Genomic DNA, 56857 nt, shown 5'->3' on the forward strand with positions numbered 1-56857 from the left:
GTCGAGGCGCTGGCCAAGGCCAACCCCCTCTACCCCAACCGCTGACAGCGAAGGGCTGTTCGGCGAGGACTCGCGACCAGGCCCGCTGCGGTACAGCGCCGCGTCCCGGATTCCGGGGCGCGGCGCTGTCGCGTTGCGGACCCGATTCGATCCGGCACGGTCGGCTCCCGCGCGGAAGCGGAGCGCAACCGGATCCCGGGGCATACCACTCCTCATCGAACGGTTTGTCCGAAGTAGACCGTTTGCGGCGAAAATTCCTCTGCAACAGCGACTTTCGCCACTTGCTATCGGCGGTCGGGAACGGGAACATCTGGCGAACCCGAACGAGATCCGTGTTCGCGTGCACCTGGTGCAGCCCGGGAGCGGACGCGCGGTGAGGAGTCCACGCCGATGAGCCACCCCCCGACCGAGGAATACCGCAAGGAGCTGAGCAACCGGCACATCAGCATGATCGCCCTCGGCGGAGCGATCGGCGTCGGCCTGTTCCTCGGCTCCGGCAAGGCCCTCAACCAGGTGGGCCCCGGCCTCATCCTCATCTACGCGATCGCCGGGCTGATGATCTTCCTGGTCATGCGCGCGCTCGGCGAACTGCTCATGTACCGGCCGGTCAGCGGTTCGTTCGCCGAGTACGCGGGCGAATTCGTGGGCCCCTGGGCGCGTTTCGCCACCGGCTGGGGCTACTGGCTGGTGTGGATCGTGACCGGGATGGCCGAGATCACCGCCGTGGGCGAGTACTTCCAGTTCTGGTTCCCCGGCCTGCCGCAGTGGATCCCCGCGCTCGGCGCGCTCGTCGTGCTCAGCGGAGTCAACCTGATCGCGGTCAAGCTGTTCGGCGAGTTCGAGTTCTGGTTCGCGCTGATCAAGGTGCTGGCCATCGTCGGGTTGATCGTGCTGGCCGCGGCCATCCTCGTCTTCGGCTTCAGCAACGTCGGCGACACCGCCTCGATCAGCAACCTGTGGACGCACGGCGGCTTCTTCCCGAACGGCTCCGCCGCCGCGCTGGTGTCCTTCCAGATCGTCATGTTCGCCTTCGTCGGCGTGGAGATGGTCGGCCAGACGGCCAGCGAGAGCCGGGACCCGAAACGGGTGCTGCCGCGGGCGATCAACGCCGTGATGTGGCGGATCCTGATCTTCTACGTCGGCGCGCTGGTGGCGCTGGCCTCGCTGGTGCCGTGGAACCGGTTCCCCGCCGACGGCAGTCCGTTCGTGCACGCGTTCGCGCTGATCGGCATCCCGGCCGCGGCGGGAATCGTCAACTTCGTGGTGACCACGGCGGCGTTGTCCTCGTGCAACAGCGGGATCTACTCCACCGGCCGGATGCTGCGCACCCTGGCCACGGAGGGGCAGGCGCCGCGGGCCGTCGGCAAGCTCAGCTCGCGTGCGGTGCCCGCGCGGGCGATCGGGGTCACCTTCTGCGCGATGCTGGTCGGCGTCGCGCTGAACTACTTCGTGCCCGAGCAGGCGTTCACCTACATCACCAGTGCCAGCACGGTCGGCGCCATCTTCACCTGGGGCATGATCGTCATCGCGCACCTGGTGTACCACCGGCGGATCCGGGCGGGCGCGCTGCCGGCCGGTTCCTTCCGAATGCCGCTCGCGCCGTACTCGAACTACCTGGTGCTGGCGTTCCTGGCGATGGTCGTGGTGCTGCTGGCCTTCGACGCGGAGACGCGCATCGCGCTCTACATCACGCCGGTGCTGGCCGCGACCGTGGCGATCGGCTACCTCGCCGCGCGCAAGCGGGCCGCGCAGGAGCGGGAACTCTCCGGCTGCTGACGAGCGGGGCCGCGGCTCAGGCCGCTTCGGAGACGTCGCGCGCGGTCTCCGCACCGACCCGGGTCTCGGCGACCGCCGCGCGGCGGCGCTTGACCCGGCGCACGTACCAGACGGCCAGCCCGATCAGCAGCAGCGAGACGGCCAGGATCCAGCTCGCGTGGCCGAGCAGGTCTTCGAGGTACTTGGCCGAGGCGCCCGCGGCCCAGCCGATGCCCACGTGCGTCAGCGACCACGCGGTGGCACCGAACACCGAGGCGAGCAGGAACGGGCCGTAGCGCATCCCGCCCGCACCCGCGGCCGCCGGCACGAGGGTGCGCACCACCGGGAGGAAGCGGGCCACCAGGACAGCGCCGATGCCGTACTTGCGCAGCAGCCGACCGGCCCGGTCCCAGTGGTGCTGGCCGAGCTTGCGCACGGCCTTCGTCTCGCGCAGCCGGAATCGGTTGAACCGACCCAGCCAGAAACCGATGCTGTCCCCCGTGGCCGCGCACAGCGCCACGATCCCGGAGAGGGTGAGGAAGAAACCGGTGTCGGTCACCGCGGCCGATGCGATCAGCAGTCCGCTCTCCCCCGGGACCAGGAACCCGACCCCGATGGTGCACTCGGCCAGCACAAGCGCTCCGGTCACCAGGATCAGGAGCGGCCTCGGCAGACCGGCGATGGCTTCGAGGACATCGCTGATGAAGGACACGAGGTGACTCCTCGGCGTACGTCTGAATGGGTCCCCATCACGCTACCGGCGCAACAGGAACCCGGCTGTCGGCTTCCTCCCGGCCGGGGAGACCCTCCTCGGCAACCGCGCGGGGCGCAGGCCGTTCCGGCCCGCCCCGGGCGCGAACGGCGGTTCAACAGGTCTTGGTCCAGGAGCATTCGAGCTCGCGCTCCGCGGACCGCGCACGTGCGTCGTCCCGCTGCGCCGGCGGCAGCGGTGCCGTACCGCGGACGCGGTCCCGCTCCGCGCCGTGCTCGGCGAGCCGGACGGCGATCGCGTCCTCCACGTCGTGGGGCGGTTCGGACAGCACACCGTTGAACACCACCGAGAATACCAATTCACGACCGTCCGCAGCGGTTACGTAACCGGACAACGCACTCACTCCGGTCATGGAGCCGGTTTTCGCGTGCACGTTGTGCTCAGCGGCCGTCCCCGCCATGCGGTGACGCAGCGTACCTCCGACCGCACGATCTGCCGCACCCGCCACCGGAAGCGCCGCGTACCAGTCGGCGAACCACGGGCGCTGCCGCACGTTGTCCAGCAGTTCGGCCAGCTGTCCCGGCGTGAGCTGATCCATCGGGGACAGACCGGATCCGTCCACGAGCCGCACCGCCTCCGGGTCCACCCCGAACCCGGCCAGCCGCTCAGTGAGCAGCGGGATCCCCGTCTCCCAGTCGCCGCGGCCGTGCTGGTGCGCCGCCATCGCTTTGACCAGGGTCTCGGCGTGCCCGTTGTTGCTGAGCTTGAGGAACGGCCCCAGCAGCTCGCGCAACGGCATCGACACGTGCTCGGCCAGCACCCGCGAACCCGGCGGAGCCGCGCCCTCCCCCGTTCCAGAGACCCGCACGCCGTGCTCGGCCAGCGACCGCACGAACAGATCCACCGCGTAGGCCGCCGGATCCGGCACGCTCACGTACTCCTCGGCTCCCGGACCACCCGCGGGGACCGCGCCGGTGACCACGACGCGGCCGGTCCCGTGCTCGCGGAGCGCGTCGACGTCCGGAGCGGTGTCCGGGGCCGCGGTGCGCACCCGGTCGTCCAGCTGCAGCGCGCCGGTCGCCGGTGCGACCGAGGTGCGCGCGGGTCCTCCCTCCGCGCCCGGCTCGACCCGGACCACAGCGCTGCCCGCGTCGTAGTCGGTGTCCGGGGCCGCGGTCAGCGCCGAGACCGGCGCCGCGTAGTGGTACGGCTCGTCGTCCCAAGCCCAGCCGGTGCCCAGCGGGCGGTCGTCGAACCGGGTCGCGTCGGCCAGCACCGCGCCCTCGACGCGCCGGACACCCCGGTCGGCGACCTCGGCGGCCATCCGGTCGAGGTCGGCGGGCAGCACCGCCGGATCTCCCGTCCCGCGCAGGTGCAGGTCACCGCGCAGCACCGGCCTGTCGACCGGGGCGTCGGTGCGCACCTCGGTGCGGAACCGGTGTTCCGGGCCCAGCACGTCCAGCGCAGCCGCGGAGGTGGCCAGCTTCGCGGTGGACGCGGGAACGGCCCGCTCGTCGGCCGCTCTGCTGTAGAGCACCTCGTCGGTGGCCGGATCGCGCACCACCACCCCGGTGTGCGCCCCGGCCAACCGCGGGTCGGCGAGGATGCGATCCAGGTCCGCCCGCAGCGCGTCGGTCCCGGACGGATCGGCTCCGGACGGTACGACCAGCGCGAACGGCACCACCGCAGCGCCGATCAGTCCCACCTGCACGGCTCCGCGACGGCGCATCGCTGCCCTCCTCCGAGTCGCCGATCAGGCGAGGGAGCCTAGGCGGATGATCACGTTCGGTCAACGAGCCGACACCATGCGCGTTCGCTAGGTCGCGGCGATCGACGTGGCCAGCACCAGCAGCGCACCACCGCAACAGCGCTCGAAGACCACGCGGCGCCGCGGGGCGGCGAGCAGCGCGGAGAGCTTCCGCACCGACGGCACCACCACCAGCCACCAGACCGCGAACGCGCCGACGGCCACCGCGCTGAGCAGCGCCGCCTGCCGGATCGGCTCACCGGCGGGATCCATGGCCTGCGGCAACAGGGTCAGGAAGGTCAGCATCACCTTCGGGTTGAGCACATCGGTCAGCAGGCCGCGCAGGAACACCGAACGCCCGGATACCAACTCGGGCACCGAGCCCGGTTCGGCGAGCGCCGCACCGGAATGGCGCAGGATCTGCAGCCCCATCCAGACGAGGTAGCCGACTCCGGCGACCTTGACGGCCAGCAGCGCCGCGGGCACGGCGGCGAGCAGGGCGGACAGCCCGAGCGTGGCCGCGGTCGCGTGCAGCACCAACCCGCAGGTCACCCCGGCCGCGGCCAGCCAGCCCCAGCGCCTGCCGCTGGCCGCGCTGCGCGTCACCAGGACGAAGTCGGGGCCCGGGACCACGACGATCACCACCAGGGCGAGCAGGAACGGCCCCCACGCGATGTGCACTTCTCCTCCACCGAATCCGTTCGCCACGACCGGCGGCATTCTGCCTGCGCAGTTCGTGCGATCGCCAGCAGTTCCGTACTATGTTCGGTTATGCAGGAACACGTGGAACTGGATTCGGTCGACTGGCGGATCCTGGAAGAACTGCAGAACGATGCGACGCTCGCGAACCGGGTGCTGGCCGAGCGCGTCGGCCTGGCCCCGTCCAGCTGCCTGCAGCGGGTGCGGCGGCTGCACGAGCGCGGCGTCATCCGCGGCTCGCACATCGACGTGGACCCGGCGGCCACCGGTCTGCCGCTGGAGGCGATGGTGTCCATCAACGTCCGGCCGCACACCCGGCAGGTGGTCGACCGGTTCCGCGAGTTCGTGATGGCCCAGCCGGAAACCCGGTCGTTGCTGCACGTCAGCGGGCAGGCCGACTTCCTGCTGCACGTCGCCGTGGCCGATACCGCCCACCTGCAGGAGTTCCTGGTGGACAAGCTCGCCTCGCAGGAGGCGGTGCGGCACTTCACCAGTTCGATCGTGCTGGAGCAGCTGCACACGAGCGCGCTGACCCCACCCCGCGGTATGCGCCCGACCCGCCGCCGCCGAACCAATCGGGATGGTGAGCGACCGCGGGACGGGCTCGACACCCGAGCCTCCGGGCCTAGCGGTTGACCCGGAGCAGGCCCTCTTGGACGACGGTGGCGACGAGGTGGCCGTCGCGGGTGAAGAAGCGGCCGTTGGCCAGCCCCCGCGCGCCCGAGGCGCTCGGCGAGGAGCAGTCGTAGAGCAGCCAATCGTCGGCGCGGAAGTCGCGGTGGAACCACATGGCGTGGTCCAGGCTCGCCCCGGCGACCTCGTCCAGGCCCCAGTAGACGCCGTGCCGGGAGAGCACCGCGTCCAGCAGGGTCATGTCCGAGGCGAAGGCCGCGGTGCACACGTGCAGCAGGTCGTCGTCGGGCAGCACGCCGTCGGCCCGCATCCACACCCGGCTGCGCGCCTCGTGCTGCTCGTCGTCCCGGCTGCGCCACGGCGGGTCGGTCACGTACCGCACGTCGATCGGGCGCGGTTCAGTCCGGCCGAGCCGTTCGGCGAGGTCGCCGATCTGCTCGCCGAACGTCGGCAGCGACTCCGGCGGCGGCACGTCGGGCATCGGCTCGGCGTGGTCGATGCCCTCCTCGGGGATCTGGAACGAGGCGGACAGCGAGAAGATCGTCTTGCCGCGCTGCACCGCCACGACGCGGCGGGTGGTGAACGAGCGGCCGTCCCGGGTGCGGTCGACCTCGTAGACGATCGGGATGCTCGGGTCGCCGGGCCGGATGAAGTACGCGTGCAGCGAGTGCACCTTGCGCTCCGGCTCGACCGTGCGCCCGGCCGCCACGAGCGCCTGCCCGGCCACCTGGCCGCCGAACACCCGCACCGGCGAGGACGCGGGGCTGACCCCGCGGAAGATGTTCTCCTCGACGGTTTCCAGATCGAGCAGGGCAACCAGGCTGTCCAGCACCGGTTGGCCGTGCGGATGCCCGTCGGTGTCCAACGGGACCGCGCCTCCGGTTCGGGATCCGGCCGGATCGGCGGCCGCGGCCCGCGCCGCTTCGGTCACTGCACGCTCCTCGTGATCAGCGCGCCGGTTCGCGGGCGGGAGGGCACCCGCCCGCGAATCCCGGCATCAAACGTGGTCTTCTTCGCCCAGCCGGTGCACGCGGATCAGGTTGGTCGACCCGACCGTTCCGGGCGGCGAGCCCGCCACGACGACCACCATGTCGCCCCGCTCGGACTTGCCCAACGAGAGCATCGCCTGGTCCACCTGGCGCACCATCTGGTCGGTCGTGTCCACCTTAGGCACCAGGAACGTCTCTGTCCCCCAGGTGAGAGCGAGCTGACTGCGCACCGATTCCTCGGGGGTGAACGCCAGCAGCGGCACTCGCGTGTGCAGCCGCGCGAGCCGGCGCACCGTGTCCCCGGACTGCGTGAAGGCCACCAGCGCCTTGGCGTTGAGCCGCTCCCCGATATCGCGGGCGGCGTAGGAGATCACGCCCCGCTTGGTGCGCGGGACGTGGCTCAGCGGCGGCGGCTGGGTCGAGCCCGCCTCCACGGCTTCCACGATCTTCGCCATCGTCTCGACGGTCTCCAGCGGGTAGCGCCCCACGCTGGTCTCGCCGGAGAGCATCACGGCGTCCGTGCCGTCCAGCACCGCGTTGGCCACGTCCGAGGTCTCCGCGCGGGTCGGGCGCGGGCTGCTCATCATCGAGTCCAGCATCTGCGTGGCCACGATCACCGGCTTGGCGTTCTCCCGCGCGATCCGGATGGCCTTCTTCTGCACGAGCGGGACGTGTTCCAGCGGCAGTTCGACGCCGAGGTCCCCGCGGGCGACCATGACGCCGTCGAAGGCCAGCACGATGGCCTCCAGGTTGTCCACCGCTTCCGGCTTCTCCAGCTTGGCGATGACCGGCACCCGCCGGCCGACCCGGTCCATGACCTGGTGCACCTGGTCGATGTCGGCCGGGCTGCGCACGAAGGACAGCGCGATGAAGTCCACACCGAGTTCGAGCGCGAACTCCAGGTCCTCGAAGTCCTTATCGGACAGCGCCGGGACGGAAACGTCCATGCCCGGCAAGGAGATCCCCTTGTGGTCGGAGACGGTGCCGCCCTCGGTCACCTCGCACACCACGTCGCTGCCCTCGACGGCGGTCACGTTCATCGCGACCCGTCCGTCGTCGACCAGCAACCGGTCGCCGACCTTCGCGTCTCCGGCCAGTCCCTGGTAAGTGGTGGATACGCGATCGTGCGTTCCCTGCACGTCGTCCACCGTGATCCGCACGACGTCGCCGGTGCGCCATTCGACCGGACCGGCGGCGAAGGTCCCGAGCCGGATCTTCGGTCCCTGCAGATCACCGAGAACACCGACCGCGCGGCCGGATTCCTTCGCGGCGTCGCGGACCAGCCCGTAGACCTGCCGGTGGTCGGCGTGGCTGCCGTGGCTGAAGTTCAGCCTGGCGACGTCCATTCCGCTGCTGACGAGCTCGGCCACCTTCTCCGGAGTGGCGGTGGCGGGGCCCATGGTACAAACGATCTTGGCTCGTCGACTCACGTTGTGCCAGCGTAGTCCCCTGTCCGTTTCGCGCAGCACGCGCCGCCCCCTCATCCGCGCCCACCGGGGAGATCGTTGCCGAGATCACTGACGCCCCCGGTCCGGGCGCTGCCCTTCGCGGCCGCGCTGCTGCTCAGCGTGATCGTTCTGTTCACCCCGGCGTCGGGCGTGCCGAGCGCGCCGCCCGGCACGGACAAGGTGATCCACATCGCGCTGTTCGCCGCGCTCGCGCTGACCGGCCGCGCCGCGGGGATCCGCACCCGGGTGTTGCTGCCCGCGCTGGCCGGATACGCGATCGCCTCGGAACTGCTGCAGGGCCGGCTGCCGATCGGGCGCAGCGCCGACGCGTGGGACGCGGCCGCCGATCTGGTGGGCGTGGCGGCCGGCTTCGCCGCGCACCGGGTGCTCAGCGACGCCGTTCGGCGGTCGTTCCGACGTGGTCGGCGACCCAGCGGTTGAGCCCGTCCAGCTGCCGCCAGCGGTCGCGCACCCGGTCCACCAGCGCGCTCGTGCAGCAGGTCGTCCGGTTCCCGGTGCTGCTGCGCGTACAGCGTGCGGTGCCGCAGCAGGTCCAGCCGCGGGTGATCGGCGGGATAGCCGCGCGGGCGGGTGCGCAGGGTGTTGCCGGTGATCTCCCAGCCGAGCCCGGCGAGCTCGTCGAGCAGGTCGCGCAGCCGCTGCCCGTGCAGCTGTTCGGCCGCGGCGGTGCGCAGCCGGGCCAGCTGGTCGCTCTGAGTGTGGAAGCATCCGCCGGCGAGCAGCAGTCCGTCCGCGCTGACCTGCACGTAGTAGGCGCCGCCGCCCCTGCCGGGTTCGACCACGGCCGCGCAGGTCGTCTTGTACGGCGACTTGTCCGCGGCGAAGCGCACGTCGCGGTGCGGGCGGAACACCTTGCCCGCGCCGAATCCCGGTGCGAACTCGTCGGCGAGTTCGGCGAGCAGCGCCTCCATCGGCCCGCGCACGTCGCGCCGGTAGAGCTCCTGGTTGTCCCGGAAGTACGCCTTGGAATTGTCGGCCTCCAGGCCCTCGAAGAAGTCGACCAAACCGGCCCCGAACCCGTCGAACCGCACGCACCGACGCTATCCGGCCCGGGTCGGAGTCCCGCGGCCCCCACCACCGACGCGCAGACCGCACGACCTCCGCGTACGGGATGCTCGCTGCGCGCCGGCGCCGCGCCGGCCGAGCTCACCGCCGAGGACTCCCGCACCCTCACCGGGATCTGACCGCGCTGATCTGGTGATCCCGCGCACCGCGCACGCCTGCGACGATCACTTTCGCAGGTCAGCGCGGGTACGCAGGGTTACGCTCGAAGCGTGGTCTCGACTGCGCGACAAGCCCGGGTGCGCGAACCCGCGGGCAACCTCCCCGCCGACGTCACCAGCTTCGTCGGTCGCAGGCGCGAGATCACGCTCACCAAGCGGCTGCTGGGCGAGTCCCGCGTGGTCACGCTGACCGGGCCCGGCGGGGTCGGCAAGACCCGCCTGGCGACGCGGGTCGCGGCCAACATGCGCCGCTCGTTCCGGGACAAGGCCAAGTGCATCGAACTCGAAGACGTCGAGGACGGTGCCGTGGTGGTCGACGCCGTCATCGAGCAGCTGGGCCTGGGTGGCTCGTCGACCGGCGACCTGAACACCGTGGTCGACCACCTCAAGGACCGCGAGATGCTGCTGGTCCTGGACAACTGCGAGCACGTGGTTCAGGACGTGGCGCTGCTGGTGGACGCGGTGCTGCGCTGGTGCCCCGGGGTGCGCGTGCTGGCCACCAGCAGGCAGTCGCTCGGCGTCGCCGGGGAGAGCACCGTGGTGGTGCCCTCGCTGAACGTGCCGGACATCGAGCACCTGCCCGATCCGGAGTCCTACGAGCAGTACGCCTCGGTCCGGCTCTTCGTGGAGCGCGCCCGGTCCGCTGTGCCCGAGTTCGAGGTGACCCCGGACAACGCCGTCGCGCTGATGCGCCTGGTGCACCACCTGGACGGCAACCCGCTGGCCATCGAGCTGGCCGCGGTGCGCCTGCGGTCGCTGTCCCCGCAGCAGCTGGAGCAGCGGCTGGCCGAGCGCTACGACCTGCTCACCGAGGGACGCCGCGGCGCTCCCGCCCGGCAGCGGACGCTGCGCGCGCTGATCGACTGGAGCTACGGGCTCGCCTCGGAGACCGACCGGCTGACCTGGGCCCGGGTGTCGGTGTTCTCCGGCACGTTCGACCTGGCCGCGGCCGAGCACGTGGCGGGCGCCGGGATGTCGGAGAGCGAGGTGCTGGGGGCGATGCACTCGCTGGTCGACCAGTCGGTGCTGCTGCGCGAGGAGGAGTCCGGGGAGGTCCGCTACCGGCTGCCGCACACGCTGCGCGAGTACGGCCACGACAAGCTGGAGGCGTCCGGGGAGGCCGATGCGGTCCGCGGCAGGCACTGTGCCTGGTTCGCCGATGTCACCGCCCGCTTCGCCCAGCAGTGGGTGGGTCCGGACCAGGTCGCCTGGGTGAACCGGCTGTCCAGCGACCTGGGCAACCTCCGCGTGGCGCTGCGCACCGCGATCAGCGACCGCAGCACCGCCGCGCAGGCGATGCGGATGACCATCGACCTCGGCCAGTACTGGGGGATCCGCGGGCTCAACGGCGAAGCCCGGCATTGGCTGGACGCGGCACTGACCATCGCGCCGTCCGACGCCGTCGAGCGGGTGGGCGCGCTGCGGGTCAACGCGTGGTTCGCCCTGCTGCAGGGCGATCTGGCCAAGGCACGCCCGCTGCTGGAGCAGGCCACGGTGCTGGCCACCCAGCGGGCCGACGAGATCGAGCGGACCAAGCTCGCGGTGGTGCGCGGTCTGGTGTCCATGTTCGTCGGCGAACCGCAGCAGGGCGTGTCGGTGTTGGAAGAGGCCCTGGCCAAGGCGCGCAAGTTCGAGCTGCGCACCGCAGAGATGTTCGCGCTGTTCGCCCTCGGGCTGCTGCGCAACCAGCTGGGTGATCCGCAGGCGGGACGCGACCTGCTGGGCGAGTGCATCCGGATCACCGGCGAGCTGGGCGAGCAGTTCTGGCGGTCCTACGCGCTGTGGGCCGCGGCGCAGATCGACCTGGAGAGCGGGGATCTGGACCGCGCCGAACGCCAGGCGAAGAAGGCACTGCGCACGCAGGTGCAGCTGAGCAACCGGCTGGCGATCGCGTTCGACCTGGACGTGCTGGCCTGGATCGCCGAGGCGCAGGGCAGGCACGAGCGCGCCGCGCGGCTGTTCGGCTGCGCCTCCGCGGCCTGGGAGATGGTGCGGGCGGCGCCGACCGGGTTCGCCGGGTACGCGGAACGGCACGCCGCGCACGAGCGGCGGGTGCGGCAGGCCATCGGCGAGGAGGCGTTCGAGGACGCCTTCGAGCGCGGGCGAGAACTGACCCAGCACCAGGCCGCGGACCTGGCGCTGGAGGTCAAGAAGCAGCAGCGGCAGCGCACCGACGAGAACGTGCACCCGATGCCGCTGACCCGCCGGGAGCGGCAGATCGCCGAGCTGGTCGCGCAGGGCGGCACCAACAAGGAGATCGCCGAGAACCTGGTGATCGCCCAGCGCACGGTGGAAGGCCACGTGCAGAACATCCTCACCAAGCTCGACTACTCGTCCCGCGCGCAGATCGCCGGCTGGGTCGCCGCGCAGAAGGGCGCCGGCGAGACGTCCCCCGCGTGAGGCCGCCGCGCGGTCCGGCACCGCGCAGGACGGCCCCGGCGAACCGGTGCCGTCCGAGTCATCCGAATTCCGATCACACCAGGTGATCACACAGTTGACTACACCCCGTATTCGTCTCGGCTCCGTGGGTACTACCTGGTGCACAATCTAGGTAGTCGACTACGTGGAAACACCCATGTCTACGTACGTTCCGTAATGGAACCTAGTCCGCGATGACCCCCGACGAGAATCACTCCCCCGACGACATGGCTCCCTCCACGACCCCCCGCCGCCGGGAGACCCCGCTCCGCCGGGCGGCGACCTGGGTGAGTTCCAGCTTCGCCGGCGACCGCCAGCGCCGCGTGTCCCCGAAGGCGCGGTCGATCCAGATCGGTGCCGCCGCGGCCGCCTTCAGCGCCGTCGGCGTGCTCGCCCTGCAGGCCGGACCGGACGGCGAGACCGAAGCCGTGCAGCCCGCCGCGGAGAGCGCAGCGCTGCCGCAGGCCGCCCCGGCCCCCGGTGCAGGCGACCACGAGCGCAAGGCCGCCGACCACGAACGCGCCAAGCAGGACCACGGCAAGCAGCACCGCGGCGGCGAGCAGGCCCAGCCGCCGCACGCCGCGCAGGCGCAGGCCGGCCCGGCCAAGGACCAGATCGACACCTGGATCGACCAGGCCGTGACGGCGATCAACCAGCACGGCGAGACCCAGCTCGACCAGACCGACCACGAAGCCATCCGCACGATCATCGAGAACGAGTCCGCGGGGGATCCCAACGCCAAGAACGACTGGGACTCCAACGCCTCGGCGGGCACCCCGTCGATCGGCCTGATGCAGACCATCCAGCCGACGTTCGACTCGTTCGCGCTGCCCGGCCGCGAGGACATCTACGACCCGGTGGACAACATCGTCGCCGCCACCCTCTACTCGGTGGACCGCTACGGCGGCCCGTCCGAGGTGCCCGGGGTCCAGGGCCTCGACTCGGGAGGCAGCTACCAGGGCTACTGATCCGCGCCCAGCACGGACAACGTCCCCTCCAGGGCCTCCGCGACCAGTTCGCGCATGGCCTCCTCCGCCCGCGCCCGGTCGCCACCGCGGATGCACTCGGCCACCTCGCAGTGCAACCGCACGGCGACCGGGCGCGGGTGTTCGGGCATCAGCCCGCTGCCCGCCCGCCAGCGCAGGACCTCCTCCACCGATTCGTGCAGCTGCCCGAACATGGCGTTGCCCGAGGCGGCCAGCACGGCGTGGTGGAAGTCGACATCGGCGTCCATGAACGCGTCCAGATCGCCGGACCGGGCGGTGACCACCATCCGCTCGGACAGCGCCACCAACCGCGCCACGTCGTCGTCCCCGGCGCGGCGCGCCGCCGCGGCGGCTGCCACCGGTTCGATCGCGGTGCGCAGCTCGGCCAGGCTGGTCAGCTGCCGGGTTCGGTCCGCGGCGAGTTCCCAGCGGATCAGCTTCGGGTCGAACGAGTTCCACTCGGCGCGCGGCCGGACGACGAACCCGACTCGCTTGCGCCCGAAGACCATCCGGATCGAACCGAGCGTGCGGACCGCCTCCCGGGCCACGCTGCGCGAGATGCCGAACCGCTGCTCGACCTCCTCGATGCGCAGCACGCCGCCGGCGGGATAGGCGCCCGCGGCGATCTCCCGCCCGAGCACGTCCACGACCTCGTCGTGCAGCCCTGCCATGAACGCACCCCTTCGTGCCGGTCCCGCCGGTGCATCGCCACCGAACATCCAACCCTAGGGCGCCGGTCCGGGTGACCGGGGTTACAAATCTACTTAATCGGTCAGGGTGACAATAAAGTCATACTTTTGACCTAGGCTGTGCTCGCCCCAGCTCAACGAGGAGCCGAAAAGAGCCATGCCGCACACCCTGACGACCGCGCTCGCCGCCTCGGCGTGGAGCGCGCACGACACCCGGCTGCTGTTCGCGACCCTCGCGGGCATCGCCGTGATCGTCCTGCTGATCAGCTGGGCGAAGCTGCATCCGTTCCTCTCGCTGGCCCTCGGCGCAGGCACGCTCGGCGTCGTCGCCGGGATGCCGTTCGGCGACCTGGTGGAGACGTTCACCGAAGGCGTCGGCGCCACGATCGGCGATGTCGGTCTGCTCGTGGCCCTCGGCGCCATGCTGGGCAAACTGCTCACCGACTCCGGCGGCGCCGAGCAGGTGGTGCAGACCGTCCTGCGCAGAACCACGGACCGCACGCTGCCCTGGGCGATGGTGTTCATCGCGGCGCTGCTCGGCCTGCCGATGTTCTTCGAGGTCGGCGTGGTGCTGCTGGTGCCCATCGTGGTCATGGTGGCCGGGCGCGCCCAGCAGCCGGTGCTGCGCATCGGGATCCCCGCGCTGGCCGGTCTGTCCATCCTGCACGGGCTGGTCCCGCCGCACCCCGGCCCGCTCGCGGCCGTGGACGCGCTGGGCGTGGACCTCGGCCTGACGCTGGCGCTGGGCGTGCTGGTGTCCATCCCCACCGCGATCATCGCCGGACCGCTGTTCGGCTCGTTCATCGCGCCCCGCGTCCCGCTGCCCGCGGCGGAGAAGCTGCTCGGCGACCAGCGGCCGTCCGCGGACGGCGACGAGAACGCCCGGCGGCCCGCGTTCTGGACCTCGGTGGCGATGCTGCTGCTGCCCGTGGTGCTCATGCTGGGCAAGTCGGTGGCCGATCTGGTGCTCACCGAGGGGACCGCCGCCTACGGGTTCCTGGACACGATCGGCACCCCGGTCGTGGCGCTGATGCTGACCGTGCTGGTGGCGATCGTCGTGCTCGGCCGCGGCGCCGGGCTCAGCCGCGGCCGGCTCTCGGACATCGTCGGCGGCGCGCTGCCCACCATCGCCGGGATCATCCTCATCGTCGGCGCGGGCGGCGGGTTCAAGGAGACCCTGGTCGAATCCGGCGTGAACGGCATGATCACCGACCTGGCCGAGGGGGCGAACCTGTCCCCGCTGCTGCTGGGCTGGCTGATCGCGGTCGGCATCCGGGTGGCCACCGGTTCGGCCACCGTGGCCACGATCTCGGCGGCGGGCATGGTCGTCCCGCTGGTGGCCGACCTCGATCCGGCGCAGGGCGCGCTGGTGGCCCTGGCCATCGGCTCCGGCTCGCTGTTCCTGTCGCACGTCAACGACGCCGGGTTCTGGCTGGTCAAGGAGTACTTCGGCATGACCGTCGGGCAGACGCTCAAGACCTGGTCCGTGCTGGAGACCCTGCTGTCGGTGGTGTCGTTCGCGGTGATCCTGTTGATCAGCGCGCTGCTGTAGGACCGGATGCCGGTGCGCTGCACCGCCGACGCACCGGGACCGGTCCGCACGCGAGGTATATTGGCAGGTCGGGCCTCCGCCGGACGGGGGCCCGTCCCTGTCCGCATCCGGCCCGAGGTGGAGCCATTGTCCAGCACCCGAGTTGATCGGGAAGCAGTGCGCACGCGCGAAATCGCCGCCGAACAGGAATACGTCTCGAAGCTGTACGGGAAGCTCGACCTGCTCCGCGAGGAGACCACGCGCCGGTTGCGCGAAACCCTGGGCCAGACCGGCGGGTCGCCGCAGGCGCGGACCGAGCGCGACATCTCCACCCGCATGTACACCGAGCGGCTCACCCAGCTCAGCGCGGTCGAGCACGGGCTGTGCTTCGGCCGCATCGACCAGGACGACGGTGAGACCTTCCACATCGGCAGGCTCGGGCTGTTCGACGAGGACAACGACTACGAGCCGTTGCTGATCGACTGGCGCGCCCCGGCGGCGCGGCCGTTCTACCTGGCCACCGCGGCTGCGCGGGACGGCGTGCGGCTGCGCAGGCACCTGCGCACCAGCTGGCGGCAGGTGCGGGACTTCGAGGACGAGATCCTCGACCTGGACGCGGCCGAGCAGGGCCAGGACCTCGGGCTGGCCGGGGAGGCGACCCTGCTGGCCCGGCTCGACGCGCGCCGGACCGGCCAGATGCAGGACATCGTGGCCACCATCCAGGCCGAGCAGGACCGGATCATCCGCGCCGGGCTGAACGGCGTGCTGGTGGTGCAGGGCGGTCCCGGCACCGGCAAGACCGCGGTGGCGCTGCACCGGGCGGCCTACCTGCTGTACACGTTCCGCGAGCAGCTGACCAAGCGCGGTGTGCTCGTCGTGGGGCCGAACACGACGTTCCTGAGCTACATCGGCCAGGTGCTGCCCTCGCTCGGCGAGACCGGCGTCCTTCTGTCCACAGTAGGCGGACTGTATCCCGGGATCACCGCCACCGGAGCGGATTCCGCGCGCACGGCCGAGATCAAGGGCCGGGAGTCCATGGTCAAGGTGCTCACCGCCGCGGTGCGCGACCGCCAGCAGGTGCCCAAGGACCACGTCGAGGTCACCTTCGACCACGAGCCGCTGCACCTGCGCAAGTCGGACGCGACCGCGGCGCGCGCCAAGGCGCGCCGATCGCGCAAACCGCACAACCTCGGGCGGCGGATCTTCCGGGACGCGATGTTCGAGGCGCTGACCACGCAGGTCGCCGACCGGCTGGGCCGCGACCTGCTCGACCGCCGCGACCTGGACGAGATCCGGCAGGAACTGCGCGCCGACGCCGGGGTCGCCGCGGCGGTGGACGCGCTGTGGCCGGAGCTCACCCCGACCCAGGTGCTGGACGACCTGCTGTCCGATGCGACCGCGCTGCGCAGCGCCGGGCGCAAGCACCTGGACGACGACGAGCGGGCCCAGCTGCTGCGCGAGCGGGGTGCGGCCTGGACACCGGCCGATGTCGCGCTGCTCGACGAACTGGCCGAACTGCTCGGTGAGGACGACACGCAGGCCCAAGCCGAGCGGGACCGGCAGCAGCGCGAGGAACTCGCCTACGCCCAAGGCGTGCTGCACATCATGGAGCAGGACGAGGAGATCGCCGACGAGGAGCGGCTGCGGGTCTCCGACGTGCTGGACGCGGAACTGCTCGCCGAGCGGCAGGGCACCCGCAGCGATATGACCGCGGCCCAACGCGCCGCCGAGGACCGCACCTGGACGTTCGGGCACGTCATCGTCGACGAGGCCCAGGAGCTGTCCGCGATGGCCTGGCGGGTGCTCATGCGGCGCTGCCCGAGCCGGTCGATGACCCTGGTCGGCGACATCGCGCAGACCGGTGCGCTCGGCGGGGCGAGCTCCTGGGACGAGGTGCTGCACCCCTACGTCAAGGACCGCTGGAAGCTCGCCGAGCTGACCGTCAACTACCGCACTCCGGCCGAGATCATGGACCTCGCGGCCAACGTGCTGTCCGAACTGGACACCGATCTCGCCGCGCCCAGTTCGGTGCGCAGCAGCGGACATCCGCCGTGGACGCGGGAAGTCGCCGAACGCGACCTGGGAACCGAACTCGTGCAGGCGGTTTCCGGTGAGCTCGCCGAGATCGGTGAGGGCAGGCTGGCCGTCGTGGTCCCGCCGCACCTGCTGGAGCGGGCGGGCGAGCGGCTGGCCGCGGCCCTGCCCGAGCAGGTGGTGGGCACCGAACCCGACGACCTCGAATCCCCGGCCGTGGTGCTGGCCGTGGAGCAGGTCAAGGGACTGGAGTTCGACTCGGTGCTGGTCGTGGAACCGGCCGCGATCACCGGGGAGACCGAACGCGGGCTCAACGACCTCTACGTGGCGCTGACCCGCGCCACCCAGCGGCTCGGCATCCTGCACAGCGCACCGCTGCCGGCCGCGCTGCGCTGATCCGCCGCTCCGGCCGGTCCGGACCCGGGCGCACCGGGACCGGACCGGCGGGGGCTCAGACCACGGCCAGCGGCAAGGCGGTCGGGTGCACCGGGCTCGGCAGGTCGGAGACGCCGGTGAGGTACTCGTCCACCGCGCTGGCCACCGACCGGCCCTCGGCGATGGCCCACACCACCAGCGACGCCCCGCGGTGCGCGTCGCCGCAGACGAACACGCCGGGCGCGCTGGTCTCCCAGTTCGAGCCGCACCCGATGGTGCTGCGCCGGGTCCGGTCCACGCCCAGCCCCTCCAGCAGCGGCATCTGCTCGACGCCCTCGAACCCGATCGCCAGCAGCGCCAGATCGCAGGGCAGCTCCTCGGCCTCGTCGGAGACCGGCACCACCTGGCGCCGCCCGTTCTCGTCGCGCTGCACCTGGACCTCGCGCAGCCGCACCGCCCGCACATCGCCGTTCTCGTCGCCGACGAACGACTCGATGGCCACCGCGAACCGGCGCTCGCCGGCTTCCTCGTGCGCCGCGTAGGTGCGCAGGATGTACGGCCAGGTCGGCCACGGGGACAGGTCGTCGTCCCGCTCGGACGGCGGCTCCGGGTAGTTGTCCAGCTGGGTCACCGACACCGCGCCCTGCCGGGTGGCCGTGCCGTAGCAGTCCGCGCCGGTGTCCCCGCCGCCGAGGATGATCACGTGCTTGCCCTCGGCGGACAGCGACGACGGGCCATCGCCCTCGCGCTCCTTGTTCGCCGGGACCAGGTGTTCCATCGCCAGGTGCACCCCGCCGAGCTCGCGGCCCGGGATGCTGCGGTCGTCGCGCCCCTGCAGCGCCCCGACGGCCAGCACCACCGCGTCGTAGCGCTCGCGCAGCTGCTCGGGCAACACGTCCACACCGACCTCGCAGCCGGTGACGAACCGGGTTCCCTCGGCGCGCATCTGCGCCAACCGCCGGTCCAGCACCGACTTCTCCAGCTTGAACTCCGGGATCCCGTAGCGCAGCAGGCCGCCGATGCGGTCGTCGCGCTCGTAGACGGTCACCTCGTGCCCGGCGCGGGTCAGCTGCTGCGCCGCGGCCAGGCCGCCGGGACCGGACCCGACGACCGCTACCCGCGAACCGCTGGGCACCTCCGCCATCTGGGGTGCGACATCGTCGCGCTCCCAAGCGTTTTCGGCGATGGTCTCCTCGACGCGCTTGATGGTGACCGCGCCGCCGGCCTCCGGGGAGATCGCCAGCACGCAAGCCGCCTCGCACGGGGCCGGGCAGACGCGTCCGGTGAACTCGGGGAAGTTGTTCGTGGCGTGCAGCCGCTCACCGGCCTGCTGCCACTGGCCCCGGCGCACCATGTCGTTCCACTCCGGGATCAGGTTGCCCAGCGGGCAACCCGCCGAACCGGAGTGGCAGAACGGGATGCCGCAGTCCATGCAGCGCGACGCCTGGGTGGACACCTCCGCGTTGCGCTCGGCGGACGAGACCGCCGCGTACACCTCGTCCCAGTCGCCGAGCCGCTCGTCGACGGGGCGCTTCGAGGCATCGGCCCGGCCGTGCTTCAGAAATCCCCTCGGGTCAGCCACGGGATGCCTCCATGATCGCCTCGTCCACGTCCCGGCCCTCGATCCTGGCGGTGCGCGCGGCGTCCAGGACCCGCTGGTAGTCCCGCGGCATCACCTTGGTGAACGCCGCCGAACGCCGCGGCCAATCACCGATCAGCGAGGCCGCGACGGTGGATCCGGTCAGGTCGTGGTGCCGCTGCACCGTCTCGTGCAGCCACTTCAGTTCCTTCGCGCTGGGCCGCTGCAGGTCGACCATCGCCGTGTTCACCCGCACCGGATCCAGGTCCAGCACGTAGGCGATACCGCCGGACATGCCCGCGGCCGTGTTGCGCCCGGTGCCGCCGAGCACCACCGCGCGACCCCCGGTCATGTACTCGAAGGCGTGGTCGCCGACGCCCTCGCAGACCGCCAGCGCACCCGAGTTGCGCACGGCGAACCGCTCACCGACCTGCCCGCGCAGGAACAGCTCCCCGCCGGTGGCCCCGTAGCCGATCACGTTGCCCGCGATCACCTGGTCCTCGGCGGCGAACGCCGAATCCGGGTGCGGGCGCACGATGATCCGGCCGCCGGAGAGCCCCTTGCCCACGTAGTCGTTGGCGTCGCCGATCAGGTCCAGGGTGATCCCGGCCGGCAGGAACGCACCCACCGACTGGCCCGCCGAACCCTCCAGCTCGACGCGCAGGGTGTCCTCCGGCAGGCCCGCACCGCCGTAGCGGCGGCTGACCTCGGCGCCGAGCAGGGTGCCCACGGTGCGGTTGACGTTGCGCACCGGCAGCTGCAACCGCACCTCGTGCGCGTCCTCCAGCGCGGCCTCGGCCAGCTGGATCAACGTGCGGTCCAGGGCGTGCTCCAGGCCGTGGTCCTGTTCGCGCACGCAGCGGCGCACCGGCGAGTAGCCGCTCTCCGGCTCGGCGAACACCGGCGCCAGATCCAGCCCGCGCGACTTCCAGTTGCGCACCGCCTCGTCGGTGTCCAGCGCGCCGACCTGGCCGATGGCCTCGTCCAGCGACCGGAATCCCAGCTGTGCCAGGTATTCCCGCACTTCCTGAGCCACGAACCGGAAGAAGTTCACCACGTGGTCGACCTGGCCGGTGTAGCGCTCGCGCAGTTCCGGGTTCTGCGTGGCCACGCCCACCGGGCAGGTGTCCAGGTGGCACACCCGCATCATGATGCAGCCCTCGACCACCAGCGGTGCGGTGGCGAACCCGTACTCCTCGGCACCCAGCAGCGCGGCGACCACCACGTCCCGGCCGGTCTTGAACCCGCCGTCGACCTGCACCGAGATGCGGTCGCGCAGCCCGTTGAGCAGCAGCGTCTGCTGCGTCTCGGCCAGCCCGACCTCCCACGGCGTGCCCGCGTGCTTGAGCGAGGTCAGCGGTGCCGCACCGGTCCCGCCGTCGTGCCCGGAGACCAGCACCGCGTCCGCGTGCGCCTTGGACACCCCGGCCGCGACGGTGCCGATGCCGAGCTCGGACACCAGCTTCACGTGCACCCGGGCGCGCTCGTTGGCGTTCTTCAGGTCGTGGATGAGCTGGGCGAGGTCCTCGATCGAGTAGATGTCGTGGTGCGGCGGCGGCGAGATGAGCCCGACACCGGGCGTGGAGTGCCGGGTCTTGGCGATCCACGGGTACACCTTGTGCGCGGGCAGCTGACCGCCCTCGCCCGGCTTGGCGCCCTGGGCCATCTTGATCTGGATGTCCGAGGCGTTGACCAGGTATTCGCTGGTGACGCCGAACCGACCGCTGGCGACCTGCTTGACCGCCGAGCGTCGCTCGTCGTCGTAGAGCCGGTCGACGTCCTCGCCGCCCTCACCGGAGTTGGACCGCCCGCCGATGCGGTTCATCGCCATCGCCAGCGTCTCGTGCGCCTCGGCGGAGATCGCGCCGTAGCTGATCGCCCCGGTCGCGAAGCGCTTCATGATCTCCGAGGCCGGCTCGACCTCGTCGATGTCGATCGGCTCGCGCCCGCTGTCCAGCGTGAACAGCCCGCGCAACGTCCCGCCCTCGGCGGCCAGCCGGTCGCACTCGGCGGTGTACTCGCGGAACTTGGCGTAGCGGCCGGTCTTGGTGGAGTGCTGCAGCAGGAACACCGTCTCCGGCGTGAACAGGTGCAGCTCGCCCTCCCGGCGGTAGGCGTAGTCCCCGCCGACGTCGAGCTTGCGGTGCGCGTGCTCGGTGGGGTTGTCCGGGTAGGCGGTGCGGTGGCGCAGCGCCACCTCCTCGGCCAGCTCGTCCAGCCCGACCCCGCCGAGCTTGGACGTGGTGCCCGCGAAGTACCGCTGCACCAGCTGCTCGGACAGCCCGACGGCCTCGAACACCTGGGCCGCGGTGTAGGCGCCGACCGTGGAGACGCCCATCTTGGACATCACCTTGCGCACGCCCTTGACCAGCGCCTGCACGTAGTTCTGGATCGCGACCTTGGGACGGACGCCGGGCAGCCGCCCGTCGGCGATCATGTCCTCGATCGTCTCGAAGGCCAGGTACGGGTTCACCGCGGCCGCCCCGTAGCCCAGCAGCGCGGCCACGTGGTGCACCTCGCGGGCGTCGCCGCTCTCCACGACCAGCGCGACCCGCAGCCGCTCCTTGGTCTGCACCAGGTGGTGGTGCACGGCCGAGACCAGCAGCAGCGACGGGATCGGCGCGTACCGGTGGTCGGAGTCGCGGTCGGACAGCACGAGCACCCGCGCCCCGCCCTCGATGGCCTCGGACGCCTCGGCACAGATCCGGTCGATCGCCTCGGCCAGGGTGGTGCCGCCGCCGTCGGCCTCGTACAGGCCGGACAACACCGCGGAGGTGAAGCCGGGCAGGTCCCCGTCGTCGTTGACGTGGATCAGCTTGGCCAGCTCGTCGTTGTCGATGACCGGCTCGGGCAACACGATGTGCCTGCAGGACGCCGGGGACGGGGTGAGCAGGTTCTGCTCCGGCCCCATGACCCGCTCCATCGAGGTGACGATCTCCTCGCGGATCGCATCCAGCGGCGGATTCGTGACCTGCGCGAACTGCTGCACGAAGTAGTCGTAGAGCACCCGCGGGCGCGCGGACAGCGCCGCGGGCGGGGTGTCCGCGCCCATCGACCCCAGCGATTCGGCGCCGGAGGTGGCCATCGGCGCCAGCAGCAGGCTCAGCTCCTCCTCGGTATAGCCGAAGGACAGCTGCCTGCGCAGCACCGACTCGTGGCTGTGCACCACGTGCTCGCGGGCGGGCAGCTCGTCCAGGTTCAGCAGCCCGGCGTGCAGCCACTCGCCGTAGGCGTGCGCACCGGCCAGCTCGGACTTGATCTCCTCGTCGTCGACGAGCTTGCCCTGCTCGGTGTCGATGAGGAACATCCGGCCCGGCTGCAGCCGGCCCTTGGCCACGACCTCCTCCGGCTTGAGGCTGAGCACACCGGTCTCGCTGGCCAGCACGACCCGGTCGTCGGCGGTCTGCCACCAGCGCGCGGGGCGCAGGCCGTTGCGGTCGAGCACCGCGCCGATCAGCGAGCCGTCGGTGAACGTCACGCAGGCCGGGCCGTCCCACGGCTCCATCAGGTTGGCGTGAAACCGGTAGAAGTCGCGCCGCTGCGCCGACATCTCGTCGTGGTTCTCCCACGCCTCCGGCACCATCATCAGCACCGCGTGCGGCAGGCTCCGCCCGCCCAGGTGCAGCAGCTCCAGCACCTCGTCGAAGGACGCCGAGTCCGAGCCGTCGTCGCTGCAGATCGGGAACAGCCGGGACAGGTCGCCGGGGATCAAGTCCGATTCCAGCAGCGCCTCGCGGGCCCGCATCCGGTTGCGGTTGCCGCGCACCGTGTTGATCTCGCCGTTGTGCGCCACGTACCGGAACGGGTGCGCCAGCGGCCACGAGGGGAACGTGTTCGTGGAGAACCGGCTGTGCACCAGGCCGATCGCGCTGACGAGCCGCTCGTCGTGCAGATCGGGGAAGAACGCGGGCAGCTGTTCGGTGGTGAGCATGCCCTTGAAGACGAAGGTGCGCGCGGACAGCGACGGGAAGTACAGCTCCAGGCCCGCGCGCGCGGCCTCGCGCTCGGAGCGCTTGCGCAGGCAGAAGGCCAGTCGGTCCAGGTCGACGCCGGCCTCGTCGGCGGTGCCCGCGACCAGCAGCACCGAGAAGTGCGGCATGCTGCGCAGCGCCGTCCGCCCCACGCCGGCCCGCTCGGGCGCGATCGGGACGTCGCGCCAGCCGAGCACCTGCAGGCGTTCCTCGGCGGCGACCCGCTCGACGAGTTCGCGCACCGCGGCGCGCTCGTCCTCGTCCGCGGGCAGGAACGCCATCCCGGCCGCGTAGCGCGACCGCCCCTGCTCGTCCGGCTGCGGCAGGTCGACCCCGGCCTCGGCGCGCAGCAGCTCGTCCGGCAGCTGGACCAGGATCCCGGCCCCGTCGCCGCTGGTGGGCTCGGCACCCGCCGCACCGCGGTGCTCCAGGTTCGCCAGCGCGGTCAGCGCGTCGGCGACGATCCCGTGCGTGCGTCGTCCTCGGACGTCGGCAACCATGGCCACACCGCAGGAATCCTGCTCCGCAGCGGGGTCGTAGAGCCCCTGCGCTGCTGGGACGGCAGAGAAGACCATGCGCAGACCTCCCTCGTCATGTCTCGTGCTCCGAAGTCGATCGACTCCAGGAATGCCGGGCACGGGACGACGCTGGCCCGTAGATGGGGACTCCGGTTCCTCGACAGAATTCGCGGGGGAAATGCCCGCGTTTCGACCGGATGTTCAGAAAACTTTAACAGCCGCGGTACCGCTGAGCAGCAACGCAAAGGTGATGCTGACCATCTTGTTGCCACCGGGAAGCGTGCGCTAACGACCGGATGCGCGAGCACGATCGGCTCATCGACGAGCACGGTGCGCGTCGAGAATAGCGAGCGCGGCGCGGGCCGGACAGCCCCTCGTGCTCGACGCCACTCGGCCGCATCGTGGCGCGTGGATCTTTTCCTGGTATCTTTCCAGCTCAGAAGCGACCTCCACGGAGGGAGCTCCGCCGAACGCCGACACCCGAGCGAAATCCGGTGCGAAACCGGTGCTGTGCCGCAACTGCGATGCCCCGGCGACAACCGGGGACGAGCCAGGTCGCCTCGGTGCGCGGCGTCGATGTCCACCACCCCCGGTGCAGGGGTGCGGCGTCGGCAACGCCCGGCCGCTCCTGGTGCACCGGCCGACCAGAGGGAAGCGATGAACGGGTTGCGCCGCCTGCACGTGCTGCTGTTGGCCACGCTGGTACTGCTGGTCGGGAGCGCGTGCGCTACGCGCCCCGAGCCGCAGACGCAGGAACCGGTGGACGATCCGGCCTCGTCCTTCCCGGTCAAGGTCGAACTGCCCGGCCAGGAACCGGTCACGCTGACCCAGCAGCCCAAGCGGATCGTGTCGCTGTCGCCCAGCGCGACCGAATCCCTCTACGCCATCGGCGCCGGGGAGCAGGTCACCGCGGTGGACTCCGAGAGCAACCACCCGCAGGAGGCGCCGCGCACCGACCTGTCCGGACTCGAAGCCGACGCCGCCGCGGTCGGCGCGCACGACCCGGACCTGGTCATCGCCCCGGACAGCGCCACCGAGCTCGCCGAGGGGCTGCGGTCGGTGGACGTCCCGGTGCTGCTCACCCCGACCGCCGAGCGCCTGGACGACGCGTACGCGCAGATCGAGGCCCTGGGCAAGGCCACCGGGCACGCCGGCCAGGCGCAGCACGTGGTGAACGGGATGCGCGCCGAGATCGCCGAGATCGTGCGCGGGACGCCGAAGGCGCCGGAACCGCTCAGCTACTACCACGAGGTCAGCCCGGACCACTACACGACGACCTCGCGCAGCTTCCTCGGCGACATCTACGCGAAGTTCGGCCTGCGCAACATCGCCGACGAGGCCGAGGGCGACTTCCCGCAGCTGTCCGAGGAGCAGATCGTGCGGGCCGACCCGGCGCTGGTGTTCCTGGCCGACGGCAAGTGCTGCCAGGTGACGCCGGAGTCCGCGGCCCAGCGCCCCGGCTGGTCGACGATCACCGCCGTGCGCGACGGCAACGTCGTCCCGCTCGACGACGACCTCGCCGGACGCTGGGGCCCGCGGGTCGTCGACCTGGTCCGCGACATCGGCGAAGGCGTCGCCGGGGCGCAGCGGCGTTGATGCCCGCCCGGCTGCGCGGCCACCGCGCTGCCGCCCCGGTCAACCGCTCGAAACTCCGTGCCCGGCACCTGCTTTCCGCGATCGCGCTGCTGCTGGCCGCGGTTCTGCTGTCGATCGTGGTGGGCTCGGTGGACCTCGGCTGGCAGCGCGTGCTGGGCGAGATCACCGCGCAGCTGACCGGCGGCACCGCCCCGCTGTCCGAACGCGAGGCCGCCATCCTCTGGGAACTGCGGGTGCCGCGGGTGGTGCTCGGCGTGCTGGTGGGCGCGGCGCTGGCCGTGTCCGGAGCCGCGTTCCAGGGCGTGTTCCGCAACCCGCTGGCCGATCCGTACCTGCTCGGGTCGGCGGCGGGCGCCGGACTCGCGGTCACCGTGCTGATCGTGCTGTTCCCCCAGGGCCCGGTCGTCCCGGTGCAGGTGGCCGCGTTCGCCGGTGCGCTGGGCGGCGTCGGGCTGACCTGGGTGGTCGGCCGGTCCGCGGGCCGCGACACCACGACGCTCGTGCTGGCCGGGGTGGCCGTCGGCGCGTTCCTGACCGCGGGGCAGACCTTCGCCCAGCAACTGCGGCTGGACTCGCTGGACCAGGTCTACCTGTGGATCCTGGGTCGGTTGAGCACCACCGGGTGGCACGAGGTGCTCGTGGTGCTGCCCTACCTCGCGGTGGCGGCAGCGGTGCTGCTGGTGTGCGCGCGGCTGCTGGACCTGCTGGGCACCGGGGACGAGGAGGCGACGGCCCTGGGTGTGCACCCCGGCCGGGTCCGGGCGCTGGTGCTCGTGGCGGCCTCGCTGGCCACCGCTGCGGCCGTGTCGGTGGCCGGGTTGATCGGGTTCGTGGGCCTGGTCGTACCGCACCTGGTGCGGCTGGCGGCGGGCGGCAGCTTCCGCATCATCGTGCCGCTGTCCCTGCTGTTCGGCGGGGTGTTCCTGGTGCTGGCGGACATGCTCGCGCGCTCGCTGCTGTCCCCCGCCGAGATCCCCATCGGGGTGATCACCGCGTTCACCGGTGCCCCGTTCTTCGCCGTCCTGCTGCACCGGAGGGCATCGTGAGCACGCATCTGCAAGTCCGCGGGCTGACGGCCGGCTACCGGCGCAGCACCGTGCTGCACGACGTGTCGGCCGAGGTCCGGCCCGGCGGCTGGCTGGGCATCATCGGACCGAACGGCTCCGGCAAGTCCACGCTGCTCAAGGCGGTGGCCGGTGTGCTCGGCCACCGCGGCGAGGTGCTGGTGGACGGTCGGCGGCTGGCTGGGCTGTCCAGCCGCGAGCGGGCCCGCGCCGTCGGCTACGCCCCGCAGATCCCGCAGCTGCCGATCGGGCTGACCGTCACCGATTACGTGCTGCTGGGCCGCACCCCGCACCTGGGACTGCTCGGCCGCGAAGGCCGCGGGGACCTCGACGTGGTGCGCTCGCTGCTGGAGCGGCTCGACCTGGTCCACTACGCCGACCGCGCGCTGGCCACGCTGTCCGGCGGGGAGCGCCAACGCGCCGTGCTCGCCCGCGCGCTGGCCCAGCAGGCCGGGATCCTGCTGCTGGACGAACCGACCACCGGGCTGGACGTGGGGCACGCGCAGGCGCTGCTGGACCTCGTCGACGACCTGCGCGCGGAGCTCGGCACCACGGTGGTGACGACGCTGCACGACCTCACGCTCGCCGCCCAGTACGCCGAGCGGCTGCTGCTGCTCGACGAGGGGCGGGTCGCCGGCGCGGGCCCGCCCGAGGAGGTGCTGACCGCGCAAGCGCTCAGCGAGCGCTACTCCGCACGGGTCGCCGTGTTGCGCACCGCGGACGGTGCACCGGTGATCGCCCCGGTCCGCGGCTAGCGAGCGCTGCGCCGGCTGCCGGCGCCGCTGCGGTCAGTCCGCCGACGTGCGGTCGGATCCGCCGTCCTTCCCGGTCCGCTTCTCGTCGGTCTGGTCCTCGTCGCCGGTCTGCTCGCCGGGCCCGGGTCGGTCCTCCGGGTTGTCCACGTCGTCATCGGCGATGTCCCGCGGCGTCCCCGCCGGTTCGGCGGCTCCCGCGCGCTCGTCGGCCGGATCCGGCAGGCCGGCGGGCGGTGGTCCGTCCGCACGCCGCTCGGCGGAGCCGTCCGGGTAGTCCGGGTCACCGGGCATCGGCCTGCCGCGCAGGCTCTCCGGGTCCTCGCGCCCACCGCGGACCAGCACCAGGTAGACCACCGCCGCGACGAGCACGACCAGCGAGGTGAACACGTTGATCCGCACCCCGAGCACCAGCGTCGCGTCGTCGGTGCGCATCATCTCGATCCAGAGCCGGCCCAGCGTGTAGCCCGCGACGTACAGCGCGAACACCCGGCCGCGGCCCATCCCGAACCGGCGGTCCGCCCAGATGATCAGCAGGAAGACCCCGACGTTCCACAGCAGCTCGTACAGGAACGTCGGGTGCACCACCGCGATCGGCGTGTGGTCGATGGCCGTGCCCGCGATCGGGTCGGCCAGACCGGCCTCGTCGATGCGCCGGTAGATCTCCAGGCCCCAGGGAAGATCGGTGGGACCGCCGTAGAGCTCCTGGTTGAACCAGTTGCCGAGCCGCCCGATGGCCTGGGCGAGCACGATGCCGGGCGCGACCGCGTCGGCGAAGGCGGGCAGCGGGATCTCGCGCCTGCGGCAGCCGATCCACGCGCCCAGCGCACCCAGGGCGACGGCGCCCCAGATACCGAGGCCGCCCTCCCAGATCTTCAGCGCGTCCAGCGGGTTGCGGTCCGCCCCGAAGTACTTGTGCCAGTCCGTGGCCACGTGGTACAGCCGACCGCCGACCAGCCCGAACGGCACCGCCCAGACGGCGATGTCCACCACGGTGCCCGCGCGGCCTCCGCGCGCCCGCCAGCGCCGGCTGCCGAGCCACACCGCGACGACGATGCCGAGCATGATGCACACCGCGTACGCGCGGAGCGGGAATCCGCCGAGGTACCAGACGCCTTGGTCCGGGCTCGGGATATTGGCCAGGTACGTGTTCGCAGCGGCGACAACCGGGGCACTCACGCGCTCCACCGTATCGGGCGGCCCACGCGCGGTGAGCGCGACCCGCTGATCATGCCCGCGGCGGGTCCGCGGTCAGCGAGAACGCACGCCCCGGCCGAGTTCCGCGGCCAGTTCGCGCACCCCGGCGACCCCGTCGGCCTCGGCGCGGTTCACGAACGCCGACCCGACGATCACGCCGTCGGCGAACCCGGCGACCTCCGCCGCGTGCTCCGGCGTGCGCACGCCCAGGCCCACTCCGATCGGCAGATCGGTGTGCGCACGGGTGCGCCGCACCAGGCCCGCGGCCGCGCTGCCCACCGAGTCCCGCGCACCGGTCACGCCCATCACGGAGGTCGCGTACACGAACCCCGAGGAGGCCTTGGCGGTCATCGCCAACCGCTGCTCGGTGGACGACGGGGCGACCAGGAAGATCCGGTCGATCCCGTGCGCGTCGCTGGCGGCGATCCAGTCCTCGGCCTCGTCCGGCACCAGGTCCGGGGTGATCACCCCGAGTCCACCCGCGGCCGCGAGGTCCCGCGCGAAGCGTTCCGGGCCGTACTGGTGCACCGGGTTCCAGTAGGTCATCACCACCGCGTGCTTGCCGGCCTCGGCGACCGAGGAGACCACGTCGAACAGGTCCCGCACCCGGAATCCGGCGCGCAGCGCGGTATCGCTGGCGGCCTGGATCGTCGGCCCGTCGATGACCGGATCGGAGAACGGGATGCCGATCTCCACCAGGTCGCAGCCGGGCGCGTCCCCGGTACCGGAGAGCATCCCGTCCAGCAGCTCCTTCGAACCGGCCACCGTCGGGTAACCGGCGGGCAGATAGCCGATCAGCGCGGCGCGGTCCTCCGCGCGGCACGCCGCGAACACGTCCTGCAGACCGCTCACCGCGCCTCCCCTTCCTCGCCGTCCGCCGCCGGTCCGTCCGCGACGGGCGCACCGGTTTCCTCGTCGACGAGGCCGAAGTACTTCGCAGCGGTGTCCATGTCCTTGTCCCCGCGGCCGGACAGGCTCACCAGGAGCGTGGCGTCCGGGCCGAGCTCGCGGCCGAGCCGGATCGCGCCGGCCAGCGCGTGCGCCGACTCGACCGCGGGGATGATGCCTTCGGTGCGGGACAGCAGCTGGAACGCCTGCATCGCCTCGTCGTCGGTGACGCCGAGGTACTCCGCGCGCCCGGAGTCCTTCAGGTACGAGTGCTCCGGGCCCACACCCGGGTAGTCCAGCCCGGCGGAGATCGAGTACGCCTCGATGACCTGCCCGTCCTCGTCCTGCAGCAGGTAGGACCGGGCGCCGTGCAGCGTGCCCGGGGTGCCCTTGCTCAACGTGGCGCCGTGCTCACCGCTGTCCAGCCCGTGCCCGGCGGGTTCGATGCCCACCAGCCGCACGCCCGGATCGTCGATGAAGCCGTGGAAGATGCCGATCGCGTTGGAACCGCCGCCGACGCAGGCCACCACCGCGTCCGGCAGCCCGCCGTACTGCCGCACCGACTGCTCGCGGGCCTCCTCGCCGATGACCTTGTGGAAGTTGCGCACCATCACCGGGAACGGGTGCGAACCGGCCGCGGTGCCCAGCAGGTAGTGCGTGTCCTCGACGTTGGCGACCCAGTCGCGCAGCGCCTCGTTGATCGCGTCCTTGAGCGTGGCCGAGCCGTTGGCCACCGGGATCACCTCGGCGCCGAGCAGCCGCATCCGCGCCACGTTCAGCGCCTGCCGCTCGGTGTCCACCTGCCCCATGTAGACCACGCAGTCGAGCCCGAGCAGCGCGCAGGCGGTGGCCGTGGCCACGCCGTGCTGCCCGGCGCCCGTCTCGGCGATGACCCGGCGCTTGCCCATCCGCTTGACCAGCAGCGCCTGCCCGAGCACGTTGTTGATCTTGTGCGAGCCGGTGTGGTTGAGGTCCTCGCGCTTGAGCAGGATCCGCGCCCCGCCCGCGTGCTCGGCGAAGCGGCGGGCCTCGGTCAGCAGCGAGGGCCGGCCCGCGTAGTTGCGCAGCAGGTCGTCCAGCTCGGCGAGGTACTGCGGATCGCGCTGGGCCTTGGCGTACTCCTCGGCCAGCTCGTCCTGCGCGGCGATCAGCGCCTCCGGCATGAACCGGCCGCCGTAGTCGCCGAAGTGCCCGCGCGCGTCGGGATCGTGCCCCTCCGGCACCGGTTTGCCCGGCCGGTGCACCCGGCCGGAATCGGCGTCCACGGTCATCTCGTCCCTCCTGTGCCTGACCGCGCGGCGCGCGGTCCCTGCGCCGCCGCGGTGGGCCGGCTCACCTGCTCGGTCGCGGGCACGCCGGGTGCGACCCGGCCGTGACCAGCTGCGTCACCGCGGTCTTCGGGCTCTCGCTGGTGACCAGGCCCTCACCCACGAGCACCGCGTCCGCGCCGGAGCCCGCGTAGGCCATCAGGTCGCTGGGGCCGCGCACACCGGACTCGGCGATCTTGACCACCTCCGGCGGCAAGCCCGGCGCGATCCGGCCGAACACGTCCCGGTCCACCTCCAACGTATGCAGGTTGCGGGCGTTGATGCCAATGACTTTCGCGCCCGCCTCCAACGCCCGGTCGGCCTCCTCGGCGGTGTGCACCTCGACCAGCGCCGTCATGCCGAGCGATTCCACCCGGTCCAGCAGCGCCTCCAGCGCGTTCTGCTCCAGCGCCGCCACGATGAGCAGCACCATGTCCGCACCGTGCGCGCGGGCCTCGTGCACCTGGTACGGGCTGACGATGAAGTCCTTGCGCAGCAGCGGAGCGCTCACCCGCGACCGGACGTCATCGAAGTCGGCCAGCGAACCGCCGAACCGCCTGCTCTCGGTGAGCACGCTGATGACGCGGGCACCCGCGTCGGCGTAGTCGGCCGCCAGGTCCGCGGGCTCGCCGATCTCGGCGAGGTCGCCCTTGGACGGGCTGCGCCGCTTCACCTCGGCGATGACGCCCACGCCCGGCGACTGCAGCGCAGCCAGCACGTCGTGCGCCGGTGCGGCCTCCGCGGACCGCTGCTTGATCTCGTCCAGCGGGACGGCGGCCTCACGCTCGGCGAGGTCCTCCCGCACGCCGTCGATGATGCTTTCCAGGATGCTCACGCAAACACCTCGCCGGCCGTGCCCCGAACACTCACCCGCAGGTCACCGATTGCGCAGATGAACTCATTGCGCTCGATCACGACACTCCCCTTCCCGTCGTGCCGTCGCAGGGCCGATGCTAAACCTCGCCCGTCTCGCCCCTTTTCGAGGGGTGGGCACAACGTCCCAGCGCAGCAAGGACCTTCGACCCTGGACGTGGCGGCGAACACGTGTTCCCGAACCCCGCCGAACTGCGCTTTCACCCCCGCCGGAGCAGAACCGGATCACCGGCCCCGATCGTCACCGGTCGTCGGGTCCCGGCCCTCGCTCAGGTCCTCCCACATCTGCCGGTCGGGATCGTGGGACACCTTCTTCTGCGCGCCGGGGGCCGAGTACTTGGCCCCCATCGCCGGCATCCGCCCCGCCGCCACGACGACGAGCAGGCCCGCGGCCACCAGCGCGACCGCCCCGGCCGACATCAGCAGCGGACCGAGCGGATCGGTCGACAGCACCTGCACCGGGAAACTGCCCGGCGGTGCGTCCGGTGCCGCCGGCACCGGAGTCCCGTCCTGCCAGTGCTGCACCACGCGCCACACCAGCACCCCGCCGGAGAGCACCACCAGGGCACCCACCACCCGGCGCAGGAAACCGCCGGTCGCCAATACCGCCGCACCGGCGGCCAGCGCGGCCAGCGCCACCGGGCCCAGTTCGGGCCGCAGCACGCCCCCGGCGATACCGACCTCGGTCTCGGTGCCGAACTGCGAGCGGTGCAGCTGCTGCACCCAGTCCAACGACGAAGCGCCGCCCAGCAATCCCGCGGCGAGCAGCACCAGCAGCACCACCGACCACAGCAGCCCCTTGGACCGCGGCCGGGCCTCAGATTCCGGCGTGGTCAACGCGCTCTCCCGTCCGGCCCGCCCCTGCCGGGCGCCGCAGGGTCTCCGCGGTCGCCACGGCGTTGAGCACAGCGCGGGCCTTGTTGATGCACTCCTCGTCCTCGGCGGCCGGATCCGAATCGGCCACGATCCCGCCGCCGGCCTGCACGTGCGCGGTCCCGTCGCGCACCAGCGCGGTGCGGATGGCGATGGCGGTGTCCGCATCCCCGGCGAAGTCGAAATACCCGACCACACCGCCGTACTGGGCCCGCTTGGTCGGCTCCAGCTCCTCGATGATCTGCAGCGCCCGCGGTTTCGGCGCCCCGGACAGCGTTCCGGCCGGGAAGCACGCGGTGACCGCGTCGCAGGCGGTGCGGTCCGCGGCGAGCTTGCCGGTGACCGTGGACACGATGTGCATCACGTGGCTGTAGCGCTCGATCCGGAAGAAGTCCACGACGTGCACCGACCCCGGTTCGCACACCCGGCCCAGGTCGTTGCGGCCCAGGTCGACCAGCATCAGGTGCTCGGCGCGCTCCTTGTCGTCGGAGAGCAACTCCTTCTCCAGCAGCGCGTCCTCGTCCTCGTCCGCGCCGCGCCACCGCGTCCCGGCGATCGGGTGCGTGGTCGCCTGACCGTCCCGCACCGTCACCAGCGATTCGGGGCTGGAGCCCACGATGTCGAACGGTGCCCCGCCGTCCGGGTCCTGCATCCGCAGCAGGTACATGTACGGGCTCGGGTTGGTGGTACGCAGCACCCGGTAGATGTCCAGCGCATCCGCGGTGGTGGCCATGTCGAAGCGCTGCGAGACGACGACCTGGAACGCCTCGCCCTCCCGGATCGCCTCCTTCGCGCGCTCCACGGCCGCGTGGTGCTGCTCGGGACTGCGCCTGCGCACGAAGTCCGCCGCCGGCCGGGCGAACTCGGCCACGGTCGGCGCCGCCGGGGTGCACAGCTGCGCGGTCATCTCGTCCAGCCTGCGCACCGCGTCGTCGTAGGCGGCATCGACCCGCTCCGGCGAGTCGTCCCAGTTCACGGCGTTGGCGATGAGCGTGATCACGCCCTCGTGGTGGTCCAGCGCGGCCAGGTCGGTGGCCAGCAGCATCACCAGTTCCGGGATCTGCAGGTCGTCCTCGGTCAGGTCCGGCAGCCGCTCCAACCTGCGCACGGTGTCGTAGCCGAGGTAGCCGACCATGCCCCCGGTCAGCGGAGGCAGGCCCGGCAGCGGCTCGGTCCGCAGCAGCCGCACCGTCTCGCGCAGCGCCTCCAGCGGATCCCCGCCGGACGGCAGCCCGACCGGGGGCGTCCCCGTCCAGTGCGCCTGCCCGTCGCGGACCGTCAGCGCCGCAGCGCTGCGCACGCCCACGAAGGACCACCGCGACCAGGAACGACCGTTCTCCGCGGATTCGAACAGGAAGGTGCCGGGGCGGTCTCCGGCGAGCTTGCGGTAGACGCCCAGCGGCGTCTCGTCGTCCGCGAGCAGCCGCCGCACCACCGGGATCACCCTGCGCTCCCGCGCGAGCGCGCGGAAGTCCGCACGCACCGGGCTGATGCTGCCCATCTCGCCGTCGCCGACCATGCCGACATTGTGCCGCGCGCCCGGTGCCGCCCGTGCGGCGCCTCCGGACCGCTTTGCCCGGGGCACCGCGCGACCGCGAGGATGCACGGGTGAGCAGCAGCGACGAGCGGAGTGGTCCCGGCAAGCAGCGGAGCGGAAACGACGCCGGGCAGCGGCTCCTGGCGGCCGCCCGCGCCACGTTCGCCGAACTGGGGTACGAGTCCGCCACGGTCCGCACCATCGCCGCCCGCGCCGGGGTCGACCCGGCCATGGTCAACCACCGCTTCGGCGGCAAGGAACACCTGTTCACCGCGGCGATGGCGATCCCGGTCGATCCAGCGGAGGTCCTGCCGGGACTGCTCGGCGGGGACCCGCAGCAGCTGGCGGAACGCCTGCTGCGCTTGTTCCTGGAGGTGTGGGACGGGGCGGGCGGTGGTCGGTTCGCCGCGCTGGTGCGCAGCGCCAGCAGCAACGAGTCGGCGGCCCGGATGCTGCGCGAGTTCGTGCAGGACGTCGTGTTCCGCCGGGTCACCGAGCACCTGGGTGTGGACCACCCCGAGCTGCGCACCGCGCTGTGCGCGACGCAAGTGGTGGGCCTGGGCATGGCCCGCTACATCGTCCGGCTGGAACCACTGGCCTCGGCCGACCACGACACGGTGGTCCGAACCGTAGCCCCCAACCTCCAGCACTACCTCACCGGCGACCTGGGCTGAGCCGAAGAACGACACGGACAAACGCGCCCGATCACCAACCATCGGCGTCGGGCAACCACACGACGCACAGCCGAAGGCGAGCGAAAACCCGCCCCACGTCAGGCAAGCGGTGAAGCCGCTTGCACCCCACCGATCACCCCGCACGGCCCAGCAAGCCGACCCGAGACACCGTCACATCAAGACATCCGCGTCGAAGCAGGTGCGATCCCCGGTGTGACAGGCACCATCCTGCTGCTCGACCAGCACCAGCACGGTGTCCCCGTCGCAGTCGAGCCGCACGCCGCGCACGTGCTGGACGTGCCCGGACGTCGCTCCCTTGACCCAGTACTCGCCCCTGCTGCGCGAGTAGTAGGTGCCGCGGCCGGTGCTGAGCGTGCGGTGCAGCGCTTCATCGTCCATCCACGCGAGCATGAGCACTTCCCCGGTGTCGTGCTGCTGCACGATGGCGGGGAACAGCCCGTCGGCGTTGCGCTTGAGCCGCTCGGCGATCACCGGGTCCAGATCGCTCATCGAACCGTGATCCCCTCCGCGCGCATGGCTTCCTTGACCTCGCCGATCCGCAACTGTCCGAAGTGGAACACGCTGGCGGCCAGCACCGCGTCCGCGCCGGCGCGCACAGCGGGGGCGAAGTGCTCGACGGCGCCGGCACCGCCGCTGGCGATCAGCGGGACGTGCACGACCTCACGCACCGCGCGGATCATCTCCAGGTCGAACCCGGCCTTCGTCCCGTCGGCGTCCATCGAGTTCAGCAGGATCTCCCCGACGCCGAGCTCCTGGCCGGTGCGCGCCCATTCCACGGCGCAGATGCCGGTGCCGCGCCGACCGCCATGCGTGGTGACCTCGTAACCGGACGGGGTCGGCGTGCCGCCTTCCGGCACTCGCCGCGCGTCGACGGACAACACCACGCATTGCGCGCCGAACCGGCGGGAGGACTCGTTGAGCAATTCGGGGCGGGCGATGGCGGCTGTGTTCAGGCTCACCTTGTCCGCGCCGGCGCGCAGTAGCCGGTCGATGTCGTCCGGGCTGCGCACCCCGCCGCCGACGGTCAGCGGGATGAACACCTGCTCAGCGGTGCGCCGCACCACGTCGAACGTGGTTTCCCGGTCCGCCGAGGAGGCGGTCACGTCCAGGAAGGTGAGCTCGTCGGCGCTCTCCGCGTCGTAGGCGTGGGCGAGTTCCACCGGATCGCCCGCGTCCCGCAGATCGGTGAAGTTGACGCCTTTCACCACACGCCCCTGGTCGACGTCCAAGCAGGGGATCACGCGCACCGCAACGGCCATGCCACCAGGGTAGAGACGCCGGGCCGGTGCGCGCGGATCACCCCCGCGCGGCCGCGGTCAGCGCACGGCCGCGAGCGCTTCGCCGAGGGTGAAGTTGCCCGCGTACAGGGCCTTGCCGACGATCGAGCCCTCCAGACCGGACGGGGCCAGCCGGGACAGCTGCACGAGATCATCCACGGTGGACACTCCGCCGGAGGCGATCACCGGCGCATCCGTGCGCCGGCACACGTCCTGCAGCAGAGCGGTGTTCGGGCCCTGCAGCGTGCCGTCCTTGCTGACGTCGGTCACGACGTAGCGGCGGCAGCCGGCGGCGTCCAGCCGCGCCAGCACCTCCCAGAGGTCGCCGCCGTCCTGGGTCCAGCCGCGGGCCGCCAACCGGTGGTTGCCCTGCTCGGTGATCCGCACGTCCAGGCCGACCGCGACCCGGTCGCCGTGCTCGGCGACCACGCGTGCCGTCCATTCCGGATCTTCCAACGCAGCTGTGCCCAGATTCACCCGCGCGCAACCGGTTCCGAGCGCGGCGGCCAGCGATTCGTCGTCGCGGATGCCCCCGGACAGCTCGACCTGCACGTCCAGTTCGCCGACCGCGCGGGCCAGCAGATCGCGATTGCTACCGCGCCCGAAGGCCGCGTCCAGGTCCACGAGGTGCACCCAGTCGGCGCCGGACCGCTGCCAGGTCAGCGCGGCCTCCAGCGGATCACCGTAGGAGGTTTCGGTTCCGGCGGCGCCCTGCACCAGGCGCACGGCCTGACCGTCGGCGACGTCGACAGCGGGAAGCAGCGTGAATGTCACGCGGACAAGCCTACGACGGCGCGAGAACCGGCTCGGCCCGCCCCTGCACGGCTTGGGCCCCGGACAGCTGCGCCAGGACTCAGTCGGGGCGCCGCTCCGCACGCATGATCATGCCGGTCGGCACACCCATCACCACGAGCACCAGGAGCGTCGCCGCCCACAGCGGCACCCCGGCCTGGACCAAGTACGGCACACCGATCCCGGCGGCCAGACCGACCACCAGCACCAGCGCCACGACCCGCGTCCAGCCGCCGGAACCCATCAGACCGTGCCGTCTCGTCACAAACTCTCCAACCAGTTGCGCAGCAAGCGGGAACCAGCCGCACCGGATTTCTCCGGGTGGAACTGCGTCGCGGACAGGGCTCCGTTCTCCACGGCCGCCACGAACGGTTCGCCGTGCTCGGCCCAGGTGATCCGGGGCGGGGTGATGCGTTCCGGTACCGGCATCGTCCACTCGCGCACCGCGAAGGAGTGCACGAAGTAGAAGCGCGTCCCGGGGTCCATCCCGGCGAACAACGCGCTGTCCGGCGGGGCGCTGACCTCGTTCCACCCCATGTGCGGCAACACCTCGGCGTCCAAGCGCTCCACCCGGCCGGGCCACTGCCCGCAGCCCTCGGCGCGCACGTCGTGCTCGACGCCCGCGTCGAACAGCACCTGCATGCCCACGCAGATGCCCAGCACCGGGCGGTCCCCGGCGAGCCGCCGATCGATGATCTTGTCGCCCCCGGCGGCCAGCAGGCCGTCCATGCAGGCGGAGAAGGCGCCCACCCCGGGCACCACCAGGCCGTCGGCCTCCAGCGCCGCATGCCGGTCCGCGGTCACCTCGACGTCGGCACCGGCGCGCTGCAACGCGCGCTCGGCGGAGCGGAGGTTGCCGGATCCGTAGTCCAGGATGACGACTCGTACCACGCCACCAGGCTACCGACCCCGGACCACCGCCCCGCCGGTGCTCCCGGATCAGCCGAGGAAGCCGCGGACCTCGGCGGCGATGCCCGCGGCGTCCAGGCCGTGGGCGGCGGTGTGCTGCTGCGCGGTGCCGTAGTTGCGCAGCTCGGTGTCCCGGCGCACGCCCAGGGACAACGCCCGGTGCGGGAGGTCCGCCAGCGCCCGCTGCACCTCGTGCGCGGACGTCCCGCGCAGGTACGGCTCCACCAGCACCACGTCCGGTCGCGCCGATCCGGCCGCGGCCCGCAGCCCGACGGCGTCGAACGGGCGGATCTCGCCGGTGTAGAGCACGGTCACATCCAGTCCCGCGGTCGCGGCCAGGACCGGATCCAGGGTCGGGCCCACCGCGGCGACGACGCCGCGCGTGCCGTGCCGGACAACCTGCCAGCCGGGTCCGCCGAGCCGCGGTTCGGCGTTGACCTGCTCGGACATCCGCAGGTAGACGCGGTCGTCACCGGCCAGCGCCGTGTCCAGCGCGGCGCGCAGCTCGTCCGGGTGTCCGGGGACGTGCACCGCCCATCCGGGCAGGGTGTCCAGCAGCGCCACATCGGCCGGGGCCATGTGCGTGCGCCCGGCACCCGGGTAGTCGTAGGACGCCCCGGTGCTCACCGCCACCGCGCCGACGCCCTGGTGCCCCAGATCGAGTTTGAGCTGCTCGTACGGTCGCTCCACCAGGAACGGGGTGATGGTGTGCAGCACCGGGCGCAGACCCGCCAGCGCCAGTCCGCCGGCCACCCCGACCATCGCCTGCTCGCGGATGCCGACGTCGTGGATCCGGTCGGGGTGCCGCTCGGTCACCTCGGTGAAGCGGTCCGCGGAGATGTCGGCGAGCACCAGCGCGATCCGCGGATCGTCGTCCAGGGCCGCCGACATCGCGTGCACGAACACGTCGCGCATGGTCTGCTCCGTCGCGGTCATGCTGCTTCCTCCTGGTCGTACGGTTCGACGACGGCCACCACGGCCAGCGGGCGGTCCGGGTGCGCCTCGGTCAGCGCGCGGTGCAGGTCCTCGTGGTCGCGCCCGTCGGCGGTGCGGGTCGCCCAACCCTCGCGGGCGAACCGGTCGGCGATACCGCCGGGCCAGCCGTGCGTGGACGAGCTGTTGTCCACCACCACGGCGGTGAGCTGCTCCAGCCCCCAGCGGCCCGCCACCGCGATCGCCTCGTGGTTGCTGCCTTCGTCGAGTTCGGCATCGCCGAGCAGCACGACCGCGCGCGGGCGGGTGCGGCCGCGGGCGCGCAACCCGCGCACGACGCCGACGCCGAGCGGCAGGCCGTGCCCGAGCGAACCGCTGCCGATCTCGACGCCGGGCACGAGCACGCGGTCGGGGTGCAGCCCGAGACGGGATTCGAATTCCGCCCAGGACCCGAGCTCGTCCGGGTCCAGGAAGCCCTTCTCGGCCAGCACCGCGTAGTAGGCCATCGGTCCGTGCCCCTTGGACAGCAGGAAGCGGTCGCGCTCCGGATCGTCGGTGCGGTCGGGGTGCGCGCGCAGCACCCGGTCGTAGAGCACCCACAGCACGTCCATGGTCGACGTGGCGGCGTTGTCGTGCTTCTCGTCGCCGGTCATCCGGCTCATCAGCGGGCGCAACCGGTCGTACCCGGTCGCGGCCACCGCATCGATCGCAGTCATGGCACCACCCTCGGACTTCGAGTTAACTCGAAGTCAATACTCGGATCGCCGAGTTGTTGTTCGAGTCAACTCCAAGTCTCTGGAGCGCTATGCTGGCGCGGTGAGCAAACTTCCGGACGTGCTGACCATCGGCGAGGTCGCCGAACGCAGCGGAGTGGCACCCACGGCACTGCGCTTCTACGAGCAACGCGGGCTGATCCGCGCGCAGCGCACCGGCGGCAACCAGCGGCGCTACCAGCGCTCGGTGCTGCGCAGGCTGGCATTCATCCGCGCAGCGCAGCGGGTCGGGCTGAGCCTGGAGCAGGTGGCCGAGGCGCTGGCGGCGCTGCCGGACGACCGGGCCCCCACCAAGGCCGACTGGGCGAGGCTGTCCCGGCGCTGGCGCGACGAGCTCGACGCGCGCATCGACGGCCTGCAGCGGTTGCGCGACCGGCTCACCGGCTGCATCGGCTGCGGCTGCCTGTCGCTGCGCACCTGCGCGCTGCACAACGCCGACGACCGGTTCGCCGAGCTCGGCCCCGGGGCACCGCTGCTCCGCCCGGCCGCCGACGACTGAGCGCTCAGTCGGCCACCCAGCGGTAGGTCATCTCCGGGCGGCCCACGCCACCGTACTGCGGGCTGCGTTCGGCCGTGCCGTTGCCGACCAGGTATTCCAGGTACCGCCGGGCCGTCACGCGGGAAACCCCCGCCGCGGCGCCGACCTCGTCCGCCGCCGCGCCGTCCGGATTCCCGCGCAGCACGGCGATGATCCCGGCCAACGTCTCCTGTCCCATGCCCTTCGGCAGGCCACCGCCGCCGGTGCCGCGCAGCGAGGCGAACGCCCGGTCGATTTCCGCCTGCCCGTTCGCCTCCCGGTCGTGCCCGAGGCCGGCCCGGAACCGCGCGTAGTGCTCCAGCTTGTCCCGCATCGCGGCGAAGGTGAACGGTTTGAGCAGGTACTGCACCACGCCGCTGGACACCGCGGCCCGCACCACCTTGAGATCGCGGGCCGAGGTGACGGCGATGACGTCGATGTCGCTGCCGCTGTGCCGCAGCGACCGGGCCACCGCCAGCCCGTCCATGTCCGGCAGCCGCAGGTCCAGCAGCACCAGGGCGACCGGGTGCTGCTCGACGAACTGCAACGCGCTCTGGCCGGTGCGCACCCGGCCCACGACGCCGAACCCCTCGACGCGGTTGACGTAGGTCTCGTGCGCCTCGCCGACGATCGGATCGTCCTCCACCACCAGCACCGAGATCATCCGCGCCCCCCGGTCCGCAGCGGGATCCGGACCTCGAACACCGCACCCCGCTCGTTGCGCACCCCGATCGTGCCGCCGTGGCGCCGCACGCTGCGCCCGACCAGCGCCAGGCCCAGACCGCGCGCACCGTCCTTGGTCGACCAACCGCGCCGGAACACGGCCTCCACCCGCTCCGGCTGCACGCCAGGACCGTTGTCGGCGACCCGGATGACCAGCTCGTGCGCATCGGACCGGGCGGTGACCTCCACCCGCGGACCGGGCACCTCCAGCACGGCCTCGACGGCGTTGTCGACCAGGTTGCCCACCACCGTCACCAGATCACGATCGTCCAGCCCGGCCACGGCCTCCTCGTCCACCCCGCTGTCCTCGCCGAGCACGACCTCCACCCCGCGCTCAGCCGCCTCGGCGCTCTTGCCGAGCAGGACCGCGGCCAGCACCGACTCGCCCACCGACCCGACCACCTGATCGGTCAACGCCTGGGCCAGCTGCAGCTCGGAGGTCGCGAACGCCACCGCCTCATCGGGCCGCCCCAGCTCCACCAGGGACACCACGGTGTGCAGCCGGTTGGCCGACTCGTGCGCCTGCGAGCGCAGCGATTCGGTGAACCCGCGCATCGTGTCCAGCTGTCCGCTCAGCTCCTGCAGCTCGGTGTGGTCGCGCAACGTCGCCACGGTGCCGAGGTCCCGCGCCCCGCTGCGGATCCGGGACACACTCACCAGCAGCACCCGGTCGTCGGTCACGTGCAGCTCGTCGCGGACGTCCCGGCCCGCGTCGAGCGTGCCGGCCAGCGGTGCGGGCAAGCCCAGCTCGTCCACCGGGCGCCCCTCGACCTGGTCCGGATCGCGGGCCAGCAGCGCTGCGGCGCCGTCATTGCACAGGGTCACTTCGCCGCGCGGCGAGACGAGCAGCAGCCCTTCGCGCACCGCGTGCAGGATCGCGTCGTGGTACTCGTACATGCGGCTGAGCTCGTCGGGTCGCAGGCCGTGCGTGTGCCTGCGCAGCCGCACACCGACCAGGTGCGTCAGCCCGGCACCGAGCAGCAGCGCCCCGCCCGCGGCGGTCACCAGCGCCGCCACCTGGCCGCGCAGCTCCGCGCTGAGCACGCGCACCGCGATGCCGACCGCGACGTGCCCGCGCACCTGCCCGTCGCCGTCGAGCACCGGGACGACCGCGCGCACCGTGGGGCCGAGCGTGCCGGTGTGCGTCTCGGTGAACACCTCGTCGTCCACCGGCGCCGCGTCCACGTGCCCGAGGAACCGCTCGCCGATGCGCTCCGGATGCGGATGGGTGTAGCGGATCCCCTCCGGGGACATGACCGTGATGAACGCCACTTCGGTGCTCGCGCGCACCTGCTCGACCAGCGGCTGCAGCACCCGCGGCGGGTCCGGGCCGTGCACCGCCTCGCGCACCGCGGGCTGCTGGGCGAGCGTGCGGGCGACCGCGACCACCTCGTCGGCGGCGGCCTGCTCGGTACGCCTTCCGGCGTCGTACCAGGCGAGTCCGGACCCGGCCAGCACCACGAGCGCCACCACGGCCACCTGCAGCACGAACAGCTGCCTGGCCAGGCTCCACCGCGGCCGCACCAGGGCGGGCCGGTCGCGATCGGCGGCACGGGACATCTCGGGGCAACTCAATCTCGGGGGCGATCATCGCGCGCAGGCCGGGGCGTGCGCAGTGCCGCTGCGCAGCGGATTCAGCCGGTCACACCCGGTTTTCGGTGATGTGACGGCGCCGTGAACAGAATGAACGCAACGGTGACGGCAACCGTACTCGCCGCCGATAGTCACCTCTCGGCCCAGGTCCGTGACCTGCCGCACGGAAGGGCCCGAGAGTCAACGGCAGCCCACCAGGAGCAATCAGTGGCGAGCAACGATGCTGCGACGACGCCCCGCAAGCGGGACCGGACGCACTACCTCTACATCGCGGTGATCATCGCCGTCCTCGGCGGAATCACCCTGGGCTTCGTGGCCCCCGACGCCGGTCAGGCCCTCAAGCCGCTGGGCACCGGGTTCGTGGACCTGGTGAAGATGATGATCTCCCCGGTCATCTTCTGCACCATCGTGCTGGGCGTCGGCAGCGTCCGGCAGGCCGCCAAGGTCGGCAAGGTCGGCGGCATCGCGATGGTCTACTTCCTGGTGATGTCCATCGCGGCGCTGATCATCGGACTGCTGGTCGGCAACGTGCTGCACCCGGGCGAGGGACTGGACATCGCCGGGCAGACCGGCGGTGGCGGCGAGATCGAAGGCGCCGAGGGCGGCGAGAGCACCACCGACTTCCTGCTCGGCATCATCCCGGACACGCTGGTGTCCGCGCTGACCGCGGGCGAGGTGCTGCAGGCGCTGCTGGTGGCACTGCTCACCGGTTTCGCGCTGCAGTCGCTGGGCGACAAGGGCGCGCCGATCCTGCGCGGCATCGAGCACATGCAGCGGCTCGTGTTCAAGATCCTGTCCATGGTCATGTGGGCGGCCCCGGTCGGCGCGTTCGGCGCGATCGCCGCGGTCGTGGGCGCGACCGGGACGGATGCGCTCAAGGGCCTGGCCACGATCATGGTCGGCTTCTACGTGACCTGCCTGCTGTTCGTGTTCGTGGTGCTGGGCCCGCTGCTGTGGATGTTCGCGCGGGTCAACATCTTCTCGCTGCTGCGCTACCTCGGCCGCGAGTTCCTGCTGATCGTGTCCACCTCCTCGTCGGAGGCGGCGCTGCCGCGGCTGATCGCGAAGATGGAGCACGTCGGCGTGAGCAAGCCGGTCGTGGGCATCACGGTGCCCACCGGCTACTCGTTCAACCTGGACGGCACCGCGATCTATCTGACGATGGCCTCGCTGTTCATCGCCAGCGCCATGGGCCAGCCGTTGTCCGTGAGCGAGCAGATCTCGCTGCTGATCTTCATGATCATCGCCTCGAAGGGCGCCGCGGGCGTCAGCGGTGCGGGCATCGCCACCCTGGCCGGCGGGCTCAGCTCGCACCGCCCGGAGCTCGTGGACGGCGTCGGCATGATCGTGGGCATCGACCGGTTCATGTCCGAAGCCCGCGCGCTGACCAACTTCGCGGGCAACGCGGTGGCCACCGTCCTGATCGGATCGTGGACCAAGGAACTCGACCGCGACCGGATGCAGCGGGTGTTCACCGGCGAGGAGCCGTTCGACGAGCAGACCTTCGCCGCAGAGGGCCACGGCGGTGGCGACGACAGCGGTTCCGCGGCGTCGTCGGCACCGGAGAAGCCGGAGCCGGAGAAGGCCGCCACGTCCTGAGGCCGCGCGAGAAGCGGGGTGCTGCCGGGAGAACCCGGTCGGCACCCCGCTTCTCGCGTGCGGGGCGGGCTCGTCGCGCGAGCGGCGGCACCCGGGGCCGGACGGGGGTGCACCCCCGGTAACCTGGGCGCATGGCCGACATCCTGCCGATCATCCTGCTCGGCCTGGCCGGGTTCCTGCTGGGCGGCGTCTATGCCACCTGGAAGACCGCGCGCGGGCTGGCCGTGCTGCTGGCCGCCGCCGCGGTACTCGCGGTCGCGGGCGGCATCGGCTGGCTCTACTGGGGCTGAGCGACGCGAAAACCTGCGCTGCAGCGCGACTTTCCCGACGCTTGTTCCTCCAGCCGCGCCGACCGCTTCCACCGCACCCGAGCAACCCGCGCCGGCACGCGAGCCGTGCGCTCAGCGGCTACAGGGCGCCCTTCGTGGACGGGATGACGCCGGAGAAGCGCGGATCCGGTTCCACCGCCGCGCGCAGCGCCCGGGCGATGGCCTTGTACTGCGCCTCGGCGATGTGGTGCGGATCGCGTCCGTGCACCACCCGCACGTGCAGGTTGATCTGCGCGTGGAAGGCCAGCGACTCGAACACGTGCCGGTTGAGCACGAACGGGTAGTTCCCGCCGATCGTAAAAGTGTTGTACTGCTCCGGTTCGCCGGTCAGCACGCAGTAGGAGCGCCCGGAGACGTCCGCGGCGGCGTGCGCCAGCGTCTCGTCCATCGGGATCCAGGCATCGCCGAACCGGCGGATGCCCTTCTTGTCGCCCAGCGCCTGGTGCAGCGCCTGCCCCAGCACGATCGCCGTGTCCTCGACGGTGTGGTGCGCATCGATGTGCACGTCCCCGCTGGCCCGCACCGTCAGGTCGAACGCCGCGTGCGTGCCCAGCGAGGTGAGCATGTGGTCGTAGAACGGGACGCTGGTGTCCACATCGGTCTGCCCGGTGCCGTCGAGGTCGAGCTCGACCAGCACCGAGGATTCCTTCGTGGTGCGCTCCACCCGGCCGACCCGGGTTCCCGGCTGGAATGCGGTCACTGGCTGATCTCCTCGGTCACGGACTTGCTGGCCGCCAGGAACGCATCGTTCTCGGCGGGAGTTCCGATGGTCACCCGCAGCTGCCCCGGGACGCCGATGTCCCGGACGAGCACCTCGTTGTCCAGGTAGCGCTGCCACGCGCGGTGCGGATCGTCGAAGGTGCCGAACAGCACGAAGTTCGCATCGCTGGGCACCGGCGCGAATCCCATGTCCCGCAGCGATTCCACGACCCGGTCCCGCTCGGCCGCCAGGGCGCGGACCGAGCCCAAGGTCGCCTCGGCGTGCCGCAGGGCCGCGCGCGCGGCGGCCTGGGTCAGCACCGACAGGTGGTAGGGCAGCCGCACCAGCAGCAGCGCGTCGATCACCGCCGGGGCCGCGGCGAGGTAGCCCAGCCGCCCGCCGGCGAACGCGAACGCCTTGCTCATCGTGCGGCTCACGATCAGCTTCGACGGGTGGTCGGCGATGAGTTCCACCGCGCTGGGCTGCGCGGAGAACTCGGCGTAGGCCTCGTCGACCACGACCACGCCGGGCGCCGCCTGCAGGATCGCGCGCAGACCGGCCGGGGTCACCGACTGCCCGGTGGGGTTGTTCGGGCTCGTCACGAACACCACGTCGGGCTGCTTGTCCGCCACCGCCCGCGCGGCTCGCACCGGGTCCAGCGAGAAGTCGTCCTGCCGGGGCATGGGCACCCACTCGGTGCGGGTCCCCGCGGACAGGATCGGGTGCATCGAGTAGGAGGGCGTGAACCCGAGCGCCGTGCGCCCCGGACCGCCGAACGCCTGCAGCACCTGCTGCAGGACCTCGTTGGACCCGTTGGCCGCCCACAGGTTCGCCGCGGACAGCCCCACCCCGGTCGCGCCGGTGAGGTAGGCGGCGAGGTCCTCGCGCAGCGCGGTGGCGTCGCGGTCCGGGTAGCGGTGCAGCGATTCCGCCGCCTCGCGGACCGCCTCGGCCACGTCGGCGACCAGCTCCGGCGGCGGCGGGTACGGGTTCTCGTTGGTGTTCAGCCGGACCGGGACGTCCAGCTGCGGAGCACCGTAGGGGCTGCGGCCGCGCAGGTCCTCGCGCAGCGGCAGATCGGCCAGATCGATCCCGTCACCGGGCACGTCGCTCATCAGGTCCACTCTCGATCGTCGGGCGCGCCCGCGGCGGTCCTCCCCCGCCGCGCTCGGCGCGCGCGTTCCTGCTCCGTCCCGCGGGACTACCCGTCGAACCGGGCGGTGACCGCTTGGCCGTGCGCCGGGAGATCCTCGGCGTCGGCCAACGCGACCACGTGGCCGGCCACGTCGCGCAGCGCCTGCTCGGAGTAGGAGACCACGTGGATCCCCTTCAGGAAGCTCTGCACGCTCAGCCCGGACGAGTGCCGGGCGCAGCCGCTGGTCGGCAGCACGTGGTTCGACCCGGCGCAGTAGTCGCCGAGCGAGACCGGCGCGTAGGGGCCGACGAAGATCGCCCCGGCGTTGCGCACCCGGGCGGCCACGACATCGGCCTCGGCGGTCTGCACCTCCAGGTGCTCGGCGGCGTAGGCGTCGACCACCCGGATGCCCTCGTCCAGGTCGCCGACCAGGATGCAGCCGGACTGCCTGCCGGTCAGCGCGGTGCGGATGCGCTCCACGTGCTTGGTCCGGGCCACCCGGTCGGCCAGCTCGGCGTCGACCGCGTCGGCCAGCTCCGGCGAGGTGGTGATCAGCACGCTGGCCGCCAGCGTGTCGTGCTCGGCCTGGCTGATCAGGTCCGCGGCCACGTGCGCCGCGTCCGCGGTGGCGTCGGCCAGCACCGCGATCTCGGTGGGACCGGCTTCGGAGTCGATGCCGATGAGGCTGCGCAGGTGCCGCTTGGCCGCGGTGACGTAGACGTTGCCCGGGCCGGTGACCATGTCGGAGGGCTCCAGCTCGGCACCGTCGGTGTCCTGCCCGCCGTGCGCGAGCAGCGCGACCGCCTGCGCCCCGCCGACGGCCCACACCTCGTCGACGCCGAGCAGGTGCGCCGCGGCCAGGATCGTCGGGTGCGGCAGGCCACCGAACTCGCGTTGCGGCGGACTGCACACCACCAACGAGTCCACCCCGGCTTCCTGGGCCGGCACCACGTTCATCACCACGCTGGACGGGTAGACCGCCAGCCCGCCCGGCGCGTACAGGCCCACCCGCTGCACCGGGACCCAGCGCTCGGTGACCGTCCCGCCGTCGGCGACGCGGGTGGTGGTGTCGGTGCGCTTCTGGTCGGCGTGCACCCGGCGTGCACGGGCGATGGCCTCCTCCAGCGCGGCGCGGACCTCGGGGTCGAGCTCGTCCAGCGCGCGGGACAGCTCGCCCGCGGGCACCCGCACGGACTCGGGGCGCACCGCGTCGAACTGCTCGGTGTAGTCGAGAACCGCCGGGACGCCCCGCTCGCGCACCGCCTCGATCACCGGCTTGACCTGGTGCAGCACGTGCTCGACGTCCGTTTCGGCGCGCGGCAGGGTCGCGCGCAGCTCGACGCTGGACGGAACACGACCGCGCAGGTCGGTACGGGAGAGCATGAGCGTCCTTCCAGTTCCGGGGGTTGCTCCCACCAGGGTAGTCGCCGGGACGTGCAGGTGACGCGCTCCCTGTCCGGACCGTCCGGACCGGGCCGGCTCCCCGCCGCGGCGCAGGAGCCGAGGGTCACCGCACCGCAACCGCGCGTGCCCCGCCGGTGGGTCGCGTCGGCGAGTCGTGCGGGGTGCGCACCGGGTGATTGCCGATGATCGGCACTGAGCCCGGCGGAGGCGCCGAACGGGAAAATGGTGACGCCGGTCATCGCCCGCATGCAGGTTGTCAACATCGCCGGGCTCGGACAGCCTCGCTACGTCACAACCGGTGATCGATCGGAGACCCGATGTTGAGCTCACGGCGCAGAACGGCGCTGGTGGCGGCCACCGCATGCCTGGCGCTGCTTCCGGTGCAGGCAGGGGTGTCGGCCGCCCAACGACCGGACGCGGACGCCGGACCGGCCGTGTACGCGGTCCCCGGCACGGACACCGGCACGCGCACCCAGATCCAGCGCATCGGAGCCGAGGTGCTGTCGGTGTCCGGGAACGTGGCCACCGTGGAAGCGACCCCGCAGCAGGCCGGGCAACTGCGCGCGGCGGGGATCGACCTCGGCGCGGGAACCCCGGCCGCCGACACGCTGCCCGAACGCGGCGGGCAGCGGGCCGCGGCGGGCGACTTCCCACCCGGCGACGAGGCGTACCACACCTACGACGAGACGGTCGCCGAACTGGACCGGATCAGCACCGAGCACCCGGACGTCGCCGCCAAGACCAGCATCGGCACCTCGTTCGAGGGCAGGGACATCCCGGCGCTGAAGATCTCGGACAACGTGCAGGAGGACGAGGGCGAGCCCGAGGTCCTGTTCGACTGCAACCAGCACGCCCGCGAGCACCTCACCACCGAGATGTGCCTGCGCGTGGCGCAGCGGTTCACCGACGAGCGCGCCCGGCCGGAGAACCGCGCCGCCGCCGAGGACCGGGTGCTCTGGGTCATCCCGATCGTCAACCCGGACGGCTCGGCGCACGACGTGGAGTCCGGCCAGTACCAGGGCTGGCGCAAGAACCGGCAGGACGCGGGCACCGACCTCAACCGCAACTGGGGTTACAAGTGGGGCTGCTGCGGCGGCGCCAGCGACGACCCGAACGCGGAGACCTACCGCGGGCCGGAGGCGTTCTCGGCACCGGAAACCGCCGCGCTGCGCGATTTCATCGATTCGCGGGTGATCGGCGGCGAGCAGCGGATCAAGGCCGCTATCGACTTCCACACCTACTCCGAGCTGGTGCTGTGGCCGTTCGGGCACACCACGGACGACACCACCGAGGGCATGACCCAGGAGCAGTACGACCGGTTCGAGCGGGTCGGTACCGAGATGGCCGGGACGAACGGCTACACGCCGCAGCAGTCCAGCGACCTCTACATCACCGACGGCGACGTGCTGGACTGGATGTGGTCGGAGCACGAGATCCTCGCCTACACCTTCGAGATGTACCCGGCGGAATCCGGTGGGCTGGACGGCTTCTACCCACCGGGCGACGTGATCGATCGGGAGACGCAGCGCAACGACCAGGCCGTGGACGTCCTGCTGCGCGAAGCGGGCGCCTGATCCCGGCGGAGCTCCCCGGTGACCGCCGGGGAGCTCCGGGCAACCCCTGTCCGGGTGATCGTCGTCGGCTCCGGATAATGCGGGGCATGGCTGGCGCATCGTCGACCGAGGTCACCGCGGGTTCGTGGGCCACCCGGTCTCCCTGGTTCCTGCTCCCGCTGCTGGGCGCGGTGATCGGTCTGCTGCTGCGCATCGCCGCGCTGTGGCTGGTGGAGCTGCGCTGGGCCCCGTTCCAGGGCGTGTTCGAACTGCTGGCCACCGGTGCGGAACCCGTGGGGTCCGCTGTGGTCGTGGCCTGCTGCGCGGTCGTCGGACTCGGCTTCGCCGGGCTGCGCGCCCAGGAGCGGCTCCGTGTCTCGGTCGGCCCGGAGGAGCTGGTGCTGGCCCGCGGCACCGGCGAGCACCGCTTCGCGCGGACCGCGGTCGGCGCGGTCTACCCGGACGGGACCGACCTGGTCGTGCTGGACCCGGACGGCGGCGAACTGACCCGGCAGCGGTGCGATCTGGCCCGCGCCCGCCTGCGGGACGCGCTGGCCGAGCACGGATACCCCTGGCGGGACCGGGATCCGCACAGCGGCGAGTACCGGGAGTGGACCGGGGACAGCCCGGAGCTGTCGCTGCGCTGCAACGCGCTGCTGGCCGAGCGGGAGCGGGCGCTGCACCGGCGCTCGACCGGTGAGGCCGAGTCGTTGCGCCGCAGGCTGGCCGAACTGGGCGCGGTGGTGCGCGACGAGAACAAGCGCCAGTTCTGGCGGACGGGTCCGGTGCGCTCGGATCCGGGTCCGACCGGCTGATCCCGGACCGGGCTGTTCGCGCCGCACGGTGCGGTGCGGACTGCCAGAATCCGGCGGGTGGACGGCATCGCGTGGAATCTGGCCCTGGTGCTGGTGTTCGTGCTGCTGGGCGGGTTCTTCGCCGCCGCGGAGATCGCACTGGTCTCGTTGCGGCAGAGCCAGGTGCACAAGCTCGCGGAACGCGGCCGCGGCGGTGCGCGGGTGGCCCGGTTGCGGGGCGATGCCAACCGTTTCCTGTCCGCGGTGCAGATCGGCGTGACCTTCACCGGGTTCTTCGCCTCCAGCTACGGCGGGGCGACAATCGCGGTGCGGGTCGAACCGGTGCTGACCGGCTGGGGCTTGCCGGTGGGTCTGGCCGCTGCGGTCGCCCTGGTGCTGGTGACGCTGCTGGTGTCCTACCTGTCGCTCGTGCTGGGCGAGCTCGCGCCGAAACGCTTGGCGCTCCAGCAATCCGAGCGCGTCGCACTGGCCACCGCCGGGGTGCTCGACCTGCTGGCCACCGTCGCCCGGCCACTGATCTGGCTGCTGTCGGTCTCCACGAACGCGGTGGTGCGGTTGATCGGCCTCAACCCGCGCGCGGCGGAGGGCGAGGTCACCGAGGAGGAGCTGCGCGACATGGTGCGCACCAGCGAGCAACTCTCCGTGGAGGAGCGGCAGCTACTCAGCGACGCGTTCCAAGCCACCGACCGGGTGCTCAACGAGGTCATGGTGCCGCGCACCGAGGCGGACTTCCTGGACCGCACCACCACGCTGGACGCCGCGGTCGACGAGATCACCGACAAACCGCACTCGCGCTACCCGGTGATCCGGGACACCGCGGACGACGTCGTGGGGTTCATCCACGTGCGCGACCTGCTCACCGCGACCCGCAACGGCGCGGGCGCCGAGCGCACCGTCGCCGAGATCACCCGCCCGGTGATCGCGCTGCCGGGCAGCAAACCGGTGCTGGCGGCGCTGTCCCAACTGCGGCGCCGCGGCGGGCACCTGTCGGTGGTGGTCGACGAATACGGCGGCACCGCGGGCATCGTCACGGTCGAGGACCTGGTGGAGGAGGTCGTCGGCGATATCTGGGACGAGTACGACCCGAGCGCGGCGCCGGTGCACACCCGCCGGGACGGGGGTTTCGACGCGGACGGCATGCTGCACCGCAGCGATTTCGCGCAGCAGACCGGGATCGTGCTGCCGGACGGCCCGTTCGACACGCTGGCGGGATTCGTGGTCAGCAGGCTGGGGCGCATCCCCGTCGAAGGGGATGTGCTGACCGCACTGGGGCACCGGTTCACGGTGCGCGAGATGGACGGCAGGCGGGTGTCCCGGCTGTTGGTGACCACCGAGCCGGGCCAGCCCCGGTGAGCCGTTCCGGCCGCGGGCGTACCACCGCAGGCGCGGCGGATCCGCCCGCGGCGCGGACAGGTCCTTAGAACAGCACGAGGATCCCGACACCGACCACGATGGCCAGGACCACCACCACCGCGGCGGTCAGCAGCAGCGCGCGCAGTCTCGGCTGGTTCTCCCGGGCCTCCGACTGAGCGCGCTCCCGCCACTGCATGAAGGTCGTGCCCTCACCGTCACCCATTGCTGACTCCTGCTCGTGCCGGACTCTCGACCGCCGGTCGGCGGTTGCGCAGACCACGATGTCATACGGTTTGCCCGTTGCTGCGGCACGCGCCGAGCAGCGGGACCCGGTTCTGCGCGCGCGACCGCCACCGCGCGGGGGTCAAGGACACCTCTTCAGCAGATTGTCCACCCGATCGTGCGAGGCGGTGCGCGGCGCGACCGGTCCGCGCAGCGGCACTCGGGCCCGGACCGGACTGGTATACAGCGCGTGGGGCCCGGGCGAGGCGGGCCGCAGGGACGAAGGGACCACGCATGCGGATCGCGGTGTGCCAGATCGTGTCCGGGCCCGACCCACGGGCCAACCTGGAACTGGTCGCCGACGGCGTCCGGCGCGCCGCGGACGCGGGGGCAGCGCTGGCGGTCTTCCCGGAGGCGACGATGGCCTGCTTCGGCACCAGGCTCGGTCCGCTGGCCGAACCGCTGGACGGACCGTGGGCCACCGAGGTGCGCACGCTGGCCGAGGACGCGGGCGTGGCCGTCGTGGCGGGGATGTTCACGCCCAGCGGCGACGACCGGGTGACCAACACGCTGCTGATCACCGGCCGCGGCCTGGACACCGCCTACGACAAGATCCACCTCTACGACGCCTTCGGCTTCGCCGAGTCCCGCACGGTCGCCCCGGGCGCCGATCCGGTGACCTTCGAGCTGGACGGGGTCGGGTTCGGCGTCACGACCTGCTACGACGTGCGCTTCCCCGGGCTGTACACGGCCCTGGCCGACCGGGGCGCGTCGGTGATCCTCACCGCGGCCTCCTGGGGTGCGGGCGAGGGCAAGCAAGCGCAGTGGGAGCTGCTCACCCGGGCCCGCGCGCTGGACTCGACCTCGTGGGTCGTGGCCTGCGGGCAGGGCGATCCGGCCACCACCGGCCGGGAGACCTCCGGCAAGGCGCCCACCGGTATCGGCTGCAGCCTGGTGGCCGATCCCTACGGCCGCACCACCGCCGAGCTCGGCGCGAAGCCGGACGTGCTCATCGCCGATGTCGACCCGGCACTGGTCGAGCAGGCCCGGCAGGCCATCCCGGTCCTGGCCAACCGCCGCTGCTGACCGCGGCGCCCCGGTGGTCGGACGTGCGTCCGGCCACTTTTTTTGGCCTCGGTATACCCCCCTAGGTATGTTGGACCCAGGAGGCGAAAACATGGAGATGAAACCCGAACTGGTCGGCGATGCGGTCGTCCGGCTGCGCCGGGCGCAGGGCCAGCTGACCGGCGTGATCGAGGCCATCGAGGAGGGCTCGGACTGCGCCGCCGTGCTGACCCAGCTCGCCGCCGTTTCCCGAGCTCTCGACCGTGCCGGTTTCAAGATCGTGGCCAGCGGGATGCGGCACTGCCAGCAGTCCCGCGAGGATGGCGAGGAACCGGAGATGACCGAGCAGGAGCTGGAGCGGCTCTTCCTGGCCTTGGCCTGAGCACCGCGCCCGCCCTCGGGCGGCTCCTCCGGAATCGAATACACCCCCCGGGGTACTGGAGTGACACCATGACGACTGCACCGCTGCCCGACGAGGTCCACGTCGAGGTCATCGAGACCTCGTCGCTCGGCGACCGGAGCTACCTGGCCACCGACGGCGAGCTGGCCGTGGTGGTCGACCCGCAGCGCGACGTGGACCGGGTCCTCGCGCTGGCGGGTCGGCTGGGCGTGCGCATCGCACTGGTCCTGGAGACGCACGTGCACAACGACTACGTCTCCGGCGGGCTGGAACTAGCCCGGCTGACCGGCGCCGACTACGCCATCCACGCCGCCGACGAGGTCCCGTTCCGCCACCTGCCGCTACATCCCGACGATGAGCTGGAGGTCGCGCCGCGGCTGCGGGTGCGCGCGGTGGCCACCCCGGGGCACACGTTCCACCACCTGTCCTACGTGCTGCTGCACGACGACCGGCCGATCGGCGTGTTCACCGGCGGTTCGCTGCTGTACGGCACCACCGGGCGCACCGACCTGCTCGGCGAGGAGCACAGCGAGGAGCTCGCCCGCCACCAGCACGCCTCCGCGCACAAGCTGGCCGACCTGCTCCCGCAGGGGGCGCGCATCTGGCCCACGCACGGGTTCGGCAGCTTCTGCTCGGCGAGCCAGGCGAGCGGCGAGTCCTCGACCATCGGCGAGCAGTGGGCGGTCAACCCGGCGCTGTCGCTGGGCGAGCAGGACTTCGTCGAGACCACGCTGGCCGGCCTGGACGTCTATCCCGCCTACTACGCGCACATGGGCGTGCGCAACGCCGCGGGGCCGGAGCCGCTCGACCTGCGCGCACCGACCCGCGCCGACGCCACCGAGCTCGCCGAGCGGCTGCGGCGCGGCGAGTGGGTGGTCGACCTGCGCTCGCGCACAGCCTATGTGGCCGCCCACCTCACCGGGACCATCAGCCTAGGGCTGGACGGTCCGATGGCCACCTGGCTGGGCTGGATGATCGACTGGGGTGCCCCGATCACCCTGCTCGGCGAAACCCCCGCCCAGGTCGCCGACGCGCAGCGGGAACTGGCGCGGATCGGCATCGACGCGTTCGCCGCCGCGGCCACCGGGCAGCCCGCCGAGCTAGCCGCCCGTCCGGACCAGCTGACCAGCACGCCGGTGGCGGGCTTCCCGGAACTGGCCGCCGCGCTGTCCGGGGCTCCCGGCGACCTGCCCGGGCCGGACGTGGTGCTGGACGTGCGCACCAACAACGAGTGGAACGATGCGCACGTGGTCGATGCCGTGCACGTTCCGCTGTACGAACTCCCCCGGCGGCTGGCCGAGATCCCGGCCGGAACCGTCTGGGTGCACTGCGGCAGCGGGTACCGGGCCACCGCCGCGGCCTCACTGCTGGAGTCGGCCGGGCGGACCGCCGTGGTCGTGGACGACCAGTTCGCCACCGCGGGCCAGGCGGGCGTTCCGCTGGCAACCGGCTGAAATCTCTTATCGCGCAACATCAACCGTGGGCAGCAGCCCGCCACGAGTCCGGAAGGACGACCATGACCGCTTTACCGTCCACATCGGATGTCCACCAGGTGCGCGAACTGCGCACCAGCCACCCGCGCGCCCGCGTCATCGACGTGCGCACCCCGGGTGAATTCGAGTCGGCGCACATCCCCGGCTCGCGCAACGTCCCGCTGGACCTGCTGCAGCGGCACCGCGGCGCGCTGGCCACCGAGCACACCGACCCGGTGGTGCTGGTGTGCCGCACCGGCAACCGCGCCGAGCAGGCACGCACCCTGCTGGCCGAGTCCGGGTTCGACGAACTCACCGTGCTCGGAGGCGGCGTGGACGCCTGGGACCGGTCCGACGCGCCGCTGGAGCGCGGTCGCGGGAAGTGGGCCATGGAACGCCAGGTCCGCCTGGTGGCCGGATCGGTAGTGCTGACCAGCGTCCTCGGCAGCCGGTTCGTCCCGAAGCTGAAGTGGGTCGCCGCGTTCATCGGCGGCGGGCTGACCTTCGCCGCGATCACCGACACCTGCGGCATGGCCAAGGCGCTGTCCCTGCTGCCGTACAACCGGACCCCGCAGCACGACGCCGACGACCTGCTGTCCGCGCTGACCGGCGCGGATCCGGCTCGCTGAGTCGACCGTGCCGCTGATCGCCGCCGCCGGCATCGTCCTCGGCCTGTGCATGGGCCTGCTCGGTGCCGGCGGTTCCGTCCTCGCACTGCCGGTGCTGGTGCACGGCGCCGGCCAATCGCCGGCGACCGCCATCCCGACCGCGCTGGCCGTGGTCGCGCTGTCCTCGCTCGGCGGACTGCTGTCCCGGCCCCGGCTGCGCCAGGTCCGCTGGCCGGTGGCGGCGGTCTTCGCCGCGAGCGGCGTACCGGGTTCGTTCGCCGGGACCGCGCTCAGCCGGACCCTCGACGACGACCTGCTGCTGCTGGGTTTTTCCGTGCTCATGGCGGTGGTGGCGGTCCGGATGCTGCGCGGCGACGATGCCGGCGTGGACCACTGCCACACCGCGGGTGGGGCGTTCGACTGGCGCAGGTGCCTGCCGCGATCCGCGCTGACCGGTGCCGGTGTGGGCGTGCTGACGGGTTTGTTCGGCGTGGGCGGCGGTTTCCTCGTGGTGCCCGCGCTGACAGTGCTGCTCGGCCTGTCCGCGGGCCAGGCGGTGGCGACCTCGCTGGTGGTGGTCACGGTCAATTCGGCGGGCGGGCTGCTGGCCCACCTCAGCGATCTGCAGGGCGTGGACCTCGGCGTCCTGGCGGTGTTCGCGGTCACCGCGCTGCTGGCCTCGGTGCCCGCCGGACGGCTGGCCCACCGGCTGCCGGGCGAGCTGGTGCGCCGCGCGTTCGCGGTGGTCGTACTGCTCGTGGCGGTTGGGATGGCGGCGGGCGCGCTGCTGGGCTGACTAGGACCGCGCGCGCCGGAACGCGATGTGCGCGACGACCGCCCCGGCCAGCAGGACCGCCGTGGTGACCAGGCTGCCCTCCACGCCGAAGCCACCGCCGGTGAGCAGGTCCTCACTACCGGGCACCGGCACGGTCCGCAGCAGCGTCGCCTGCAGGTCCATTCCGGACACCGGGATGCCGTAGACGTTGCCCTGCAACCAGTTCCACACCACGTGGAAGGCACACACGCCCCACAGACCGCCTTCGGCCAGCGCCCACAGCGCCAGCAGCACCCCGATGAGCGCGATGTTGACCAGCGCGACCCAGCTGAAGTGCATGTTCACCCCGTGCAGCGCGGCGAACACGGCGGCCTGCACGAGCACCGCCGCCACGAGTCCCCACCGGCGAAAGGTGACCTGCAGCAGGTATCCGCGGGTGACGACCTCCTCGGTGGTGGCCTGCACCGCGAAGCCGGTCAGCGCCACCAGCACGACGCCGATCCCCGCGCGGGCCGCACCGGAGGTGGAGGCGCCGCTGAGCAGGCCGAGCAGCACCGGGATCGACACCAGGACCGCGGCCACGACCGCGCCCAGCGCGAGGTGGGTCAGCGGGCGGCCGCCGGTGGTGAACCCGATGCTGCCGAACGGGCGGCGCTCCTTGCCGGCCATCCACAGCCACAGCAGCAGCACAGCCCCGCCGAAACTCAGCATCGTGGCCTGCTGGGTGGCCAGGCCCATCCGCCCGGTGAGCAGCTCGACCGGGTCGGCGCCGAACAGCGGGATCAGCGCGAACCCGGCCAGCAGCTGCCCCACCAACAGGCACACCAGCGCCACGACGATGCCTACCACCGGGCCGGTGGGCCTGCGGGCGCGCTCGGCTCCGGCCAGCAGGGGCGAGATGGCGGGGGCACGGCTCTGCTCGGTCATAGCCGCCGATCGTGCCCGACCGCTTCCCGAGCGGCACGAACCCCCGCGGCTCACATGTCCAGACCCAGGTCCAGGCTCGGGGCCGAGTGCGTGAGCCCGCCGACCGCGAGGTAGCCGACGCCGGTCGCGGCGTACTCCCGCGCGTGCTGCAGCGTCAGCCCGCCGGACGCCTCCAGTTCGGTGCCGCACCCGCGTTCGCGCACCAGCGCGACCGCCGCCGCACACTGCTGCGGGGTGAAGTTGTCCAGCAGCACCAGGTCCACGTCCTCGTCCAGCACCTCGGCCAATTCATCCACTGTGGACACTTCGACTTCCATCGGCAGGTCCGGGGCCCGCAGGCGGCAGGCGCGCACCGCCGCCACCACCGAGCCGGCCGCGACCACGTGGTTGTCCTTGATCAGCAGCGCGTCGCCGAGTCCCATCCGGTGGTTGCGGCCACCACCGCAGCGCACCGCGTACTTCTGCAGGTCACGCATGCCCGGCAGCGTCTTGCGGCTGTCCCGGATGACGCAGCCCGTGCCGGAGACCGCATCGACCCACTGCCGGGTGCGCGAAGCGATGCCGGACAGGTGGCACAACAGGTTCAGCGCGGTGCGCTCGGCGGTGAGCAGTCCGCGCACCGGAGCCCGCACGCGCAACGCGCAGTCCTCCGCCCGCACCCGGTCGCCGTCCGCGCGTTCGGCGAGCACCGTGTAGCGGTCGGCTCCGATGACCTCGTCCAGCACCGCGCGCACCACCGGCACACCGGCCAGCACCCCCGCCGAGCGGGTGTTGAACCCGGCCTCGGCCACCGCCTCGGCGGGCACGGTGGCCTCGGTGGTGGCGTCCGGACCGTGCCGCAGGTCCTCGCGCAGCGCGGTGCGCACGACCTGC

The 56857-nt window shown here is 72.1% G+C and carries 51 protein-coding genes and 1 pseudogene (1 of these 52 cut by a window edge); 22 read left to right on the top strand and 30 right to left on the bottom strand.

What is annotated here, in order from left to right:
- The first annotated feature begins 390 nt into the window (after positions 1-390).
- Positions 391-1776, top strand: a complete 1386-nt coding sequence (locus IQ251_RS06955) for an amino acid permease (protein WP_193927641.1) — start codon at positions 391-393, stop codon at positions 1774-1776.
- A 16-nt stretch (positions 1777-1792) separates the two neighbouring features.
- Here IQ251_RS06955 and IQ251_RS06960 read toward each other — a convergent pair whose 3' ends face one another.
- From IQ251_RS06960 to IQ251_RS06970, 3 genes are all read right to left on the bottom strand, one after another.
- Positions 1793-2467 (bottom strand): DedA family protein, encoded by a 675-nt coding sequence (locus IQ251_RS06960; protein WP_193927642.1) that lies wholly within the window; start codon positions 2465-2467, stop codon positions 1793-1795.
- A gap of 154 nt (positions 2468-2621) precedes the next feature.
- On the bottom strand, positions 2622-4196 hold the full coding sequence (gene dacB / locus IQ251_RS06965) for a D-alanyl-D-alanine carboxypeptidase/D-alanyl-D-alanine endopeptidase (RefSeq protein ID WP_193927643.1): 1575 nt from the start codon (positions 4194-4196) through the stop codon (positions 2622-2624).
- Between the two features lie 87 nt (positions 4197-4283).
- Positions 4284-4922: a LysE family translocator gene (locus IQ251_RS06970; RefSeq protein WP_370591241.1), complete on the bottom strand. Its 639-nt coding sequence runs from the start codon at positions 4920-4922 to the stop codon at positions 4284-4286.
- 63 nt (positions 4923-4985) lie between these two features.
- Here IQ251_RS06970 and IQ251_RS06975 point away from each other — a divergent pair, with 63 nt between their 5' ends.
- Entirely contained in the window at positions 4986-5549 is a 564-nt protein-coding gene (locus IQ251_RS06975; protein WP_193927644.1) for an Lrp/AsnC family transcriptional regulator, read from the top strand.
- Here IQ251_RS06975 and tesB read toward each other — a convergent pair.
- Together tesB and pyk are read right to left on the bottom strand one after the other, a co-directional pair.
- Entirely contained in the window at positions 5539-6477 is a 939-nt protein-coding gene (gene tesB, locus IQ251_RS06980) for an acyl-CoA thioesterase II (protein WP_193927645.1), read from the bottom strand. The genes IQ251_RS06975 and tesB overlap by 11 nt on opposite strands.
- Positions 6478-6543: 66 nt before the next feature.
- Positions 6544-7965: a pyruvate kinase gene (pyk, locus tag IQ251_RS06985; RefSeq protein WP_193927646.1), complete on the bottom strand. Its 1422-nt coding sequence runs from the start codon at positions 7963-7965 to the stop codon at positions 6544-6546.
- Positions 7966-8040: 75 nt separating this feature from the next.
- Here pyk and IQ251_RS06990 point away from each other — a divergent pair, with 75 nt between their 5' ends.
- Entirely contained in the window at positions 8041-8424 is a 384-nt protein-coding gene (locus tag IQ251_RS06990) for a VanZ family protein (protein ID WP_193927647.1), read from the top strand.
- On the opposite strand, the pseudogene IQ251_RS06995 reads toward IQ251_RS06990, so the two are convergent.
- Positions 8372-9035, bottom strand: a pseudogene (locus tag IQ251_RS06995) (DUF2461 domain-containing protein). The gene IQ251_RS06990 and the pseudogene IQ251_RS06995 sit on opposite strands and share 53 nt — an antisense overlap.
- A 243-nt stretch (positions 9036-9278) precedes the next feature.
- Between IQ251_RS06995 and IQ251_RS07000 the strand changes: the two are divergent.
- On the top strand, positions 9279-11627 hold the full coding sequence (locus IQ251_RS07000) for a LuxR C-terminal-related transcriptional regulator (protein WP_193927648.1): 2349 nt from the start codon (positions 9279-9281) through the stop codon (positions 11625-11627).
- A 212-nt stretch (positions 11628-11839) separates the two neighbouring features.
- Positions 11840-12613: a transglycosylase SLT domain-containing protein gene (locus tag IQ251_RS07005; protein WP_193927649.1), complete on the top strand. Its 774-nt coding sequence runs from the start codon at positions 11840-11842 to the stop codon at positions 12611-12613.
- Here the strand turns inward: IQ251_RS07005 and IQ251_RS07010 are convergent.
- Complete coding sequence (locus IQ251_RS07010) at positions 12607-13302, bottom strand: FadR/GntR family transcriptional regulator (RefSeq protein WP_228046301.1); 696 nt, start codon at positions 13300-13302, stop codon at positions 12607-12609. The two genes, IQ251_RS07005 and IQ251_RS07010, sit on opposite strands and share 7 nt — an antisense overlap.
- 175 nt (positions 13303-13477) lie before the next feature.
- On the opposite strand from IQ251_RS07010, the gene IQ251_RS07015 reads away from it, so the two are divergent.
- Together IQ251_RS07015 and IQ251_RS07020 are read left to right on the top strand one after the other, a co-directional pair.
- A complete protein-coding gene (locus IQ251_RS07015) occupies positions 13478-14872 on the top strand; it encodes a GntT/GntP/DsdX family permease (protein WP_193927651.1) in 1395 nt (464 codons plus the stop codon).
- Positions 14873-14998: 126 nt separating this feature from the next.
- A complete protein-coding gene (locus IQ251_RS07020) occupies positions 14999-17281 on the top strand; it encodes a HelD family protein (RefSeq protein WP_228046302.1) in 2283 nt (760 codons plus the stop codon).
- Between the two features lie 55 nt (positions 17282-17336).
- On the opposite strand, the gene IQ251_RS07025 is transcribed toward IQ251_RS07020, so the two are convergent.
- On the bottom strand, positions 17337-18842 hold the full coding sequence (locus IQ251_RS07025) for a glutamate synthase subunit beta (RefSeq protein WP_193927653.1): 1506 nt from the start codon (positions 18840-18842) through the stop codon (positions 17337-17339).
- The gene (gltB, locus tag IQ251_RS07030; protein WP_193927654.1) at positions 18835-23385 is read right to left on the bottom strand and encodes a glutamate synthase large subunit; all 4551 of its coding nucleotides are present in this window, start codon (positions 23383-23385) and stop codon (positions 18835-18837) included. The genes IQ251_RS07025 and gltB overlap by 8 nt, the downstream gene beginning before the upstream one ends.
- Before the next feature lie 600 nt (positions 23386-23985).
- On the opposite strand from gltB, the gene IQ251_RS07035 reads away from it, so the two are divergent.
- The 3 genes from IQ251_RS07035 to IQ251_RS07045 are packed head-to-tail and all read left to right on the top strand — an operon-like array spanning position 23986 to position 26743.
- Positions 23986-24924: an ABC transporter substrate-binding protein gene (locus tag IQ251_RS07035; protein WP_193927655.1), complete on the top strand. Its 939-nt coding sequence runs from the start codon at positions 23986-23988 to the stop codon at positions 24922-24924.
- Positions 24924-25970, top strand: a complete 1047-nt coding sequence (locus IQ251_RS07040) for a FecCD family ABC transporter permease (RefSeq protein WP_193927656.1) — start codon at positions 24924-24926, stop codon at positions 25968-25970. Before IQ251_RS07035 ends, IQ251_RS07040 begins: the two co-directional genes overlap by 1 nt.
- Entirely contained in the window at positions 25967-26743 is a 777-nt protein-coding gene (locus IQ251_RS07045) for an ABC transporter ATP-binding protein (RefSeq protein ID WP_193927657.1), read from the top strand. Before IQ251_RS07040 ends, IQ251_RS07045 begins: the two co-directional genes overlap by 4 nt.
- Positions 26744-26776: 33 nt before the next feature.
- Here IQ251_RS07045 and lgt read toward each other — a convergent pair whose 3' ends face one another.
- From lgt to IQ251_RS07075, 6 genes are all read right to left on the bottom strand, one after another.
- Positions 26777-27919, bottom strand: coding sequence for a prolipoprotein diacylglyceryl transferase (gene lgt / locus IQ251_RS07050; RefSeq protein ID WP_370591242.1), 1143 nt, complete (start codon positions 27917-27919; stop codon positions 26777-26779).
- Between the two features lie 72 nt (positions 27920-27991).
- A complete protein-coding gene (gene trpA / locus IQ251_RS07055) occupies positions 27992-28789 on the bottom strand; it encodes a tryptophan synthase subunit alpha (RefSeq protein ID WP_193927658.1) in 798 nt (265 codons plus the stop codon).
- Positions 28786-30096 (bottom strand): tryptophan synthase subunit beta, encoded by a 1311-nt coding sequence (gene trpB / locus IQ251_RS07060; RefSeq protein ID WP_193927659.1) that lies wholly within the window; start codon positions 30094-30096, stop codon positions 28786-28788. Before trpB ends, trpA begins: the two co-directional genes overlap by 4 nt.
- 61 nt (positions 30097-30157) lie before the next feature.
- Entirely contained in the window at positions 30158-30967 is an 810-nt protein-coding gene (gene trpC, locus IQ251_RS07065; protein WP_193927660.1) for an indole-3-glycerol phosphate synthase TrpC, read from the bottom strand.
- A gap of 263 nt (positions 30968-31230) precedes the next feature.
- Complete coding sequence (locus tag IQ251_RS07070; RefSeq protein WP_193927661.1) at positions 31231-31842, bottom strand: Trp biosynthesis-associated membrane protein; 612 nt, start codon at positions 31840-31842, stop codon at positions 31231-31233.
- Positions 31823-33397 (bottom strand): anthranilate synthase component I, encoded by a 1575-nt coding sequence (locus tag IQ251_RS07075; protein WP_193927662.1) that lies wholly within the window; start codon positions 33395-33397, stop codon positions 31823-31825. The genes IQ251_RS07070 and IQ251_RS07075 overlap by 20 nt, the downstream gene beginning before the upstream one ends.
- Before the next feature lie 89 nt (positions 33398-33486).
- On the opposite strand from IQ251_RS07075, the gene IQ251_RS07080 reads away from it, so the two are divergent.
- The gene (locus IQ251_RS07080; RefSeq protein ID WP_193927663.1) at positions 33487-34089 is read left to right on the top strand and encodes a TetR/AcrR family transcriptional regulator; all 603 of its coding nucleotides are present in this window, start codon (positions 33487-33489) and stop codon (positions 34087-34089) included.
- A 171-nt stretch (positions 34090-34260) separates the two neighbouring features.
- Here the strand turns inward: IQ251_RS07080 and hisI are convergent, their stop codons facing one another.
- From hisI to IQ251_RS07115, 7 genes are all read right to left on the bottom strand, one after another.
- Positions 34261-34599 carry a phosphoribosyl-AMP cyclohydrolase gene (hisI, locus tag IQ251_RS07085; protein ID WP_193927664.1) on the bottom strand — a complete coding sequence of 113 codons (339 nt, stop codon included), beginning with the start codon at positions 34597-34599 and terminating at the stop codon, positions 34261-34263.
- Positions 34596-35369 carry an imidazole glycerol phosphate synthase subunit HisF gene (hisF, locus tag IQ251_RS07090; protein WP_193927665.1) on the bottom strand — a complete coding sequence of 258 codons (774 nt, stop codon included), beginning with the start codon at positions 35367-35369 and terminating at the stop codon, positions 34596-34598. The genes hisI and hisF overlap by 4 nt, the downstream gene beginning before the upstream one ends.
- A 57-nt stretch (positions 35370-35426) precedes the next feature.
- Positions 35427-36161 (bottom strand): bifunctional 1-(5-phosphoribosyl)-5-((5-phosphoribosylamino)methylideneamino)imidazole-4-carboxamide isomerase/phosphoribosylanthranilate isomerase PriA, encoded by a 735-nt coding sequence (gene priA / locus IQ251_RS07095; protein WP_193927666.1) that lies wholly within the window; start codon positions 36159-36161, stop codon positions 35427-35429.
- A 79-nt stretch (positions 36162-36240) separates the two neighbouring features.
- Positions 36241-36444 (bottom strand): hypothetical protein, encoded by a 204-nt coding sequence (locus tag IQ251_RS07100; protein WP_193927667.1) that lies wholly within the window; start codon positions 36442-36444, stop codon positions 36241-36243.
- Positions 36441-37070 (bottom strand): imidazole glycerol phosphate synthase subunit HisH, encoded by a 630-nt coding sequence (gene hisH / locus IQ251_RS07105; protein WP_193927668.1) that lies wholly within the window; start codon positions 37068-37070, stop codon positions 36441-36443. The genes IQ251_RS07100 and hisH overlap by 4 nt, the downstream gene beginning before the upstream one ends.
- A gap of 48 nt (positions 37071-37118) precedes the next feature.
- On the bottom strand, positions 37119-38024 hold the full coding sequence (locus IQ251_RS07110; protein WP_193927669.1) for a transketolase family protein: 906 nt from the start codon (positions 38022-38024) through the stop codon (positions 37119-37121).
- Complete coding sequence (locus IQ251_RS07115; RefSeq protein WP_228046304.1) at positions 38021-38737, bottom strand: thiamine pyrophosphate-binding protein; 717 nt, start codon at positions 38735-38737, stop codon at positions 38021-38023. The genes IQ251_RS07110 and IQ251_RS07115 overlap by 4 nt, the downstream gene beginning before the upstream one ends.
- Before the next feature lie 100 nt (positions 38738-38837).
- Here IQ251_RS07115 and soxR point away from each other — a divergent pair, with 100 nt between their 5' ends.
- A complete protein-coding gene (gene soxR, locus IQ251_RS07120; RefSeq protein ID WP_193927670.1) occupies positions 38838-39293 on the top strand; it encodes a redox-sensitive transcriptional activator SoxR in 456 nt (151 codons plus the stop codon).
- A 4-nt stretch (positions 39294-39297) separates the two neighbouring features.
- On the opposite strand, the gene IQ251_RS07125 is transcribed toward soxR, so the two are convergent.
- Entirely contained in the window at positions 39298-39975 is a 678-nt protein-coding gene (locus IQ251_RS07125) for a response regulator (RefSeq protein WP_193927671.1), read from the bottom strand.
- Positions 39972-41594, bottom strand: a complete 1623-nt coding sequence (locus IQ251_RS07130) for a sensor histidine kinase (RefSeq protein ID WP_193927672.1) — start codon at positions 41592-41594, stop codon at positions 39972-39974. Before IQ251_RS07130 ends, IQ251_RS07125 begins: the two co-directional genes overlap by 4 nt.
- A gap of 240 nt (positions 41595-41834) precedes the next feature.
- Between IQ251_RS07130 and IQ251_RS07135 the strand changes: the two genes are divergently transcribed.
- Positions 41835-43226: a cation:dicarboxylate symporter family transporter gene (locus IQ251_RS07135; RefSeq protein ID WP_370591243.1), complete on the top strand. Its 1392-nt coding sequence runs from the start codon at positions 41835-41837 to the stop codon at positions 43224-43226.
- A gap of 131 nt (positions 43227-43357) precedes the next feature.
- The gene (locus tag IQ251_RS07140; RefSeq protein ID WP_193927674.1) at positions 43358-43516 is read left to right on the top strand and encodes a CG2302 family histidine operon protein; all 159 of its coding nucleotides are present in this window, start codon (positions 43358-43360) and stop codon (positions 43514-43516) included.
- 118 nt (positions 43517-43634) lie between these two features.
- Here the strand turns inward: IQ251_RS07140 and hisB are convergent, their stop codons facing one another.
- The 3 genes from hisB to hisD all read right to left on the bottom strand — a co-directional run bounded on the left by hisB (position 43635) and on the right by hisD (position 46773).
- The gene (gene hisB, locus IQ251_RS07145; protein WP_193927675.1) at positions 43635-44255 is read right to left on the bottom strand and encodes an imidazoleglycerol-phosphate dehydratase HisB; all 621 of its coding nucleotides are present in this window, start codon (positions 44253-44255) and stop codon (positions 43635-43637) included.
- A complete protein-coding gene (locus tag IQ251_RS07150) occupies positions 44252-45370 on the bottom strand; it encodes a histidinol-phosphate transaminase (RefSeq protein WP_193927676.1) in 1119 nt (372 codons plus the stop codon). The genes hisB and IQ251_RS07150 overlap by 4 nt, the downstream gene beginning before the upstream one ends.
- Before the next feature lie 86 nt (positions 45371-45456).
- Entirely contained in the window at positions 45457-46773 is a 1317-nt protein-coding gene (gene hisD / locus IQ251_RS07155; protein WP_193927677.1) for a histidinol dehydrogenase, read from the bottom strand.
- 338 nt (positions 46774-47111) lie between these two features.
- On the opposite strand from hisD, the gene IQ251_RS07160 reads away from it, so the two are divergent.
- The 3 genes from IQ251_RS07160 to IQ251_RS07170 all read left to right on the top strand — a co-directional run bounded on the left by IQ251_RS07160 (position 47112) and on the right by IQ251_RS07170 (position 50515).
- Positions 47112-48368, top strand: coding sequence for a M14 family metallopeptidase (locus IQ251_RS07160; RefSeq protein ID WP_193927678.1), 1257 nt, complete (start codon positions 47112-47114; stop codon positions 48366-48368).
- Between the two features lie 86 nt (positions 48369-48454).
- Positions 48455-49162 carry a YqeB family protein gene (locus tag IQ251_RS07165; RefSeq protein ID WP_193927679.1) on the top strand — a complete coding sequence of 236 codons (708 nt, stop codon included), beginning with the start codon at positions 48455-48457 and terminating at the stop codon, positions 49160-49162.
- Positions 49163-49219: 57 nt separating this feature from the next.
- Positions 49220-50515, top strand: a complete 1296-nt coding sequence (locus IQ251_RS07170; protein ID WP_193927680.1) for a hemolysin family protein — start codon at positions 49220-49222, stop codon at positions 50513-50515.
- Between the two features lie 64 nt (positions 50516-50579).
- Here the strand turns inward: IQ251_RS07170 and IQ251_RS07175 are convergent, their stop codons facing one another.
- Positions 50580-50738 carry a hypothetical protein gene (locus IQ251_RS07175; protein ID WP_193927681.1) on the bottom strand — a complete coding sequence of 53 codons (159 nt, stop codon included), beginning with the start codon at positions 50736-50738 and terminating at the stop codon, positions 50580-50582.
- A 293-nt stretch (positions 50739-51031) separates the two neighbouring features.
- Here IQ251_RS07175 and IQ251_RS07180 point away from each other — a divergent pair, with 293 nt between their 5' ends.
- The 5 genes from IQ251_RS07180 to IQ251_RS07200 all read left to right on the top strand — a co-directional run bounded on the left by IQ251_RS07180 (position 51032) and on the right by IQ251_RS07200 (position 55078).
- Positions 51032-51823, top strand: coding sequence for a carbon-nitrogen hydrolase family protein (locus IQ251_RS07180; RefSeq protein ID WP_193927682.1), 792 nt, complete (start codon positions 51032-51034; stop codon positions 51821-51823).
- A 91-nt stretch (positions 51824-51914) separates the two neighbouring features.
- Positions 51915-52184 (top strand): metal-sensitive transcriptional regulator, encoded by a 270-nt coding sequence (locus tag IQ251_RS07185; protein ID WP_193927683.1) that lies wholly within the window; start codon positions 51915-51917, stop codon positions 52182-52184.
- A gap of 68 nt (positions 52185-52252) precedes the next feature.
- A complete protein-coding gene (locus IQ251_RS07190; RefSeq protein WP_193927684.1) occupies positions 52253-53656 on the top strand; it encodes an MBL fold metallo-hydrolase in 1404 nt (467 codons plus the stop codon).
- A 62-nt stretch (positions 53657-53718) separates the two neighbouring features.
- The gene (locus IQ251_RS07195; RefSeq protein ID WP_193927685.1) at positions 53719-54303 is read left to right on the top strand and encodes a rhodanese-like domain-containing protein; all 585 of its coding nucleotides are present in this window, start codon (positions 53719-53721) and stop codon (positions 54301-54303) included.
- Positions 54304-54310: 7 nt separating this feature from the next.
- The gene (locus IQ251_RS07200; RefSeq protein ID WP_370591244.1) at positions 54311-55078 is read left to right on the top strand and encodes a sulfite exporter TauE/SafE family protein; all 768 of its coding nucleotides are present in this window, start codon (positions 54311-54313) and stop codon (positions 55076-55078) included.
- Here the strand turns inward: IQ251_RS07200 and IQ251_RS07205 are convergent, their stop codons facing one another.
- Both IQ251_RS07205 and nadC read right to left on the bottom strand, forming a co-directional pair.
- Positions 55079-55984 (bottom strand): CPBP family intramembrane glutamic endopeptidase, encoded by a 906-nt coding sequence (locus IQ251_RS07205; RefSeq protein WP_193927686.1) that lies wholly within the window; start codon positions 55982-55984, stop codon positions 55079-55081.
- A gap of 50 nt (positions 55985-56034) precedes the next feature.
- A protein-coding gene (gene nadC / locus IQ251_RS07210; protein ID WP_193927687.1) for a carboxylating nicotinate-nucleotide diphosphorylase crosses the window boundary here: on the bottom strand, positions 56035-56857 show its 3' portion. 26 nt of this gene lie beyond the right edge of the window; 823 of the gene's 849 nt are visible here — the last part of the coding sequence; the start codon falls outside the window, past its right edge — the gene reads right to left on this strand; its stop codon occupies positions 56035-56037.

It is taken from the genome of Saccharopolyspora montiporae (assembly GCF_015209505.1).
GTDB classification, from domain to species: Bacteria; Actinomycetota; Actinomycetes; order Mycobacteriales; family Pseudonocardiaceae; genus Saccharopolyspora; species Saccharopolyspora montiporae.

Bases quoted from the DNA above. Each gene is read 5' to 3' on its own strand.
- IQ251_RS07035 (WP_193927655.1), top strand. From the start codon at position 23,986: ATGAACGGGTTGCGCCGCCTGCACGTGCTGCTGTTGGCCACGCTGGTA.
- IQ251_RS07190 (WP_193927684.1), top strand. From the start codon at position 52,253: ATGACGACTGCACCGCTGCCCGACGAGGTCCACGTCGAGGTCATCGAG.
- gltB (WP_193927654.1), bottom strand. From the start codon at position 23,385: ATGGTCTTCTCTGCCGTCCCAGCAGCGCAGGGGCTCTACGACCCCGCT.
- IQ251_RS07110 (WP_193927669.1), bottom strand. From the start codon at position 38,024: ATGACCGCGACGGAGCAGACCATGCGCGACGTGTTCGTGCACGCGATG.
- IQ251_RS07125 (WP_193927671.1), bottom strand. From the start codon at position 39,975: ATGATCTCGGTGCTGGTGGTGGAGGACGATCCGATCGTCGGCGAGGCG.
- IQ251_RS07195 (WP_193927685.1), top strand. From the start codon at position 53,719: ATGACCGCTTTACCGTCCACATCGGATGTCCACCAGGTGCGCGAACTG.
- IQ251_RS07175 (WP_193927681.1), bottom strand. From the start codon at position 50,738: ATGGGTGACGGTGAGGGCACGACCTTCATGCAGTGGCGGGAGCGCGCT.
- dacB (WP_193927643.1), bottom strand. From the start codon at position 4,196: ATGCGCCGTCGCGGAGCCGTGCAGGTGGGACTGATCGGCGCTGCGGTG.
- trpB (WP_193927659.1), bottom strand. From the start codon at position 30,096: ATGACCGTGGACGCCGATTCCGGCCGGGTGCACCGGCCGGGCAAACCG.
- IQ251_RS07180 (WP_193927682.1), top strand. From the start codon at position 51,032: ATGCGGATCGCGGTGTGCCAGATCGTGTCCGGGCCCGACCCACGGGCC.
- IQ251_RS07075 (WP_193927662.1), bottom strand. From the start codon at position 33,397: ATGGTCGGCGACGGCGAGATGGGCAGCATCAGCCCGGTGCGTGCGGAC.
- IQ251_RS07010 (WP_228046301.1), bottom strand. From the start codon at position 13,302: ATGGCAGGGCTGCACGACGAGGTCGTGGACGTGCTCGGGCGGGAGATC.
- IQ251_RS07040 (WP_193927656.1), top strand. From the start codon at position 24,924: ATGCCCGCCCGGCTGCGCGGCCACCGCGCTGCCGCCCCGGTCAACCGC.
- hisI (WP_193927664.1), bottom strand. From the start codon at position 34,599: ATGAGCGATCTGGACCCGGTGATCGCCGAGCGGCTCAAGCGCAACGCC.
- hisF (WP_193927665.1), bottom strand. From the start codon at position 35,369: ATGGCCGTTGCGGTGCGCGTGATCCCCTGCTTGGACGTCGACCAGGGG.
- hisD (WP_193927677.1), bottom strand. From the start codon at position 46,773: ATGCTCTCCCGTACCGACCTGCGCGGTCGTGTTCCGTCCAGCGTCGAG.
- IQ251_RS07005 (WP_193927649.1), top strand. From the start codon at position 11,840: ATGACCCCCGACGAGAATCACTCCCCCGACGACATGGCTCCCTCCACG.
- IQ251_RS07160 (WP_193927678.1), top strand. From the start codon at position 47,112: ATGTTGAGCTCACGGCGCAGAACGGCGCTGGTGGCGGCCACCGCATGC.
- IQ251_RS07205 (WP_193927686.1), bottom strand. From the start codon at position 55,984: ATGACCGAGCAGAGCCGTGCCCCCGCCATCTCGCCCCTGCTGGCCGGA.
- IQ251_RS07165 (WP_193927679.1), top strand. From the start codon at position 48,455: ATGGCTGGCGCATCGTCGACCGAGGTCACCGCGGGTTCGTGGGCCACC.
- IQ251_RS06955 (WP_193927641.1), top strand. From the start codon at position 391: ATGAGCCACCCCCCGACCGAGGAATACCGCAAGGAGCTGAGCAACCGG.
- IQ251_RS07115 (WP_228046304.1), bottom strand. From the start codon at position 38,737: ATGACTGCGATCGATGCGGTGGCCGCGACCGGGTACGACCGGTTGCGC.
- IQ251_RS07140 (WP_193927674.1), top strand. From the start codon at position 43,358: ATGGCCGACATCCTGCCGATCATCCTGCTCGGCCTGGCCGGGTTCCTG.
- IQ251_RS06975 (WP_193927644.1), top strand. From the start codon at position 4,986: ATGCAGGAACACGTGGAACTGGATTCGGTCGACTGGCGGATCCTGGAA.
- IQ251_RS07130 (WP_193927672.1), bottom strand. From the start codon at position 41,594: ATGTCCCGTGCCGCCGATCGCGACCGGCCCGCCCTGGTGCGGCCGCGG.
- IQ251_RS07150 (WP_193927676.1), bottom strand. From the start codon at position 45,370: ATGAGCGACGTGCCCGGTGACGGGATCGATCTGGCCGATCTGCCGCTG.
- IQ251_RS07185 (WP_193927683.1), top strand. From the start codon at position 51,915: ATGGAGATGAAACCCGAACTGGTCGGCGATGCGGTCGTCCGGCTGCGC.
- IQ251_RS07015 (WP_193927651.1), top strand. From the start codon at position 13,478: ATGCCGCACACCCTGACGACCGCGCTCGCCGCCTCGGCGTGGAGCGCG.